The organism is Rhodococcus sp. IEGM 27 (genome assembly GCF_033142305.1).
Classification (GTDB): Bacteria; Actinomycetota; Actinomycetes; order Mycobacteriales; family Mycobacteriaceae; genus Rhodococcus_F; species Rhodococcus_F oxybenzonivorans.
Genome location: NZ_JAWLSG010000008.1, coordinates 170,084 through 227,754 on the forward strand (window position 1 = coordinate 170,084; position 57,671 = coordinate 227,754).

The 57,671-nt window shown below is 66.0% G+C and carries 34 protein-coding genes (2 of these 34 running past the window's edge); 11 read left to right on the forward strand and 23 right to left on the reverse strand.

Annotated elements, in window-relative coordinates; all coding sequences use genetic code 11:
• The 8 genes in view from rpsC to rpsJ are tightly spaced (at most 39 nt apart) and all read right to left on the reverse strand, a layout consistent with a single transcriptional unit that may run on beyond the window.
• On the reverse strand, positions 1-712 hold the 5' portion of the coding sequence (gene rpsC / locus R4P95_RS25475; protein ID WP_005239635.1) for a 30S ribosomal protein S3. Its footprint begins 95 nt before the window's first position; only the first 712 of its 807 coding nucleotides appear in the window; the start codon lies at positions 710-712; its stop codon lies off the left edge, out of view.
• Positions 712-1,116: a 50S ribosomal protein L22 gene (gene rplV, locus R4P95_RS25480; RefSeq protein ID WP_213577165.1), complete on the reverse strand. Its 405-nt coding sequence runs from the start codon at positions 1,114-1,116 to the stop codon at positions 712-714. Before rplV ends, rpsC begins: the two co-directional genes overlap by 1 nt.
• A complete protein-coding gene (rpsS, locus tag R4P95_RS25485) occupies positions 1,113-1,394 on the reverse strand; it encodes a 30S ribosomal protein S19 (RefSeq protein ID WP_003940820.1) in 282 nt (93 codons plus the stop codon). The genes rplV and rpsS overlap by 4 nt, the downstream gene beginning before the upstream one ends.
• 13 nt (positions 1,395-1,407) lie before the next feature.
• Positions 1,408-2,244 carry a 50S ribosomal protein L2 gene (rplB, locus tag R4P95_RS25490; RefSeq protein ID WP_015889918.1) on the reverse strand — a complete coding sequence of 279 codons (837 nt, stop codon included), beginning with the start codon at positions 2,242-2,244 and terminating at the stop codon, positions 1,408-1,410.
• A gap of 39 nt (positions 2,245-2,283) precedes the next feature.
• Positions 2,284-2,589 (reverse strand): 50S ribosomal protein L23, encoded by a 306-nt coding sequence (gene rplW / locus R4P95_RS25495; RefSeq protein WP_109331599.1) that lies wholly within the window; start codon positions 2,587-2,589, stop codon positions 2,284-2,286.
• Positions 2,586-3,275 carry a 50S ribosomal protein L4 gene (gene rplD, locus R4P95_RS25500; RefSeq protein WP_213577164.1) on the reverse strand — a complete coding sequence of 230 codons (690 nt, stop codon included), beginning with the start codon at positions 3,273-3,275 and terminating at the stop codon, positions 2,586-2,588. Before rplD ends, rplW begins: the two co-directional genes overlap by 4 nt.
• Complete coding sequence (gene rplC / locus R4P95_RS25505) at positions 3,272-3,928, reverse strand: 50S ribosomal protein L3 (protein WP_009479366.1); 657 nt, start codon at positions 3,926-3,928, stop codon at positions 3,272-3,274. The genes rplD and rplC overlap by 4 nt, the downstream gene beginning before the upstream one ends.
• Before the next feature lie 20 nt (positions 3,929-3,948).
• Complete coding sequence (gene rpsJ, locus R4P95_RS25510) at positions 3,949-4,254, reverse strand: 30S ribosomal protein S10 (protein ID WP_003938093.1); 306 nt, start codon at positions 4,252-4,254, stop codon at positions 3,949-3,951.
• A gap of 469 nt (positions 4,255-4,723) precedes the next feature.
• Between rpsJ and R4P95_RS25515 the strand changes: the two genes are divergently transcribed.
• The 4 genes from R4P95_RS25515 (at position 4,724) to R4P95_RS25530 (ending at position 8,189) form a co-directional block, all read left to right on the forward strand.
• Entirely contained in the window at positions 4,724-5,221 is a 498-nt protein-coding gene (locus R4P95_RS25515) for a hotdog fold domain-containing protein (RefSeq protein WP_213577163.1), read from the forward strand.
• A gap of 342 nt (positions 5,222-5,563) precedes the next feature.
• Positions 5,564-6,532, forward strand: coding sequence for an ATP-binding cassette domain-containing protein (locus tag R4P95_RS25520; protein WP_109331608.1), 969 nt, complete (start codon positions 5,564-5,566; stop codon positions 6,530-6,532).
• Positions 6,529-7,344 (forward strand): ABC transporter permease, encoded by an 816-nt coding sequence (locus R4P95_RS25525; protein WP_213577162.1) that lies wholly within the window; start codon positions 6,529-6,531, stop codon positions 7,342-7,344. The genes R4P95_RS25520 and R4P95_RS25525 overlap by 4 nt, the downstream gene beginning before the upstream one ends.
• On the forward strand, positions 7,341-8,189 hold the full coding sequence (locus R4P95_RS25530; RefSeq protein ID WP_109331610.1) for an ABC transporter permease: 849 nt from the start codon (positions 7,341-7,343) through the stop codon (positions 8,187-8,189). The genes R4P95_RS25525 and R4P95_RS25530 overlap by 4 nt, the downstream gene beginning before the upstream one ends.
• A 39-nt stretch (positions 8,190-8,228) precedes the next feature.
• Here the strand turns inward: R4P95_RS25530 and R4P95_RS25535 are convergent, their stop codons facing one another.
• The 10 genes from R4P95_RS25535 to R4P95_RS25580 all read right to left on the reverse strand — a co-directional run bounded on the left by R4P95_RS25535 (position 8,229) and on the right by R4P95_RS25580 (position 18,875).
• A complete protein-coding gene (locus R4P95_RS25535; RefSeq protein WP_249354516.1) occupies positions 8,229-9,413 on the reverse strand; it encodes an MCE family protein in 1,185 nt (394 codons plus the stop codon).
• Positions 9,413-10,444 carry an MCE family protein gene (locus tag R4P95_RS25540; protein WP_317746931.1) on the reverse strand — a complete coding sequence of 344 codons (1,032 nt, stop codon included), beginning with the start codon at positions 10,442-10,444 and terminating at the stop codon, positions 9,413-9,415. Before R4P95_RS25540 ends, R4P95_RS25535 begins: the two co-directional genes overlap by 1 nt.
• A 14-nt stretch (positions 10,445-10,458) precedes the next feature.
• Positions 10,459-11,523: an MCE family protein gene (locus R4P95_RS25545; protein WP_317746932.1), complete on the reverse strand. Its 1,065-nt coding sequence runs from the start codon at positions 11,521-11,523 to the stop codon at positions 10,459-10,461.
• A 20-nt stretch (positions 11,524-11,543) separates the two neighbouring features.
• Positions 11,544-12,584 carry an MCE family protein gene (locus R4P95_RS25550; RefSeq protein ID WP_317746933.1) on the reverse strand — a complete coding sequence of 347 codons (1,041 nt, stop codon included), beginning with the start codon at positions 12,582-12,584 and terminating at the stop codon, positions 11,544-11,546.
• The gene (locus R4P95_RS25555) at positions 12,581-13,597 is read right to left on the reverse strand and encodes an MCE family protein (RefSeq protein WP_317746934.1); all 1,017 of its coding nucleotides are present in this window, start codon (positions 13,595-13,597) and stop codon (positions 12,581-12,583) included. Before R4P95_RS25555 ends, R4P95_RS25550 begins: the two co-directional genes overlap by 4 nt.
• Positions 13,594-14,646, reverse strand: coding sequence for an MCE family protein (locus R4P95_RS25560; protein ID WP_317746935.1), 1,053 nt, complete (start codon positions 14,644-14,646; stop codon positions 13,594-13,596). The genes R4P95_RS25555 and R4P95_RS25560 overlap by 4 nt, the downstream gene beginning before the upstream one ends.
• Positions 14,646-15,506, reverse strand: coding sequence for an MlaE family ABC transporter permease (locus R4P95_RS25565; protein ID WP_109335228.1), 861 nt, complete (start codon positions 15,504-15,506; stop codon positions 14,646-14,648). The genes R4P95_RS25560 and R4P95_RS25565 overlap by 1 nt, the downstream gene beginning before the upstream one ends.
• Before the next feature lie 2 nt (positions 15,507-15,508).
• Entirely contained in the window at positions 15,509-16,318 is an 810-nt protein-coding gene (locus tag R4P95_RS25570) for an ABC transporter permease (RefSeq protein ID WP_317746936.1), read from the reverse strand.
• Positions 16,319-16,330: 12 nt separating this feature from the next.
• The gene (fadD5, locus tag R4P95_RS25575) at positions 16,331-17,920 is read right to left on the reverse strand and encodes a fatty-acid--CoA ligase FadD5 (RefSeq protein ID WP_317746937.1); all 1,590 of its coding nucleotides are present in this window, start codon (positions 17,918-17,920) and stop codon (positions 16,331-16,333) included.
• A gap of 163 nt (positions 17,921-18,083) precedes the next feature.
• Positions 18,084-18,875 carry an enoyl-CoA hydratase gene (locus R4P95_RS25580; protein WP_213577154.1) on the reverse strand — a complete coding sequence of 264 codons (792 nt, stop codon included), beginning with the start codon at positions 18,873-18,875 and terminating at the stop codon, positions 18,084-18,086.
• 374 nt (positions 18,876-19,249) lie between these two features.
• Between R4P95_RS25580 and R4P95_RS25585 the strand changes: the two genes are divergently transcribed.
• Entirely contained in the window at positions 19,250-20,488 is a 1,239-nt protein-coding gene (locus R4P95_RS25585; protein ID WP_213577153.1) for a TetR/AcrR family transcriptional regulator, read from the forward strand.
• On the opposite strand, the gene R4P95_RS25590 is transcribed toward R4P95_RS25585, so the two are convergent.
• Entirely contained in the window at positions 20,438-21,409 is a 972-nt protein-coding gene (locus tag R4P95_RS25590; protein ID WP_317746958.1) for an oxygenase MpaB family protein, read from the reverse strand. The genes R4P95_RS25585 and R4P95_RS25590 overlap by 51 nt on opposite strands.
• 26 nt (positions 21,410-21,435) lie before the next feature.
• Positions 21,436-22,968, reverse strand: a complete 1,533-nt coding sequence (locus tag R4P95_RS25595) for an aldehyde dehydrogenase family protein (RefSeq protein ID WP_317746938.1) — start codon at positions 22,966-22,968, stop codon at positions 21,436-21,438.
• Positions 22,969-23,122: 154 nt separating this feature from the next.
• Between R4P95_RS25595 and R4P95_RS25600 the strand changes: the two genes are divergently transcribed.
• Together R4P95_RS25600 and R4P95_RS25605 are read left to right on the forward strand one after the other, a co-directional pair.
• Positions 23,123-24,295, forward strand: a complete 1,173-nt coding sequence (locus R4P95_RS25600; protein WP_317746939.1) for an acyl-CoA dehydrogenase family protein — start codon at positions 23,123-23,125, stop codon at positions 24,293-24,295.
• A gap of 46 nt (positions 24,296-24,341) precedes the next feature.
• The gene (locus tag R4P95_RS25605) at positions 24,342-25,031 is read left to right on the forward strand and encodes a GntR family transcriptional regulator (protein WP_213577150.1); all 690 of its coding nucleotides are present in this window, start codon (positions 24,342-24,344) and stop codon (positions 25,029-25,031) included.
• A gap of 36 nt (positions 25,032-25,067) precedes the next feature.
• Here the strand turns inward: R4P95_RS25605 and R4P95_RS25610 are convergent, their stop codons facing one another.
• A complete protein-coding gene (locus tag R4P95_RS25610) occupies positions 25,068-26,009 on the reverse strand; it encodes an esterase/lipase family protein (RefSeq protein WP_213577149.1) in 942 nt (313 codons plus the stop codon).
• A 229-nt stretch (positions 26,010-26,238) separates the two neighbouring features.
• Between R4P95_RS25610 and R4P95_RS25615 the strand changes: the two genes are divergently transcribed.
• Genes R4P95_RS25615 through R4P95_RS25630 form a run of 4 tightly spaced genes read left to right on the forward strand, consistent with a single transcriptional unit; the run spans position 26,239 to position 30,612 of the window.
• Entirely contained in the window at positions 26,239-26,658 is a 420-nt protein-coding gene (locus R4P95_RS25615; protein WP_213577824.1) for a chorismate mutase family protein, read from the forward strand.
• A complete protein-coding gene (gene pabB, locus R4P95_RS25620) occupies positions 26,655-28,727 on the forward strand; it encodes an aminodeoxychorismate synthase component I (RefSeq protein WP_317746940.1) in 2,073 nt (690 codons plus the stop codon). Before R4P95_RS25615 ends, pabB begins: the two co-directional genes overlap by 4 nt.
• Entirely contained in the window at positions 28,724-29,656 is a 933-nt protein-coding gene (locus R4P95_RS25625) for a prephenate dehydrogenase (protein WP_317746941.1), read from the forward strand. Before pabB ends, R4P95_RS25625 begins: the two co-directional genes overlap by 4 nt.
• Positions 29,653-30,612 carry a diiron oxygenase gene (locus R4P95_RS25630; protein ID WP_317746942.1) on the forward strand — a complete coding sequence of 320 codons (960 nt, stop codon included), beginning with the start codon at positions 29,653-29,655 and terminating at the stop codon, positions 30,610-30,612. The genes R4P95_RS25625 and R4P95_RS25630 overlap by 4 nt, the downstream gene beginning before the upstream one ends.
• A gap of 4 nt (positions 30,613-30,616) precedes the next feature.
• Here R4P95_RS25630 and R4P95_RS25635 read toward each other — a convergent pair whose 3' ends face one another.
• Both R4P95_RS25635 and R4P95_RS25640 read right to left on the reverse strand, forming a co-directional pair.
• Positions 30,617-31,501: a glycosyltransferase family 2 protein gene (locus tag R4P95_RS25635; RefSeq protein WP_317746943.1), complete on the reverse strand. Its 885-nt coding sequence runs from the start codon at positions 31,499-31,501 to the stop codon at positions 30,617-30,619.
• Positions 31,502-31,758: 257 nt separating this feature from the next.
• Positions 31,759-57,671: the 3' portion of a non-ribosomal peptide synthase/polyketide synthase gene (locus R4P95_RS25640; protein ID WP_397517791.1), read on the reverse strand. Its footprint extends 7,864 nt past the window's final position; the window shows 25,913 of its 33,777 coding nt (coding positions 7,865-33,777); its start codon lies beyond the right edge, outside the window; it ends in the stop codon at positions 31,759-31,761.

A 57,671-nucleotide genomic window follows, 5' to 3' on the forward strand; every position in this document is an offset into this window, starting at 1 on the left:
CGGAACGACGGGGGCGGCTCGGACGCTCACGCCGCGGACGATCGCCGGCGGGAGCAGCCACGTTGGCGGCGAGCTCACGCTTGCCACCGACGATGTCGCCCTTGTAGATCCAGACCTTCACGCCGATGCGGCCGAAGGTGGTCTTGGCCTCGTAGAGGCCGTAGTCGATGTCGGCGCGCAGCGTGTGCAGCGGGACGCGACCTTCGCGGTAGAACTCCGAGCGGGACATCTCGGCACCACCGAGACGACCGGAGCACTGGACCCGGATGCCCTTGACGTTCGGCTGACGCATGGCCGACTGGATGGCCTTACGCATGGCGCGACGGAAAGCGACGCGGTTCGAGAGCTGCTCGGCGACACCCTGGGCGACGAGCTGAGCCTCGGCCTCGGCGTTCTTGACCTCGAGGATGTTCAGCTGGACCTGCTTGCCGGTCAGCTTCTCGAGCTCGGAACGGATGCGGTCGGCCTCGGCGCCGCGGCGGCCGATGACGATGCCCGGACGCGCGGTGTGGATGTCCACACGCACACGGTCACGGGTGCGCTCGATCTCGACCTTCGCGATGCCCGCGCGCTCCATGCCGGTGGCGAGGAGCTTACGGATGGCGACGTCTTCCTTGACGTACTCCGCGTACTGCTTGTCTGCGTACCAGCGGGACTTCCAGTCGGTGGTGATGCCGAGTCGGAAGCCGTGCGGGTTGATTTTCTGGCCCACTACTGAGCACTTCCCTTCCGGCGATTACGGGTCGATGTTCCGGTCTTCGGCAGGCTCTCCACGATCACGGTGATGTGGCTCGTCCGCTTACGGATACGGAACGCACGTCCCTGTGCACGCGGCTGGAACCGCTTGAGGGTCGCGCCCTCGTCCACGTACGCCGTGGCAACGACAAGCGTGCTCGGGTCGAGGTCGAGGTTGTTCTCGGCGTTGGCTGCAGCGCTGGCGATCACCTTGGCGACCGGCTCGCTCGCTGCCTGCGGCGCGAACTTCAGGATGGAGAGGGCGTCTTCAACCGAACGCCCGCGGACCAGGTCCACAACTCGACGCGCCTTCATCGGCGTGACGCGCACGTGGCGCGCAACTGCCTTGGCGGTCGGGTTGGCGGTTTCGGTGTTGCTCATCGCCTCTTCGCCTTCCGATCATCCTTGATGTGACCCTTGAACGTGCGGGTCGGTGCAAACTCTCCGAGCTTGTGTCCGACCATCGAGTCGGAGACGAACACGGGGACGTGCTTGCGGCCGTCGTGAACCGCAAACGTGTGGCCGATGAAGTCCGGGATGATCGTGGAACGACGGGACCAGGTCTTGATGACCTGCTTGGTTCCCTTTTCGTTCTGCACGTCCACCTTCGCGAGGAGGTGGTCATCGACGAACGGGCCCTTCTTGAGGCTGCGTGGCATCCTTCACTCCCTCCTAGCGCTTGTTCTTGCCGGTACGGCGACGACGGACAATGAGCTTGTCACTCGCCTTGTTCTTGCGGGTGCGGCCTTCGGGCTTGCCCCACGGGCTGACCGGGTGGCGACCACCGGAGGTCTTACCCTCACCACCACCGTGCGGGTGGTCGACCGGGTTCATCACGACACCACGGACGGTCGGGCGCTTGCCCTTCCACCGCATACGGCCGGCCTTGCCCCAGTTGATGTTCGACTGTTCGGCGTTGCCGACCTCACCGATCGAGGCGCGGCAGCGAACGTCGACGCGACGGATTTCGCCGGACGGCATACGCAGCGTGGCGTAGGTGCCTTCCTTACCGAGCAGCTGGATGCTGGAACCAGCCGAGCGGGCCATCTTGGCGCCGCCACCGGGGCGGAGTTCGACGGCGTGGATGGTGGTACCCGTCGGGATGTTGCGCAGGGGCAGGTTGTTGCCGGGCTTGATGTCGGCGCCTGCACCGGATTCGACCGGCGCACCCTGGAACAGGCCCTTGGGGGCGATGATGTAGCGCTTCTCGCCATCTGCGTAGTGCAGCAGGGCGATACGCGCGGTGCGGTTGGGGTCGTACTCGATGTGCGCGACCTTGGCGGGCACGCCGTCCTTGTCGTTGCGACGGAAATCGATCAACCGGTAGGCGCGCTTGTGACCGCCGCCCTTGTGCCGGGTGGTGATACGACCGTGTGCGTTACGTCCACCGCGTCCGTGGAGCGGGCGAACCAGCGACTTCTCGGGGGTCGACCGAGTGATCTCGGCGAAGTCCGAGACGCTCGAGCCACGACGGCCCGGAGTTGTCGGCTTGTACTTACGGATTGCCATGAGTCTTCTCGTCCTCTATGTCTCGTCAAGTCCCGGCGCTTACGCGACCGGTCCTCCGAAGATCTCGATGGGCTTGCTGTCGGCCGAGAGGGTCACGAGCGCGCGCTTGGTGTCCTTGCGCTTGCCGTAACCGAACCGGGTCCGCTTGCGCTTGCCCTGACGGTTGGCGGTGTTGACGCTTGTCACGGTGACGCCGAAGATCTTCTCGACGGCAATCTTGATCTGCGTCTTGTTCGAGTCCGGGTGCACCAGGAAGGTGTAGGTGCCTTCCTCGATCAGTCCGTAGGACTTCTCGGAGATGACCGGGGCCAGCAGGATGTCGCGGGGGTCAGCGATGGTCGTCACTTGGCCTCCTCCTTGTTCTCTTCCTGGACGCTCTCGGCGGGCCCGTGGATGAACGTGTTGAGCGCCTCGACGCTGAACACGACGTCATCGCTGTTGAGCACGTCGTACGTGTTGAGCTGGTCGGGTGCGATGGGATGCACACCGTCCAGGTTCTGCACGCTCTTCCACGCCGCGATGTCTTCACGTCCGACGACGAGCAGGACCTTCTTGCGGTCCGAGATCTCGCCCAGGAACGTCTTGGCGCCCTTCGTCGAGGGAGTCTGACCGGCGACCAGCTCGGTGATCACGTGGATACGCTCGTTGCGCGCCCGGTCGGAGAGAGCTCCGCGCAGGGCGGCGGCCTTCATCTTCTTGGGCGTCCGCTGGCTGTAGTCGCGCGGCTGCGGGCCGTGGACGGTGCCACCACCGGCGAACTGCGGTGCACGGGTCGAGCCCTGACGAGCGCGGCCGGTGCCCTTCTGGCGGTACGGCTTCTTTCCACCGCCGCGAACCTCGCCGCGGGTCTTGGTGGAGTGGGTGCCCTGACGCGCAGCTGCGAGCTGAGCGACGACAACCTGGTGGAGAAGCGCGATGTTGGCAGGCGCGTCGAAAATCTCCGCGGGGAGATCGACGGTGCCGTTGGTCTTGCCGCCGGCGACCTTGACGTCCAGCGTCAGCTTGGTCGTCGATGTCTCGGTGCTGGTCATGCCCGTGCACCACCCTTCACTGCACTCTTGACGATCACGAGGCCACCCTTGCGGCCGGGGATCGCACCCTTGATCAGCAGCAGGCCGTTCTCGGCGTCCACCTTGTGGACCGAGAGGTTCTGCGTCGTGATGCGGTCGCTACCCATGCGGCCGGACATGCGCATGCCCTTGAACACGCGGCCCGGAGTGGCGCAGCCACCGATGGAACCGGGGCGACGGTGCACAGCCTGGGCGCCGTGCGAGGCGCCCTGGCCGGCGAAGCCGTGGCGCTTCATGGTTCCGGCGAAGCCCTTACCCTTGCTGGTTCCGGTGACGTCGACGTAGGCGCCGTCCTCGAAGACCTCGGCGGTAAGTTCCTGGCCGACCTCGTACTCCGAGGTGTCGGCAACGCGGAGCTCCACAACGTGGCGGCGCGGGGTGACGCCGGCCTTGGCGAACTGGCCGGAAGTCGGCTTGTTCACCTTGCGCGGGTCGATGGCGCCGAACGCGAGCTGCACGGCGCTGTAGCCGTCACGCTCTTCGGTACGAATCTGGGTCACGACGTTGGGCCCGGCCTTCACGACGGTGACCGGAACGACCCGGTTGTTCTCGTCGAAGACCTGGGTCATGCCGAGCTTCGTGCCCAGGATTCCCTTGATCTTGGTATCAGTCATTGTTTTTGTCTCCGCCGCGCTCACTGAATATTGACGTCGACGCTGGCCGGAAGGTCGATGCGCATGAGCGCGTCCACCGTCTTGGGCGTCGGGTCGAGGATGTCGATAAGCCGCTTGTGAGTACGCATCTCGAAGTGCTCGCGCGAGTCCTTGTACTTGTGCGGCGAGCGGATGACGCAGTACACGTTCTTTTCGGTCGGCAACGGCACGGGTCCAACGACGCGGGCCCCGGTACGGGTCACCGTCTCGACGATCTTGCGCGCTGACGCGTCGATCGCCTCATGGTCGTAGGCCTTGAGCCTGATGCGGATCTTCTGTCCCGCCACGCTTAGTGTCCTTTTCTTGCCGCGTTTCGTAGAACCACCCGAGTCGGGCCGAACTACCTCGTCGTCTGCACAGTCCTTACCTGGGCCGCAACTGTCCGAACGCTAGGCGACCGGGACGCACCCGATCCGCTGCCGCTGTTCATCTGTCATGGTTCTCCGGTACACGCGGTCGGGCGTGTCGCCCTCCCACTCATTCTCCGACCCGCAACTTTTCAGCTTTCGGGCCGGGAATTCGCACCGGATGCACTCGAAATCGAGTGCACAGTAGGTACTGCTTCCGTCTTGCATGGGCCGCGAACAGCTCTTTCGAACCGCTCGACGACGTTCTTCACCCCACCTGTTTCAGGCCGCAATAGATCGCGTCCCAGACAAGGCAACCCGACCAGTATGCCGTACGAGGCCCGAGACTTCAAACCGACCCGGACCGGTGCTGCAAGCCACGGAACTTACTTTCGAGTAAGGTGTCGGGATGACGACTTCGAGTCCTACCTTCGCCGCCTGGCAGAAGCTTCCGGACAACGCCTTCGGTCACACTCTCTTCTCTCTGGCGATGTGTGTACGCGTTCCCTACTTCGGCTCGGTGCTCCCCCGCGTCGTCGACATGCGCCCCGGACGCTGCGAGGTACACGCCCCGAAATGGTGGGGCGTGCGCAACCACCTCGGCACGTTTCACGCCATCGCGGCCTGCAACCTCGCCGAGGTCGCCATGGGCATGCTGTCCGAAGCGACCGTGCCGAGCACGCATCGATGGATTCCGAAGTCCATGACGGTCGACTACCTCGCCAAGGCGAACGGATCGCTGCGGGCAATCGCCGAACTACCGGAGCCGCCGGACTTTGCCACCATCACCGAGGGCGCTGAGCTGGTGGTGCCGGTACGCATCGTCGACCGCGCGGGGAACGAGGTGGTCCACGCCGACATCACGACGTGGGTGACACCCCGCAGTGCGGGACCGGAGACTTCCTAGCTCTCGGGCGAGCAGCCACGGTGAGCGCACCGACGCGGAAGCGGAGGTGGACGACGGCACGACGCATGTCGAAGCTCACATTTCGGCTCCGACCCCTCCGCGGCGGCGAATTGCCCTGCGGGAGTACCGCGGACACCGGGCCTGACATTCGCACACCATGGCCGTCGACGTGGAAGACGCCGATGTCGCGGCGGTCGCGGGAGTGGAACTGGTACAGGTGTGCGGCATTTATCGTGTACCTGTCTGCGCGCGTTACAGAAGATTCCCCGGCCCCTTCCCCGGGCGTGGACATGGTTCGCGGGTCTGGCTTCATCTCCCTTCTCGCGTGCCATACTCGAGGACATGCCTGCACCTGACACCGCCGTACTTGTCGAGGGAATCGAAAAATCCTTCGGTGACGTCGCAGCGTTGCGGGGCGTGAGCTTCGAGGTACCCCGCGGCACGGTTCTGGGCATCCTGGGCCCCAACGGCGCCGGAAAGACCACCACCGTCAACGTCTTGTCCACACTGCTCCGGCCTGATGCCGGACGGGCCTTCGTCGCCGGGCACGACGTCGTCACCGAATCGGCGGACGTGCGGCGGAGCATCATGATGACGGGGCAGTACGCAGCCCTCGACGAGTCGTTGACCGGCCGCGAGAACCTCGTGCTGTTCGGGCGTCTGATGGGTCTGCCCAAGGGCGACGCGAAGGCGCGGGCCCAGGATCTCCTGACTCAGTTCGACCTCCTCGACGCCGGTGACCGAAAAGTGTCCGGCTACTCGGGCGGTATGCGTCGACGCGTCGACATCGCGTGCGGTCTGGTGATCCGGCCGGAAGTGGTGTTCCTCGACGAACCGACCACCGGCCTCGACCCCCGCAGCCGTCAGGGCGTGTGGGGTCTCGTGTCTGCGCTGAAAGATCAGGGCATCACCATTCTGCTCACCACGCAGTACCTCGAAGAGGCCGACTTGCTGAGCGACAACATCGTGGTCATCGACAAGGGCACGGTGATCGCCGAAGGCTCGGCGGACGACCTCAAGGCCCGCACCGGCGGCAGCTATTGCGAAGTGGTGCCGGTCCAGCTCTCCGATCTGCCGCGCGTGCGCGAGGTTCTGGCAGGCCTGTGTCCCCCCGACCGCGTCATCGAGGAAGGTTCCGACCGCTTGTCGATTCCGGCCGAGCACGGTGCCCAGACTCTCGCGGAGGTGCTTCGTCGCCTCGACATGGCTGGTGTCAAACTTGCCGACATCGCACTCCGACGGCCGTCGCTCGATGACGTGTTCCTCTCGCTCACCGGACATGCACGCGTCGACGAGAGCCTGCCGTCGTGACGGCGCCCCCGCAGGTAGCCTTCGAACGCGCTCTCGCGGGCAAGCACCGCAAGCCCCAGCCGTCCAACGTGCAGCAGTGGGTTGCACTGACCCAGCGAAATCTCCACACCATGTCGGTGACGGGTCAGTTCTTCATCGCGGTGCTGGCACCGTTGATCTTCACGGTCGGCTTCTACCTACCGCTGCGTCTGGTGATGAAGTTCCAGGGCGTCGACTACGCCCAGTTCGTCATGCCGATCATCGTGCTCCAAGCAATGGCGTTCACGGCCGTGTCCGCCGCGCATCGAGCGGCGACCGAGTCGTCGAACGGTATGAATACCCGATTCCAGACCATGCCCGTAGGAGCAGCCATACCCTTGGCGGCGCGCATGTCTGCGTCACTCGTGCACTCGTCCATTTCGCTCGTCGCTGCCGTGACCTACGGGTACCTCATCGGTTTCAGGTTCGATGGCGGCACGAGGCTGACCCTCGGCTTCTGTGCCCTGGCGATGCTCATCGGGTTCGCACTCACGACCGGTGCGGATGCGCTCGGAACGCTGACGGGGAGCCCGGAAGTCACCAGCCAGGCGCTCACGCTCCCGCAGCTGATTCTGGGGATGTTCTCCTCCGGATTCGTTCCGGTGAGCCAGTTCCCGGAGTGGGCGCAGGGCTTTGTGCGGAACCAGCCGATATCTCAGTTCTCCGAATCGATGCGTGCCATGACCGAGGGCACGATCACCCTGCACCAGATGACGCCGACTCTGCTGTGGTGCGCCGGACTCGTGCTCGCTTTCGTTCCATTGTCGATCTGGTCGAATGTGAGGCGCGGATGACCACCGAGTATCGAGCCGAGGCGCCAACCCGGGTGACGTTCCCCGCGGTGTCGAAGCCACATCCCGAGAATTCGGCATCTGCCCTGGTGGTTCACAGCCTGTTGCAGACGAAACGGCTTCTTGTGCGTTGGGCTCGCGACCCCGGAACGATGATCCAGGCCATCGTCTATCCCGCACTGATGCTCGTCATGTTCTGGGCCGTGTTGGGCATTTCGATCACCAAGGCCACGGGCGTCAACAGTCTGTACGGCACCGTCCCCATGATCACTCTGGTCGGTGCCATGTTCGGCTCCATCGCGGGGGGACTGTCCCTCAAGAAAGAATGGGCCAACGGCCTGCTCGGCAGGTTCTGGGTTCTCCCCGTCCACAGGGCTTCTCCCCTGGTCAGCCGGCTGCTGGCCGAGTGTGTGCGCATCTCTCTGACGACGGTCCTCATCATCGCCGTCGGAATTGCCCTCGGCTTCCGGTTCGACCAGGGCGTTCTCGCCGGCGTGGGCCTCATGCTTCTGCCACTTCTCTTCGGCGTCAGCTTCGCGACGATGGTGACAGCCCTCGCTGTCAACGCGGGGAAGGCGCCACTCGTCGAACTGCTGTCCCTGCTCTGCACACTTCTGCTGTTCTTCAACTCGGGATTCGTACCCACCGCCGCGTACCCGACCTGGTTGCAGTCGTTCGTCGAGAACCAGCCGATGTCCTGTGCCATCGACGCGATGAAGGGTCTGTCGATGGGCGGTCCGGTGGCGGAACCACTGATCAAGACGATCGCTTGGTCGATCGGTGGACTGATCGTGTTCACCTACCCCGCAGTGCGCGGATACCGAAGGGCCGCAGGGACTCCCCCGTAGCACCCACGTCCGCCTGCGGTCCCGTCGAGTCCCGCGGAATCAGCGAGGGGTGCGGCCTGTGAGGGGTGGCTGAATCACCAACGGATCCTCTGCGGCCGGCGGACCGTACACACCCCCGCTCCGAGTCGCGTTCTCCTGCCCGAGATCGTCGGGGCGTGGGACATTGACCGCACCACGCTGTTCGAGGTACTCCTGCGACTGGCACGTCCAGTCGAGGGCCGGTTCACGTGGTTCCGCCTCGGTGACCAGTCGGCGGGGGGCGTCGTACACGCACATCGGGCCCTGCGTGCCCACGAGGAGCAGATCGGCCAGTCCGCCCTTCTCGATCGAACCGATCTTCGGCAGTGCCGTGGGCATGATCGACAGGCCGTACTCGAGTGACGGTTGCCGATCCGCCACGATGCGGGTGGGGAGGACCAGATCGGCGAGCATCGTGCCGAGGGAGTCGCGGTTGCCGGCAAGCAGGGAGTCGAGGCTCGCCATCGTTTGGGGCGAGCGTCCCATCAATTCGACGAGGGCCGCATCGTTGGCCCGCAGTTGTTCGAAAACACTTCGTGCGGTGCTTGCCGATCCGGGCAGTGCTGCGGCCAATCCGTCGGCGCTGTCCAGGAGTGGCATTCCCTTGTCGACGATGGTGGTGAGCGCTTCTGTGCGACTGTCGAGTAGCTGCGCTGCCTCGGCCGAATTGTCGAGCAGGTTCTGCAGGTCCGGTCCGGTTCCCTGGAAGGCGGTGCCGAACGTGTCGGCAATCGTCGAGAGGTCGCGCACGTCGAGTGTGTTCACCAGGTCGGTCGCCTGAACGAGGGTAGCGTCCAGCGACTTCGGAACCCCGTCCGCCGGGACGGCGATGACGTCTCCGTCGACCAGATAGGGCGGCTGGTCGGTGGTGGGCATGATGTCGAGGGACTGAATGCCGACCGGATTCTCGGTGCTGATCTTCGCGACGGACCCGATCGGTATCTCGGTGCCCGGATGCAGTTCGATTCCGAGCACGATGCCCGAACCGGACGGGCTGACGTCGACCGATTCGACTGTTCCTACTCCCACTCCGCGGTAGTTCACCGAGGTTCCGCGGGCGAGCCCGGCTGCGTTGTCCAGTTCGGCGCTCAGCCGGAGAGGATCGCCGAACGTGTCCGGTCCGGCGACGTACCGCAACCCGAACAGGATCGCGACCAGTGAGATCACAACGAACATGACGAGCTGCGCCACGAGGTGCCGGGTCATCAGCGGACACCTCCGCCGAGGACCTCGGCCAGCGTCCGGGCTTCCGGGACCTCGAGGGGCGCCGAGCCGGTGAGCAGTCTCGCGATGACCGCTGTGACGTCGAAAGTCCCGTTGAAGGTCACGTAGTCGCCGGGTGTGGCGGCGGCGAATCCACCGAGGAACCGTGCGACCGCGTCCAGTGTCGGCGCCAGCTCCGATTCGAATCCTTCGAGGGCGGCCAGTACCGTGCCGGCGTCATCGATTTCGGCCGACAGCTCCGTTCCGGCGCTCCCGAGGACACGTTCGGCTTCCCCGGTGAGTGCGGACGCCTGTTGCATGAGCGCGGTGATCTGTTCACGCTGGGACAGCAGTAGGTCGATCACCGGCGACATTTCGGTCAGCGCGCGATCCAGTATCGGCTTCCCGGCCGCCAATTCGGCGGAAAACGCATGGGAGGCCCCTATTGCCCTGTTCAGTTCGTCACGGTGGTCGTCGACGACGCCCAGCGTGTTGTTCAACATGTCGGCGAGGTCTCGCACCTTGTCGGAGCGGCCGGCGAAGGCTGCGCTCAATTCCCGCATGACGGTGCTGATCTGATCGATTCCACTGCCGTTGAGCACGGTGGCGAGCGCTGCCAGTCCACTTTCGATGTCCGGACCGCGCGACGTGTGTACCAATGGAATCGCGTCACCGTCGCCCATCGGTGCCCCGATTCCGTCCTCCAAGTTCAGCCGGACGAACGGATTGCCGAGGGCAGTGGACAACTCGATCCGCGCGGTGACATCTCGAGGCACACGGACGTCGTCACGGATCCGCAACTCGAGCCTGGCCGTGAAGTTTCGGGTGGACACCTCGGATACGCGACCGATCACATCCTGTCCGGCCCGAACTTCGGCACCGGGTACGACCCGGTCGGCACCCGCGAACTCTGCGGTGATGCGATACGACGGCCCGTCGGGCGCGTGACCGACCGACAGGCTTTGAAGGCTGAGCGAGCATCCGGACGTGATCGCGGCGGCCCCGAGGATCACCACAGTCGTCAGTGCGTGCATTCTGCTCCGGATCGTCATCGTCCTCCGACCATGAGTTCACGTAGCCCGAACGGATCGGACATGCTGGGAGGGAATTGAATCGGGTTGGTGATTCCTGGTCCGCGGCAGAGGACCGGATCGACCACCTGACACAGAGGCGACGTCGGCTCGGCCTGCGCAAGATTGGTCGAGATGTTCAATCGGATGCGGGCACGCTGGTCGGGGGTGACCGCACGCTGAATATTGTCGACGAGCAAGGGCAGCAGATCCATGATCTCGGCGAGGTCGGTGTCGTGCTGTCGAAGAACTCCACTCATTCCGGCGAGGTTGTCGATACTGGCACTCAGGTCGCCGCCACGAGCGGCAACGAGCTGATCGATGTGGTCCAGCAGAGTCGTGAGCTGGACTATCGTGGAGCCGATCTCGAACTGCTGTCCGGCGAACTCGTCGCCGACGACAGTCAGCGACTGTGCCAGCGAGTCGACCTGAGCCTGCCGCGCCGAGATCGTCGTGACGAGCACCTCCACATTATCGATGAGGGCGCCGAGATCCTCGCTGTTGCCGGCGACGACCGAACTCGCCTGGGACAGCGTGCGGATGGCATCGTTCATCGCCTGGCCCGTACCGTGCGTGGATGCCGCGGTGGCCGAGAGTGCGGCTCCCACGTTGCCGCCTTCCGGACCGAGCACCTCGACCACAGTCTCGACACTGTCCATCAGTTGGTCCCAGGTAATCGGCGAGTGACTGCGCTCGAGCGGGATGGTGTCGCCACTGCCCAGTACCGGTCCGCCGGTGTAGGCCGGTCCGAGTTCGACGAAGCGTTCACCGATCGCGGACGACACCAGCACATAGGAGTGCGCATCTGCAGGAAGGCTGACATCGGCGGCGACCGACATGGTGATCAGGACCGTCGCACCCCTCGGTTCCACCGCCTCGACGGTGCCCACCGGAACTCCCAGCACGGTGACCTTGGTTCCGGGAAAGACCCCGTTCACGTAGGCGAACTCCGAATGCACTGTGGTTGAGGACGACCGGAAGATCACCAGCCAACCGGCAACTGCGATCGCCACGACGAGCCCGACCGTCAGAGCGATCCTCACAGCCCTGGGCGCCGCGGTCTTCACGAACACCCCGTCAGCAGTCCGACGACGCACAGAAGGTTGTCGGCGATGAAGGCGGAGGGTGCGGAGACGTCGGCCCAATCGCCGGTTCCGGTCGAGTTGACCAGGGCGCGTGCGGCCGGTGCACCCTGCGTGAGGAGGGCGTCGATATTGCCCAGGTTCGCGTTGAGGCGGTCCGTCACCTGACGCGCGTTCGCAAGCAGAAGGTCGAGATCGTGTGTGTTCTCGCCGAGGAACTGCGACGCCTGAGCTACCAGGGACTCCAGATCTTCGACCATCTGACGTATCGCTTCCCGTCGCGTCGCAAGCGTCTTCATGACGACCTCGGCGTTTCCCAGCAGCGTCGACAACTGGTCCTGCTGACTTACCAGCACATCCGTCACAGTTCGGGAACTGTCGAGCAATTGCGTGATCTGGTCCGCATTCTTGGCCAGGATCGCGGACGCTGCGCTGATCCCTGCCAGCGCATCCCGGTTGAGGGTGGCATCCGTGGGCATCGTGTCCGTGACCGTCGCAACCATTTTCTGCAGTCCCTCGACGTCCAGTTCGCCCGCTGCTTCGATCGCGCCGGACCCGATGTCGTCGAGGGAGTAAGGCACGCTGGTGCGGCTCAGCGGGATCACTCCGTTCGACGGCGTCTCACCCGGCCCGGAAGGCGCGACATCGAGATATCTCTTACCGAGGATGGTCGACAGTTTCACTCCCGCCGAAGTCGTGGAGCCGAGGCGTCGTTCACCGTCGAGCCGGAAATGTACGAGGACGCGATCGCCGGCAAGCTCGACCTCCGTGACCCGGCCGGCAGGAACTCCGGCGACGTAGACATAGTCCGAGGTGGTCAGGCCCGCCGCGTTGGCGAGTTCCGCGGTGTACGCGTCGGTCCGAACGGTAAAGCTCAGGCGAGGTACGACGAGGACGACTGCCAGAACCAGTGTGGCGGCGGTGATTCCCACGGCGCCCACGGCAAGGGGACTGACCGGTCGCACACGTTCCTTGCCGGACAGGGAGTCCCAGACGTCCCGAATCTTGTCCACGAACGTCATTGGCAATACCTCGAATGCAGGTCTGGACCCAATGCGCCTTCCTGACCGTCGACATTGACGATGAAGGTGCACAGGTAGATGTTGAGCCACGATCCGTACTCGCCGGCGCGGTTGACGGAGGCGAAGAAGCTCGGAGTCGCCGTCATCAGGTGGTCGAACTCGGCGTTAGCGCCGAGCATCGCACCCGTAAGCGAATTCATCCGGTCTACCGTTCGGCTGAGTTCGGGAACTCGGCCGTCGAGGATGTCGATCATCGAGGCGCTGACGGCAGCCGTGTTGTCGAGGGTGTCGATCAACACGTCGTTGTTCTCGGCGAGCATCCCGGTGAACGCGGTGAGGCTTTCCACCAAGTGCGAGAGTTCTGGTCCCCTGGCGGCCGCGGTGGTGGCAACGGCCTCGAGATTGCCGATGAGCTCACCGATGACCTGATCGTGATTCGCCAGATTTCCGGTCACCGCGGTGACCCGTCGCAGCAGGGTGTCGACACTGGTTCTCCCGCCGTCGAATACGGCGACGACCTCGGAGGCGAGTTCGTTGACCTGGGTGGGGTCGATCGCCTCGAACAGGGGCTTGAAACCATTGAACAGACTCGTCAGGTCCAGGGCAGGCGAAGTGCGGTCGAGCGGGATCGTCTCCCCCTCCTCGAGGGTGCCTTTCCCGATTTCGCCTGCACTCAGGTCGAGGTACCGGACACCCAGCAAGTCGCCGTATCGAATGGCGACGGTGGTGTCCGCGGGCAACTTCTGATCGCGCTCCACCCGGAAACCGACCAGGGCGGAGGCGGTTCCGGCATCACCGTCCACGATCTGCACCGAATCGACCTTTCCTACTCGCACGCCGGCGATGGTGACGTCGCTGCCAGGCGTGACGCCCTGGGCGTCGGTGAACATCGCCTTGAATCCGACAGTCGGGCCGGGGACGGGGACGCGCAGGGTGTTGACCACGAGAACTGCGGCGAACACCGCGACGACCAGGAAGATCGCCAATTTGAACGCCGATCCGCGGACGTTCATCGACCACCTCCTTCACCGCAGTTGGGCCCGCTGAGGCCGGGATAACGAGGGCAGTCCGCAGCGGTGTACGGTCGCGGATTCGACAGGTCGGCAGCGACCCGCACCGCAAACTTGCCGGTCGCGAAAACCGATGCCCCTGCCTCGCCGAACGGACCGAGCTCGTCGAGTGTTGCCCGCAGCATGTCGGACTTACTCGCCATCGTGCCGAGGGTGGGTGAAAGATTCAGTGCCACAGCGATCATCGAATCTGCGTTCTCCTCCACGACAGCCCCCGAGTTCCTGGAGACGACGAGACTGGCGGCGAGAAACCCGGTGAAGCTGTCGGCGTTCTCCACCAGGGTGTGCGACAGGGACGTCGCCGCCTCCATCGTGGCCAGTAGATCCGGGGACGCCGCACCCAGCTGCTCACTGAGACGGGCGATCTGCGGGGCGCGCTGCGCCACCGAATCGACGAGCGGCGCTGTCGCCTGCGCGACCTCGTGGAGGCTGTCGAGAGTGTGACCCAGCTGCTCGCCTCGGCCGCGCAGCGCGTCCGCGACCGCACTGAGGGCCGCCTGCATCTGTTCCGGCTCCACCTCGGACAACAGCTGGTAGACGCGCGAGTACAGGTCGTACATCTGCACCGTTTCGGTAGAGGTGTCGGGTTCGAGGTGCGCTCCCTCGGCGAGCCTCGTTCCGGCTGCGGCGCCGGTGGGTACGAGGTCCACGATCTGGTCGCCGAACAGGGTGCGGGGCACGATCCGAACGCGAACGCTCGCCGGGATGTGGTGGATCTGCTGGGGATCGAGGCTGATCTCCAACCCCGACTTCTCGATGCCAGGATCGACACTGGCCACGGCGCCCACCGCGGCGCCGCGGTACGACACCGTCGAATGCGACTTCACGGCCCCCGCCTCTGCAGGCAGGGTCGCGTGCACCACGGGATCGGTCACGATCGACTCGGTGCCGAAGCCGACGAGGAGAATCGATCCGGTGGCGAGGACGACGACGCCGAGCAGTCCGCGAACGGCGAGGGCGATCGCACCTGGGCCGCCCGGGCGGCCCCGCATCACGGCAGCCCCAGCGCGGGAGCGGACGGCACGAGACCCCAGAGTGCAAGAGTCAACAGCAGGTCCACGATTCCGATGGCGAGGATGCTGGTGCGCAACGCGCGCCCGGCGGCCCGGCCGACGCCCTCGGGACCTCCGAATGCGTGATACCCGTACGAGCAGTGCACCAGCGCGATGATGGTGGCGAAGACGATGGCCTTGACGAACGAATACAGGATGTCGGTGGGAGTGAGCATGAGATGGAAGTAGTAGTCGTAGGTACCAGCGGACTGTCCGGCGAAGGTGACGATCACCAGCCGCGACGCCAGGTACGACGACAGGAGCCCCACGATGTAGAGCGGCACGACACAGATCAGGCAGGACACGAGCCGGGTGCTCGCCAGAAACGGCAGCGAGCGGATCGCCATCGCGTCGAGCGCGCTGATCTCCTCCGAGATCCGCATCGATCCCAGCTGCGCGGTGAACCCGGTCCCGACCTTGGCCGCGAGCGCTATCGACGCAATCACCGGCGCCAGCTCACGCGTGTTCAGAATCGCGGACAGGAGCCCGGACAACGACCCCATTCCCAGTAGATCGAGCCCGCGCAAACCCTCGATGCCCACCTGAGTGGCCGCAACAGCGGACATGGCGAACACGACTCCGATCGCGCCTCCGCCGGCGAGTACGGTGGCGCCACCGAAGCTGATGTCACCGACCTGGCGCATGATGTGCCGCCAGTACTTCACCACTGCGAGGGGTATTCCTGCGATTGCGCTTCCGTAGAAAGTGAATTCCCGGCCCAGCCCCGTCAGCAGATTCAGGGGTTGACGAGCCTTCGACTTCGCCCAGTGCGCCGCGGACCATCTGGCATCGACCACCACCATCAGTAACCACCCACTGGGACGACGAGAACGGAATAAAGCTGACTGAGAACGGTATTCACGATGAAGACCAAGATGAAAGCGAGGACCACTGCCTCGTTGACGGCATCGGCAACACCACTGGGACCGCCCTTGGTGTGCAGGCCCTTGAAGCTGGCGATCAGCGCTGAGGTGACGGCGAAGGCTGCGGACTTGACGAGCGCGACGACGAAATCCGAGAGCCGGGTGTACTGGGACAGTGCGGTGAGGAAGCTGCCGGCCGAGGTGTCCTGGACGACGACCTGAAAGAAGAAGCAGGCCGACACACCGATCGCCGTGACCATCGCGCACAGCGCGACCCCGACGACGACCGATGCGAGAACCCTGGGGACGACCAGCCTTTCGATCACGTTGAGCCCGATGACTTCCATGGCTTCGACCTCTTCCCGGATCGTGCGCGACCCCAGGTCGGCGCAGATCGCGGAACCCCCGACACCGGCCAGCATCAACGCGCATACCAGTGCAGACGCCTGCCCGACGATCACGAAGCCGACGACCGCCCCGGTATATCCCTCGGCACCGAGCTGACCGGCGAGACTGCCGATCGTCACAGCGATCAGAACCCCGATCGGGATCATGAGAAGCAGTGCAGGCGCCGAGGTGACCGACGCGAGCCGCCACGCCTGGTCGAGAAATTCTCGCCATGCCAGCTTGCGCCTGACGAGCACTCGCACTGCGGCAACCACAGTCGCAATCGAGAAACCGATGAGCGCACCGACCTCATGGGCGAACTGGCTCAACGGCCCCTTCGTGGGTGGCAGTTCGAATGTCATCTCGGCACGGGTTCAGACCACGACGCTGTTCGCGCCGTGCATTTTTCGAAGTTCGCCCTTGACGACCTTGCCGCTGGCATTGCGCGGCAACGCCTCGACGACGACGACGTCTTTCGGATGCTTGTAGCGGGCCAGTTTGTCGTCGAGCCATGCCGTGAGCTCGTCGGCCGAGAGGTCGTCACCGTCGTCGGCGAGCGCCACGATGGCGACGGGCACTTCGGTCCACTTCGGATCGGGGCGGCCGACGACGGCTGCCTCGCGGATCCTCGGGTGCGCGAACAGTACGTTCTCCACCTCGGCGCAGTAGATGTTCTCGCCACCCGAGATGATCATGTCCTTCTTGCGGTCCACGACGTAGACGAAGCCTTCCTCGTCCTGTCGCACGAGGTCACCGGAGTGGAACCAGCCGCCGGCGAAAGCCTCGGCTGTGGCGGTCGGGTTCTGCCAGTACTCCTGCATCATGGTCGGTCCGCGGTAGACGATTTCGCCGACGGTGCCCGGCTCGACGTCGTTCATCTCGTCGTCCACGATGCGGGTGTGGATCGTCGGGATCGGCTTGCCCACGGAACCGAGTTTGCGGATCGCGTCGTCGCCGTCGAGCACGCACGTGATCGGTGACATTTCGGTCTGCCCGAACACCGCGACGATCAGGGCGTGCGGGAAAGTGTCCGCCATGGAACGGAGGACCGTATCCGACGCCGGGGCTGCACCCCAGCTGATGACTCGCAGCGCGAGATCGCGACCCTCGACGGTGGGGTCGGCACACACTGCCTGCCACTGAACCGGTACCAGGAAAACGGAGGTGACCCGTTCCTGTTCCCACACGTCCAGCATCTCGGTGGGATGAAAGGCCTTGAGGGGATGGATCACTGTGGTCCCCCCGAGCATCAGCATGGGGGCGACGGAACCGAGCGCGGCGACGTGGAATACCGGTGACGCAAGGAACCCGATGTCGTCACCCCGGTCGTAGCGCATGGCGCGGATGCAGGTGATGGCCTGCCCGACCATGTTCGAGTGGGACAGCACCGCCCCTTTGGGGGTTCCGGTGGTTCCGGAGGTGTACAGAATGAGAGAGGCGGTGTCCTCCGGAAGGTCGACAGGGTGGTACGCAGGCCCGCCTTCGACGAGTAGCTCCTCGTAACCGAGCACGTCGCCCTCGGTCACCGCGCCCATGTTCACGACCAGGCTCAGCTCCGGAACTTCCTGGCGTACGGCCGCGACCAGCGGCGCGAGCGCCGGCTCGGTGAACACGGCACGTGCACCGGAATCGCGTGCGATGAACGCGACCTCAGGGGGTGTGAGCCGAAAGTTCACCGGCACGGCGATGGCGCCGAGCGCGTTGATCGCGAGCACCGCTTCGAAGAACTCGGTCCGGTTGAGGGTCAGGAGGAGGACGCGATCGCCGAACGCGACTCCACGGCGGGACAGTGCCCCGGCAAGCGCCTCGGAGCGGTCGTGGAGTTGACGCCAGGAGGTGTTCTGCCCGAGGAAGCGAAACGCGGCATGGTCCGGCTTCATCTCGGCATGGGTCGCTACCCAATTGTTCCAGTGGTTGCGACGGGATTGCAGTGGCTGGGTGAGCAGCTCGCTACGAGATGGCATTGTGTTCGTGGTCCCTTCGCTGCACTCGTCTCTTCCAGCGCGCTTCGACGGACCTGCGCGATGGCTGTGACGAGTATTACAGATCATGACTGTGATCGGAACGGTTTTGTTAACCGGAATTCGCATGCTGAACGGATGCGGACGCCTCGAACGACCGGTGGAATCACCCCAGGAAGCGAGCCGCTCGCTTGCCGAGCATCGCGGTCACTCCCTCGACGAAATCCTGCCCCTGCAGCAGTTCGGTCTGCCCGTCCTTCTCCCGCTCGAGGGCACCTTCGAGCGCTGTCAGCGTCGATGCCGTAAGCGCCCTCTTGGTCAGTTCGACGGCACGCCGCGGACCATGAGCCAGCTTCGCCGCGACGGCGTCGACGTGAGCCGCCAGTTCACCGGCCGGCAAGACTCCCGCGATCAACCCTTCGCGCTCGGCCTCCGGCGCCCCCAGGCGTTCACCGAGCAACGCCATCCGGGTGGCCCTCGCGCGGCCGATCGACGCAGCGATGAGCGCACTGGAACCGCCGTCGGGCATCAGCCCGATGTTGACGAACGCAAGGAGCAGGTACGCATCCTCGCAGGCGTAAGTGAGGTCGGCTGCCAGCGCGATCGAGGCGCCGACCCCTACTGCGGCACCGCTCACCTGCGCTATGACAGGCACCGGCAGGTCGACGATGGCTCGTACCACCCTGTTCGCCGCCTCCATCACCACCTCGGGTGGCGCCTCCCTCCCTCCCGCCGCCGCGGCGGCCGCGAGGTCGGCGCCCGTGCTGAAAGCCTTTCCCGCTCCGGAAATGACGACGACCCGGACGGAGCGGTCGGTGGCCGCGCCGGTGAGGATCGCGCCGAGAGCTGTCATGTGCGCCAGGTCCAGCGCATTCATCCGGTCGGGGCGATCGATGGTGATCCGGAGGATCCCGCCGTCGCTGACGACGCGGAGGCCGTCGACCGCGGGGGCGGTCACGACGCTGCCCCGACGCGCATACCCGTCACGTCCGAAAGTCGTCGAGTGATCAATGCTTCGGCTTCCGTGAATTTCGTTCTCAGCATCTCAGTGCACCTCTTCATAGGTGCCGCCCCGCGGCGGCCCGGTTATCGACGATGGAGAGCGCGCGCGGCCTCGAACCGGCTGAACGCACATGCGAATACGAGTTAACTTATTCGCCAACTCGCACCGGTGTCAATGCTGGGCAAGCACTATCCGCACGTGCACACAGGGCTTTCGGCATGTTGGCGCGAGCCGCGCCCCGGAACTGCCCCCAGAGTCGATCGATACGCACGGGAGTGCCGGTTAAGATGACGTACCGATAAACTGGCAGCACAGGCCGACTACCGGAGGTGACCGTGGCCCGGACCAAGACGGCGGCCGGCGCCGCCACCGAAAGGCCCGTTCGGCGTCGGCCGAAAGACCGCAAGGCGCAGATCGCCACCGTCGCGGCGGAAGCGTTCAGCGAGCGCGGCTACCACGCCGTCGGCGTCGACGACATCGCAGCCACCATCGGAATCTCAGGTCCCGCCCTCTACCGGCACTATCCCAACAAGTACGCCCTGTTCGTTCATGCAGCCACCACGACCGCCGATGCACTGCGCACCGCCGCCGACGATGCACTCGCAGGCCTCGACGAGGCGGCCGCCGGGGAGCGGCTCGACCGGCTGATCTCCGCGCTGGTCACCAACACGATCGAACACCGCAAACTGGGGGGCCTCTACCGGTGGGAGGGCAGGTACCTCCAGGCCGACGACCGCACTCGCATCCGGAACGTCTTCGTCCACGTAACCCAATGCGTGGCGGCGCCGCTGCAAGAGCTGCGGCCGGAACTGTTGGCCGTCGATGCCACGACTCAGGGTGCCGCGACGCTCAGCGTGATGGCCAGTATCAGCGCACACCGCACCGCCCTGGCCACTCGTCGCCTCCACGCGCTTCTGACGAGCGCGTGTGAGTCGATTCTCCGCACAACCCTTCCGCCTGCGGTACCGACCGGTGACGTGCCGGCACGAGTCGAGGGCGCGGGTGGGCTGACCATGACGTCCAAGCGCGAGTTGCTGATCAACGAGGCCGTGCACATTTTCGACCGGAACGGCTATCACGACTCGAGTATCGAGGAAATCGGCGCGGCCGCCGGGATCAATGCCTCCAGTGTGTACCGGCACTTCCCCAGCAAGGCAGATCTTTTGGCGGCGGTTTTCTATCGTGCGGCGGATCGGCTCGCAGTGGCGACGTCGGCTGCCCTGTCCGCCGCTACCGACCCTCGCGAGGCGTTGTGCACCCTGGCGGAGTCGTATCTGGAATTGGCCTTCCGCAATCCGGCAGTGCTGTCCGTCTACTTCGCCGAAATCGGGAATCTGCCCGAGAACGAACGACGAAATCTCCGCAACGTGCAGCGTCTCCACGTCGAGGAGTGGGTACATCTCGTCACCGCGGTGCGGTCGGAGCTTTCGGCAGCCGAGGCGCGGTTCCTCGTACATGCCGCGCTCGGACTGGTACTCGACATCGGCCGGCTCATCCACTTCGATACCGCCGAGGAGTCACGCGCCCGGCTCCACGCTCTGATGGTAGCCGTCCTCCTCGGACAATGACGGACCAAGGGCGCCGCGGTGGTTGTCCTTGTCTGCGCCGAGGTCCCGCGGCCGGTAGCCCACCGGATAACCCGGATAACTGCGATTGCGCGGGTCCCGGGCGGCCTTCGAGCTGGCGCGCGGCGGCAGGAAGCGTACGAACTTGCCCCGCAATCGGAGCACACGCCGGGCGGTGTGCTGCAACCACACCGGTGCAGCGTCGAATCCGAACGCCGACAGCATCATCGGGTCGAGCAGAGCATTCACTCCCTGTGCGACGAAGGGCCGCAACGGCCTGGGGAACCACGAGCAGAACAAATCTCGTGTGTAGGTTCCGACGCGGTGGTTGTCCTCCGTGTACCGGAAATGTTTCCGTTCGTAGTCGGCTTTGAACCGGTAGAAGTCCTCGTAGCTCGTGGGAATATCCTTGATACCCATTCGAACCCCGACGCCGCGGTAGAAGTGGAAACACGCGAGGCGCTCGTGCGGAGTGAGCCGCCGCCACCCGAAGCGGTCGATCCAATCGATCGGCTCGTAGATGAACGTGGTGAGCACGTACAGCATGTCGTCATTGTCGATGTCGTACTTGCCGTGCATGCGGTTGACCACACGCAGGGATTCGATCCCCCGCTCGGAGTCGTACCCGTGTTCGACCAGTTCGGCCATCAGGAGGGCCGTGTCGTCGTAGCGCTTCTGTGGCCGCTTCTCGAATTCACCGGTGCGCTGGAGCAATTCGGAAACGGTCGGGACGCAGTAGGTCCGGAACAACGCGAACTCGAGGGACCGCTGGTAGTCCCAGGGAAACTCGAAACCTGCCGTGATGCGGTGAATCTCCTGGTGATCACGCACCGGATCGAGTTGTTCGATTCGGTGTACCCAGCCATACCTGCCGCGGGGAGCGGCGCCTGGGGACCTGTCGGCACTGTCGTTCTTCATCAGCATGGGATTGTCGCCCTTTCCCGCCGCACTCAACGCCCGTGACGGTTCTTCAGCATCCAGGCGGAAACAAGCATGTCGCGCTTCTTTCGCTCCATCGTCAGCAGATTCAACGGTGCCGCGAACCGCTGCCGGGCGATCGACTTGACCCTGCAGAACTCCCGCAGCCCGTCCGCGCCGTGGATGCGACCGAAACCCGAGTCGCCGACGCCGCCGAAGGGCAACGCAGCGACACCGGCGAAGCCGAGTACCGAACCGATCGTGACGACACCGGCCCGCAAGGCTTCGGCCACGCGCATCGCCTTTCCGGCGTCCTTCGTGAATACGGAAGCACCGAGGCCGAATGCGGTGCCGTTCGCTCTCGTCACCGCCTCGTCGAGACTCGTGACCTTGTTCACCACGACTGTCGGCCCGAAGGTCTCCTCACAGATCGCCGTGCTGTTCTCCGGAACGTTGGTCAGGACGATCGGGCCCACGTAGCCGTCCTTGATGGAGTCGAGCCCGCCGACCACGGCGGAGCCACCCTTGTCCAACGCATCCTGTACGTGACGGCGCACGACGTCGGACTGGCTGGTCATCGTCATCGGCCCGTAGGACGCATCCTTCGGACCAGGGTGCAAAGCCTTCGCCTTGTCGGTGACCAATCGGACGAAATCGTCGTAGACCGAGTCGACCACGTAGATTCGTTCCACTCCGGCGCACGTCTGCCCGGCGTTGCCCATGGCACCGAAGACGGCGAAGCCGGCTGCTTCCTCGAGATCTGCGTCCGAGTCGACGAGCATGGCGTCCTTGCCGCCTGCCTCCACGACGAGCGGAGTCAGCGTTTCCGCACACGCGGCCATCACCCGCTTGCCCGTCGCGGCAGAACCTGTGAAGGCGATCTTGTCCACGCCGGCTGCGACGAGCGCCGATCCGGTGGATCCATCACCCGTGACGACCTGGAGGACAGGCTGATTCGGGACGAGGGCCGCCCACTTCTCGGCGATCCATACCGCCACCCCGGGGGTCAGCTCGCTGGGCTTGAACACTACGGCGTTGCCCGCCGCCATAGCGTAGGAGACGGAGCCCATCGGGGTGTACACCGGATAGTTCCACGGACCGATGACGCCGACCACGCCCATCGGCTCGTATCCGACGCTGCTCGCCTGATTCGCACTGACCAGCCCGGAAGCCACCTTGCGGCGGCGCAAAACTTTGCCGGCGTTCTTGGCCGCCCAGTCGAGGTGCTCGATCGCGAGCATGACCTCGAGGAGTGCGTCGTCGTACGGCTTTCCCGTTTCGTCCGCAACGAGCCGGGCGAGTTCCTCTCCGTCCCGCGCCATCGACTTCTTCCAGTCGAGCAGCCACTTCTTGCGGCCGTCGAAACCGAGCCCCTTCCACCACTGAGCCGCGCTGCGGGCTCGCTCGACCGCGTCACGCACGCCACGCTCGCCGTGGATGGGGTACTCGGCCAGTACTTCGCCGGTGCGCGGGTCCAGGGACGAGAACGTTCCTGGTGACGGTTCCGCGGAAGGCAACGGCGTGGTGCCTGCACTCGTGTCGGTCGTTTCGGCCTGCTGTGGCATGGCACTTCCTCCTGGGAATCACATCAAATATATGTGATGTGATGTAATGTAGTGAACATCACAGTATGCGGCAGACCGCATTCCGGCAAGCCCCGCACAGACCCCTGCGCCGGGCCGGCCGTCCGCCGCCTCACCCACGAGGAGCCCTTCGCGCATGAGCGTCGAATTCACCAGTGAACAGAAAGACTTCGCCGCGGCGATCGCCGATTTCTGCAGGCGCGAGACCGGCACCCGCGAACTGCGGGACAAGCTGACGAACCACGGTGAGCACAACCACAACCAAGACGTCTACGAGAAGATGGCCAAGCTCGGCTGGCTCGGAATCACGGTTCCGGAGGAATACGGCGGCTCGGGCGCCGGCCTCGTCGACATGTGCATCCTCCTGGAAGAGGCCGCCAAGGGAATGGCCCCGATCGGTGGCATCGGGCCGACGTGGATCACCGGTGGCGCGTACGCCAAGTTCGGTACCGAGGCCCAGAAGGACGTCGTCCTGCGCGGCATCGTTGCCGGCCGCTCGCAGTCGATCTCGATGTCCGAACCGGAGGCCGGGTCGGACGTCGGAAATATCAGCACCCGCGCGGAGAAGACCGCCGACGGCTGGGTGATCAACGGGCAGAAGACCTGGTGTTCCAACGCGCACTTTGCCGACAACATCCTGCTCGTGGCTCGCACGGGGCAACCGGTCAAGCGCAGCGCGGGAAGTTCTGCCGGGGAGGGAAAGCACGAAGGGCTGACGATGTTCCACGTGCCCGCCGGGACGGAAGGGCTGACGATCAGAGGCATCGGCACCATGGGCGGCAAGGAGGTGAACGACCTCTACTTCACCGATTGCGCGCTTCCCGCGGATGCCGTGGTCGGCGAGGTCGGCAACGGCTGGCGGCAATTGATGACCGGCTTGAACTTCGAACGCCTGATCCTCGCGGCCATGATGCTCGGTACGGCGCAGCGGGCGTTCAACGACACCCTCGAATTCATCACCCAGCGCAAGCAGTTCGGGAGGCCGGTCGGAACGTTCCAGGTACTACGTCACCGCATCGCCGATCTCGCCACCGAGATCGAGTGCTGCAAGCTTCTCGTCTACAGCGTCGCCAAGGAGGCCGACGCCCACCCGGACAAGATGCTGGCCCGCGAAGCGTCGATGGCCAAGTTGAAGGTCACCGAGACTGCCAAGAAGGTGGCGCTCGAAGGCATGCAGATGATGGGCGGTTACGGCTACGCCACCGAGTTCGACATGGAGAAGCACGTTCGCTCGGCCCTCGTCTCCAGCATCTACGGCGGCACCAACGAAATTCAGCGCGACATCATCGGTAAGACCTACGGCTTGTAAGCACCGCTCGCGGTTTATGCTGGTTGCCGCATCTAAGGAGTCACCCATGACGTTGCCCTCCGTGTCACGAAGCTCAGCGGCCCTGCGCCGTCGACCGCAGCTGTCCGACGACGTCGCCGTGCACGTGCGGAACCTGATCATGTCCGGGGGCGTTCGTCCGGGTGACTTCATCCGTCTGGACGACACTGCCGCGGAGTTGGGAGTCAGCGTCACGCCGGTACGCGAAGCCCTCCTGACTCTGCGCGGTGAAGGGCTCGTCGAACTCGTCCCCCACCGCGGCTACGTAGTCGCCCCGCTCAGTCGCGAAGACATCAACGACCTCTTCTGGCTCCAGAGTCAGATAGGCGAGGAACTCGCGGTGCGGGCCACCCGGGCAGCTACCCCCGAGGCCATCGAGGAATTGACCGACATCAACGACAAGCTCGAGCGGGCGGTGGAGGACAACGACGCCGCCCGCATCGAGGATCTCGAGTTCAAGTTCCACCGGGTCATCAACCACCTGGCGAACGCGAACAAGCTGTCGTGGTTCCTTCTCAGCGCCACCCGCTACACGCCGGCGCACTTCTACTCCTCAGACCCCGACTGGGGCGAGTCGGCGGTCGCGAGCCATCGCCGTCTCATCGCGGCCATGGCGGAGAAGAAGGCCGACGTGGTGGGGGCCGAGAACAAGGCACACTTCATGGACGGTGCCCAGCGATTGGTCGCCCACCTCGACGAGATCGGCATCTGGGACTGAGTCCGCCCCGACCAGGTGCCGCCCTCAGGGCACGTCTCAGCCCGCCTCACACGGGGCCGGGTTGCGGTCGGCGTACGTGGGGTCGAGAGCCCGCTGAATGATGTAGAGCGCGCGCGGATCGGTCGTCAGCTCGTTGTGCTCGGCAGCGTTCGACTCACACCCGTCCTGAAGCCACACGTTGTGCACGGTCGCACCCGGTCCGGCGGTGAGAAACGTGTTCTCCGGCGGAGTCGAGACCGTGTCCCGGCGACTCGCGACCACTGTGTACTCGATACCCGGGTCCGTGTCGCCCGCGGCATTGAGAACTTGCAGGAACGGCGAACCGACCATCTGCTGGATGTACGAGGGCCCGACGGCCACGCCGGCGAGCGTCGTCACGGGCACACCCAGGGCCTGGGCGACGGCACCGAGCATCTGCACGTCCCCGAAACTGGTGCCGTGATTGGTAGCACCCAGCGTGACGAGCGAATGCACCTTGTTCAGGGCGGGATTGTTGCGATCGGCGCCACCTTCGAAACGGAGGTACTGCCGGGAGAGCGTGCCACCGAGCGAGTGCCCGACGATGTCGACCTGAGGGGCACCCGTCGTGGAACGGACCCGATCGACGAATACCGCGAGTTGCCGAGCCGACTCGGCGATGTCGGCACCGCCGAACATGCGCAGCAAATTGCCTTCGGTGAGACCCGCGACCTGCCCGTAGTTGAGGGCGAAGACGCAGTACCCCTCGGCCGCGAGAGCCGGCGCGAGGTCCTTCCAGGTGGCCGCCATGCTGACCCACGTGCCGTGCACGAGCACGACCGGGCGGGGGTGCTCGGGCGAGGGCTTGCAGTTCCAGTCGTTCGCCCCGGGCAGCACCGCAGGATCTGCGACGGGCTCGGGCTCAGTCGCCGCAGGGTCCGCCGCTGCAGGTGCCGCACCGAGCATAAAGATGCCCGCGAGCACTAACATGAGGGCCTGGGTGGCCGACGAAATACGCATATGCCTCATATCCTGGATAGGCCGAAAATAGACTTCTGGTTACGTTACCCAAAAGTCCATCAAAGTCTCAATCCGTGATTGAGACTATGGGGGTGATCACCACCGGTTCGCATCCGCAACCCGACATTTCGCCGTCTCGGCAGTCCGGGAGGCGCGGAGAAACGAACCACCACTGACACACGATAGTCGGGATGAGAAAGCTACTGCCGATCGAGTGACTGGGGCGACTATGTATTTCTCCGTAGAAGAGGGGAAGAGCGATGATTCCGGAAAGGCCCCTGACGCCTCGGCGCACCAGGCACTCGAGGATCTGCGCGCCGAACTCGACGCCGTCGACGCCACGCTGCTCGACGCCGTAGGCCGGCGACTCGAAGTGTGCCGACGTATCGGTGAACTCAAGCGACGCTCCGACATCGCGATGATGCAACCGCACCGGATCGGCCTGGTGCACGAACGCGCTCGCCGCTACGCGGACAGCCACTCCCTGTCCCCCGCCTTCTTCGACGCGCTCTACGACCTGCTGATCGCCGAGACGTGCAGGCTCGAGGAGTTGGTCATCAACGGCGAGACGGGCGCGAGCGGTCCCGGTGACAGTGGCCACAACGGCCACCACCGCCCCCATCCCTCGACGAATGTCGAATCGTCATGAGTACGCGGACGCTGCTCGTCGACAACTACGACTCCTTCACCTACAACCTCTTCACCTTGCTCGCGGAGGTGAACGGCGAGCCCCCGACCGTCGTGCACAACGACGTCGAATGGGACTCCGTGCCGTGGTCCGAGTTCGACAACATCGTCATCTCCCCCGGCCCAGGACGCCCCGAACGCCCCCGTGATTTCGGCATCAGCGCCCGGGTCATCGCCGAGACCGGACTGCCCGTCTTAGGGGTGTGCCTTGGTCACCAGGGACTGTGCCAGTTGTTCGGCGGACAGGTCGTCCTGGCGCCGGAGCCGATGCACGGACGCGTATCGCTCGTCGAACACCACGGCAGCGAACTCTTCGAGGGCATCCCGTCGCCGTTCCCCACGGTGCGTTACCACTCGTTGATCGCGCGGGATCTGCCCGACGACCTCGAGGCGACGGCCTGGACTACCGACGGTCTCCTGATGGGCGTGCGTCACCGGAGCCGGCCCCTGTGGGGCGTCCAGTTCCACCCCGAGTCGATCAGTACGGCGTTCGGACACGAACTGCTCGCAAACTTCCGCGACCTCACCCCGACGCACTCGGGTACACCGACTCCCGGGTCGATGCTGAAGATCCCCGTCCCGCACGCGCCGTACGTCATCTCGCAGGTCCGCATCGACCACGAGGTCGACCCGCGCACCACCTTCGAGGATCTGTTCGCCACGGGGCCGAACGCATTCTGGCTCGACGGCACGTCGGCATCGGAACCGACTTCTCGCTTCACCATCATGGGCAACTGCTCCGGGCCCCGCGCCGAGTACATCACCTACGACGTCGGTGAATCGATCGTGCGGATCATGCGCGAGGGGCTACCCGTGGAACAGGTCCACGCCCCGTTCTTCGACTACCTGGAACGCCAACTGGCGGCCAGGTCGGTTCCCGGACTCCCCGGAGTGCCGTTCGGGCTGGGCTACGTCGGCTATCTGGGCTACGAACTGAAGGCCCAGACGGGTGGCGCCGCCGCCCACCGATCGCCCACCCCCGACGCTGCACTCGTGTTCGCCGACCGAGCCGTGGTCATCGATCATTCCAACGAACGCACGTATGCGCTGTGTCTCAGTGATCACCAGGATGATCCCGAGATGCGCCGTTGGCTCGACGAGATGGAGGCGGCGCTACGGCGGCTCGCGGAGCCTGACCACCCGGCGTCGGCAGTGCCTCCTATCAGGAAACCCGAATCGACGGAGCTGGCACTGCGTCACGACCACGACCGGTATCTCGAGCACATCGCGTCCTCGCTCGCCGAGATACGGACGGGCGAGTCGTACGAGGTGTGCCTGACCAACATGGCGGCCGTGGATCAGACGATCGATCCACTGCACACCTTCGAGCTGCTTCGCACCATCAGCCCCACTCCGTACAGTGCGTACCTCCAGTTCGCGGGCCTGTCCGTTCTCAGCGCGTCGCCCGAACGCTTCCTGCGGATCGGCCCGGACCGCGTGGTGGAGTCGAAACCGATCAAGGGAACGCGTCCGCGTGGGGCGACCCCGGCCAAGGATGCGGCCCTGCGTCAGGACCTGCTCGACAGCGAGAAGGACCGCGCCGAGAACCTGATGATCGTGGATCTCACGCGCAACGATCTGGCGAGGGTGTGTGTGCCGGGGTCGGTGCACGTTCCCAAGCTCTTCGACGTGGAAACGTATGCAGCGGTCCACCAGCTGGTGTCCACGGTGCGTGGGACGCTCAGTGCCGACGCCTCGGTCGTCCAGTGCGTCCGCGCCGCCTTCCCCGGCGGTTCCATGACAGGCGCGCCGAAGATCCGGACGATGGAGATCATCGACCGGCTCGAGTCGGGACCGCGCGGTGTCTACTCGGGAGCGATCGGTTACTTCTCACTGACCGGCACCGCCGACCTGTCGATCGTCATTCGCACGATCGTCGCTACCGACAGCGAAGTGACCTTCGGGATCGGCGGCGCCATCACGGCGCTGTCCGATCCCGAGGAAGAATTCGACGAGGCCATGGTCAAGGCCGCCACCATGGTGCGGGCATTATCCGTCACCGCGGACACCCCGAACGAAATAGGACCATGACCATTCCGGCGACATCATCCCGGACCGTCGTACTGATCGGCGGCCGCGGTGATGTCGGCCGAATGCTGACCGGTCGGCTCCGCGGCGACGGAATGCGCGTCCGGACCGTTGACATCGACGTTCCGGATGTGGCCGACGCCGACTCCGTGCAGGGCGACATCACTGATCCGTCACCCGAAGTGCGCGCACTGGTGCAGTCGGCTGACGCGGTGGTGCTGGCGGTATCGGAAACCGTGGCGTTGAACGCACTGGCGTTCCTGTCCGAGTCGCTGGCCGAGCACGCCCTGCTGGTCGACACCCTGTCGGTGAAGTGCCGATTCGATGCCGCTCTGCGGGCGAACCCGCTGCCCAACAGTGCCCTCGGAATCAACCCGATGTTCGCCCCCGCATTGTCGCCGCAGGGCAGGCCGATCGCGGCGGTGATGTATCAGGACCGCGGTGACCTCGGCTGGTTCCTGACGTCGCTGTCCGGGTGGGGTGCGTCGGTCGTCCATCTGGACGCCGAGCGCCATGATCGGCTGACCGCGCTCACCCAGGCACTCACCCACGCCGGTGTGCTGGCATTCGGACTGGCGCTGGGCGAACTGGGGGCCGAGGGCGCCGAGCTGACGGCGATGGCAACCCCACCGCACTTGATGTCCCTCGCCCTTCTCGCACGGGTGGGGGGTGGGGTACCCGAGGTGTACCGGGACATCCAGGTCGGCAATCCGTTCGCCGCGCAGGCCCGACGCGCGCTCACCGACGCGATGCGCGCTGTCGACCACACCGTCGAGAACGGCACCGATCAGGACTTCGCCGACCTCATGTCCCGGTCGATCTCGACACTCGGTGACCGGCGCGAGCCCCTCGCCCGCCTGTGCGCCGAACTCTTCGCCGACCTCCAGCACACCGCGCCCCGGTTCTGGGACGGGAACGGAGAATCCTCATGACGATCGACAACGCCCACGCCCTGCCGGAGCACGACCCGAACGACCCGGTCGAAAGCGCCGTGGTTGCCCGGCTCGCCCGCAATTGGGGGCAGCGGGCGACAGTGAAGAAGCCGGAACCTGATCTCGACGCCCTGTTCGACCTCGACAAGCGGGACTACCCCGACGAACTGCTGCCTTTCGCCGACCACGACAGTTTCCGCCACGCACCTGAGGATCAGCAGAACAGACTCCGCGCGTGGGGCTGGATCGCGTTCAACAAGAACGTGATGGACATCGAGCAGTACGTCGTGAATCCGGGCTTCGATCTCGTCGCCCACGACGCCCTCGACACCGGTATCGGCGACACGTTCGCGGTAGCGGTACACGAGGCCATGGTCGACGAGCAGTACCACACGCTGATGCATCTGAATGCGAGCGCGGTGACGCGCAGGCGCCGCGGCTGGGCCATGCCGAACAACGCCTTGCCGGACGTGCTGACACTGCGCCGCCAGCGTGCCGCCACCGCTGACGCCGCCGACCCCCGGAAGCGGGCGATCACCACCTTCGCCTTCATGACGGTCGCCGAGATCTCCATCAGCTCGTACCTGAACCTCATCTCCGAGAACGAGGCGATCCAGCCGGTCAACCGGGCCACGGTGCGGCTACACAATCGCGACGAGTACTGCCACGCCTCCATCGCCGACGAGATCGCGGGTGTCGTCTACGACACGCTGGGGCCCGACGACCGGCGGCACCTCCTGGACGGGCTCGTCGATGCGATGACCGCCTTCAGCAGCAACGACTACTCGACGTGGCGCACCATCGTCGAGGTCATCGATCTCCACGACGGCCAGACGATGATCGACGACGCCGAACACGACACAGGGCGTTCTGCTCTGGTGCAGGACTTCGGCGGTATTCACAAACTGTGCAAGCACCTCGGCGTCGCGGGCGAGATGTCGTTCGACTGGGCGTAGCACCTCATACGTGCGCGCGAGGCTGCGGTCGCCGTTCGGCGCCGGCGAAGAGGCGGCCCAGCGAGAACGACTCCCGCTCGGGATCCCACGCACGGAACGGCACCCACATGAGGAGATAGAACGGCATCGCGGTCGCGGCGACAGCGAACGTCCCGAGGGCCGCCGACAGGCGCTTGCCGTGCAGCGTCAGCGTGCGAGGACCGCGCAGCACGTAACGCCAGTAACTGCCCACCGGAGACAGATACCGACGACCGGAGATGCTCGCTTCCATCCCCGGCACCATCGCACAGGACAATCCCTCGCTCTGCAGGGTCAACGACAGATCCGTGTCTTCGTGGACGTCCTCGCCGTCGTGTAACGCGGACTTGATGTCCTCCCACGCCGTCTTGAGAATCGCCATGTTCGAACCGAAAAGTCCGGGCGCGGCGATCGACTCACCCCGTTCGAGTTTCGCCTCATTCTTCGCATTCATCTTTCGCTGCAAGGACGCGAACAGCCCCTGAAACGGAAGGTCATAGCAGGTGCAGGTACCGGTCGCCGCGACATATCTGTCGCTGTGCCGGGAAAAGAACAATTTGATATTCGCGGCCCAATCCTCATTAATTTTCGTGTCGACATCAATTCTCGCTACGATATCTCCCGTCGCGGAATTCATTCCCGTGCTACGCGCGGGCGCACAGCCCTGTGCCACTTCCTTGACGAGCCGCACCTTGGGTTCCCGGTGCTGCGCAGCAGCAACTATCGCTGCCGTCGCGTCGGTCGAGTTGTTGTCGACCACGATGACCTCGTCGATGTGATCGATCTGCTCGAATATCCTGTCCAGACACTCCTGGATTGCCGCTTCCTCGTTGTACGCCGGGATAACCACGGAGAGAGTTGAAATCGACATGCCTCAGTAATAGCAAAGGTTCCGAATATCCGCGCACCGAGGTCATTAATTGGACAATTGTTCAAAATACTCTCGGTCTGTCGCGAAGACGCTCGCCACCTGAAGTTATCGAGTAATTCACCCGGCACGGTACCGACGGCGGGTTATGCGCCGATCCAGTGAACTCGAGGTATTTATCGAGGCGAAAATATACTGAGTCGGCTCCGGCCCGTCCTGGCGGCGGAAGAGACGAGCTCTCCCACCGCCCGGATGATGCCTCAGCGTCCGGCTCGGGACCGCGCCTGTGCCACCAAACCGGTCAGTGCCGCCACCCAGCACTGCCCGAAGTCGTCCACCTCGGAGGCCGTCAGAATCCCGGGGGGGAACGACATGAACGCCGTCAACTGCCGACCATCCGCGGTATCGGTGATCACCGACTGGATGTCGAGCACCGCTTGGGCCGGCATCTCACTGTTCACCTGTCCACCCGTCACCGAGGTCTCGAAATCGGGCAGCCAGTCCAGGCCCTGCGCCGCCTCGGGAATTTCCGCAGCATTGACGCGGCCGATGTAGTTGAACACGATCTGTGGTTCCGGCCAGTTGCTCATGACCGCGGCGGTCTCCGGATTCAGGTAACGCAGCAACCCGTAGCCGATCCCCTTGTCAGGTACCGCACCGAGCTGATTCCGTACCGCCTGGACCGCGGCTGCCGCACTCGGGCCACCCTCGATCGCCTCGCCGATATCGACCCCTGCGAGATCGAGTCGAGCCGGGTACATCGTGGTGAACCAGCCGACCGTACGGGACAAATCTGCACCGGGAACCACTGATTCTTCGCGTCCGTGGCCCTCGAGAGTGACTACCGCCGACGGCTCGTCGATCCCACGGCCCTGCCGCCAGGCGGCCACCGCGAGTGCGAGGGCCGCGGCGAGCACGTCACCGATTTCCGCGTCGAGTGCGCCGGGAGCCGTCCCGAGCAAGGCCTCGGTGACGGGGGCCGGCACATCGACCCGGGTGCGCTCGAGAGTGCTGACGAGGTCGGACCGAAGATCCAGTTCCCGCGACCCCAGCACGGGGTCCGGGCCGGTGAGCATCCGCTCCCACACGGCCAGTTCGGCCACCCGCTCCGGACTCGCGGCTGCCTCGAGGAGGCCGTCGGTCCACCGCCGCAGGGACGTTCCCACCGGCTCCAGCGACGGCGTCTGCCCCGCTGCGATCTGGGCACCGGCCGTTGCAAGGTCCGGGACCAGAATGCGCCACGAGACCGAGTCGATCACGAGGTGATGGGGCACCACCAGCAGTCGGCCCGCCCGGCTCGGATCGGCCGGGTCGAACCACACGAACTGGAGCATCGAACCTGTTCGGGGGTCGAGCCGGTCTAGCGCCTGCGCGAAGGCGGCACTCGCCACCTCGTCGAACTCCGGGGAACCGGGTTCGGCGGTGACGGCGACACGCTCCACGGCACCGTCGAGGTCGACGCGGCCGGCGGGTGCGATCTCGAGGGCAGGCTCCGACGACTCCGACACCAGCGTGGCGCGGAGAGCGTCGTGCTTGTCCACCACCGCCGAGAGTGTCGCGATCAGCTGGTCACGTCCGATGCCGGCAGGAAGCGTCACCATCAGCGGCATCACGAAGCGGTCGAAATTCCCGCCGCGCTCGACCATCTTCCGGGCGACCGGAGTGAGCGGCACCGTGCCGACACCGCCACCCTCGTATTCCTGCAACGCCGCGGCCGCGGACTCCCCCGAATCGGCGACCGCCGCCAGCTCGGCGACGGTGCGCCGTTCGAACACATCGCGTGCTGTGAAGTGGATACCGGCCGACCGTGCCCGCGCTACCAGCTGAATGGAGACGATGCTGTCGCCACCGAGCTCGAAGAACGAGTCGTCGACACCCACGCGGTCCCGCCCGAGCAGTTCCGCGAAGATCGACGCCAGCGCGCGTTCGCTGTCGGTGCGCGGCGCCCGGAACTGGGCCGCCGAGGCGAAGTCGGGCACCGGTAGGGCACGCCTGTCGAGCTTGCCGCTGGTACCCAGCGGCAGTTCGGCCAGAACCATCACGGCGTCCGGCAGCATGTAGTCAGGCAACGATTCTGCGACGAACCCCGTGAGCGCAGCCGTGTCGACAGCCGAACCCGGCTTCGGGACGACGTACGCCACGAGCCGTGCGCCGACCTCGCTGTCCCGCACGATCACAGCCGCCTGCGCCACCTCTGTGTGGCGCACGAACGCCTCTTCCACCTCACCGAGTTCGATACGCAGGCCGCGGACCTTCACCTGGAAGTCGGTACGTCCGACGAACTCCAGTTCACCGCTCTCGTTCCACCGCACGAGGTCACCGGTGCGGTACATCCGTGAACCGTCGGCGCCGAAGGGGTCGGCGACGAATCGTTCGGCGCTGAGCGCGGCGCTGTTGATGTATCCGCGCGCCAGCTGGGCCCCGTCGAGGTACAGCTCACCGGGGACACCGATCGGCGACGGCGTCAAGTGCGCGTCGAGCACGTAGGCCCGGGTGTTCCAGACCGGGACACCGATCGGCGCGATGGTCCCGGTGTGCGAACGGTCCACGACCTGAGCCGCCGAGTTGATTGTGACCTCGGTCGGTCCGTACAGGTTGACCAGCTCGGCGGAACCGATCCGTGCGAGCCGATCCGCCGCCGACTGCGGAAGTGGTTCACCGCCGGCGAAGACCAGCCGCAGCGAACCGCACAGGTCGGCCGTGGCCGCGTCGAGGAACATCGTCAGGACCGACGGAACGAACTGGACCACGGTCACCGACTCCGCGCCCACCGTCTTCGCCATGTACTCGGGGTCGCGGTGACCGTCCGGGGAGGCGACGACGAGGGTGCCGCCGACCACCAACGGCAAGAACAGCTCCCACACCGAGGCGTCGAACGTGAAGGGAGTCTTCTGCAGGACCACGTCCTCGGCACCGATGCCGTACTCGTCCCGCATCCACTCGAGCTGGTTGGCCAGCGCCGAATGCGGAATCGCCACACCCTTGGGGCGTCCCGTCGAACCGGACGTGTACAGCGCGTACGCCAGGTTCTCCGGGTGGAGTTCACCGAGCCGCTCGGCATCCTCGACTGCAGTGTCGGCGTAGCCGGAGAGGTCGAAGTCCTCCACCAGATACACGGGGACGTCGACGTCGAGATTGGCGATGTCGTCGGCAACGCTCAGCACACACGTCGGGGCAGCGCTGTCCACCACGTAGGTGGTCCGGTCGGCCGGATGCTCCGGGTCGATCGGCACGTATGCACCACCCGCCGCGTGCACGGCGTACAGGCTGATCACCATGTCGAGGGAGCGTCGCATCGCGATACCGACCACCGAGTCCGGTCCCACGCCCAGCGCGATCAGGTGACGGGCCAGCCGGTTCACCCGCGCGTCGAACTGCGCGTAGCTCAGTCGATCCTGTCCGGCGACCACGGCGGTCGCATCCGGGGTGCGCGCCACCTGAGCACGGAACATCGAGGTCACGGACTGGGCGGAGACGGCGTGCGCGGTGTCGTTCCACCGGGACAGTACGAGGTCGCGTTCCTCCGCCGCCAGCAGGTCGAGATCGCCGACCAGCGTGGCACCGCCGGCAGCGATGGTGTGCAGAATGCGGTCCAGGCGTGCCCCGATCCGCTCGACAGTGTCTGCCCCGAACACGTCCGGGAGGTACTTCAGTACCAGCTGGACCTCGGCGTCCGACTGCGCCAGGAGGCTCAGCGGGTAATGCGAGGCGTCGCTGATCTGCGCGCCGGTGACCCGCAACCCGTCGATGTCGCTGGACTCGGTGAGACCGGCCCGATCGATCGGGTACGACTCGAACACCGTCAACGTGTCGAACAGTCCGCCGATTCCGGCGATTTGCTGGATCTCGGGCAGCCCGATGTGGTGATGCTCGAGCAAAGCCGACTGTTCGGCCTGTAGACGCTCGAGAAGCCCGAGGAGCGACTCGCGGGGATCGATGCGCACGCGGATCGGGATCGTGTTGATGAACAGACCCACCATCGATTCGATGCCGTTGACCTCCGGCGGACGACCCGACACCGTGGCACCGAAGACGACGTCGTCGGACGCCGTCATCCGGGACAGGAGCAGACCCCACGCTGCCTGGACGATGGTGTTCATCGTCAGGCCACGATCCCGGGCGACGCGCGCCAGGTTCTCGCTGACCGCCGCGCCGAGGCGTACCGCGAACTCGGCGGGCTCGGGGCGTACCGGACCGCTGGGTGCGGGGGCGAGCACGGTGGGACCGTCCAGCCCGGCAAGTGCGTGCGCCCACGCCGTGCGTGAGGCGTGCGTGTCACGCGCGGACAGCCAGCTGAGGAAGTCCCGGTAGCCACGTACCCGCGGCAACACCGAGCCGTCTCCCCGGGTGGCGTACAACACCAACAAGTCCTTCATCAGCAACGGCATCGACCATCCGTCGAGCAGGATGTGGTGGTTGCTGATGGAGAAGCTGCAGGTATCCGGCCCCGTGCGAATCAGCAGGAATCGCATCAACGGGGGTCGCACCATGTCGAAGCGAGCCGAGCGGTGCTCACCCAGGAGGGTGCTCATCCGTTCTTCACGTGCCGCCTCGGACAGTCCGGACAGGTCGATCTCTTCCCAGGGCAGTTCCACGGAATCGACGACCACCTGTACCGCTTCCCCGGCATCGTCGGTGACGAAGGCGGTACGCAGGTTTGCGTGACGCGCGATGAGCGCCTCGGCGGCAGCCCGCAGTCGGGCGGCATCGACGGTGCCTGCGAGGCCGAGCACCACCTGTGCGGTGTAGACGTCGACAGCGTCCTCGGCGAGGACCGAGTGGAAGAACATGCCGGACTGCAGCGGTGCCAGCGGCCACACGTCGGAGGCCTCCGGGTAGCGCTGTTCCAGGATCTCGAGATCATGCTGGGTCACGGTGACGAGCGGGACGTCCGACGGGGTCAGGCCGCCGCCGTCGGGCCGTGACGCGTGCTCGGCCAACGCGGCCGCCGCCGCGTGCCAGAGTTCGGCCAGCTCCCAGACGTCGGATTCGTCGAGGATCTCCTCGGCGAACGCGATCTTCGCCTCGAGTTGGGGACCCGATGCCGATTCGGAGGTGACGGCGTTGATGCTGAGCACAGCAGGCGCGACCATCTCGTCGTCCATTGCGCCGCCGAACTCGCCCGAGTCGCTGTCGGGGACCCAGCCGAGGTCCCGGATCTCCTCTGGGAGGTCGACCGAACCCGCGCGACCGAGATAGTTGAAACCGATCTGCGGCGTCGGCAGCGCTGCCAGCGCCGGGGCGGTCTTCTCGTTCAGGTAGCGCAGCAAGCCGAAGCCCATGCCGCGGTCCGGGACCGCCAGCAGCTGTTCCTTCACGGCCTTCAGAGCCGAACCCGCAGATCGTCCACCGTCGAACGCCTCCGCCAGGTCGGCACGGGAAACATCGAGGCGAACGGGGAACAGGCTGGTGAACCAGCCCACGGTCCGCGACAGGTCGGCACCCGGGACAACGGATTCTTCACGGCCGTGGCCCTCGAGATTGATGAGCACCGACTGGTCGCCCGGGGCGCCGTCGACTCCGGTCTTGTTCCGGCGCCACTGCGCGACAGCGAGCGCGAGCGCCGCGAGAAGGCCGTCGTTGACGCCACCGTTCACGGACTGCGGGATCGAGGTCAGCAACGCCTGCGTCACCGGTGTGGAGAAGGTCATGCTCAGACTGTGCGTCCGGGCGATCACATCCCGCTCCGGGTCGAACGCCCGCTTGCCCAGCAGCGGATCGGTGCCGTCGAGCATGGTCCGCCAGAAGTCGAGTTCGGCCACGCGGTGCGGAGACTTCGCTTCCTCCACCAACCCGTGCGCCCACGCCCGCACCGACGAGCCGACCGGCTCGAGCTGCGGCTTCTCGCCCCGCGCGATCTGTGATCCCGCGGTGGCGAAGTCGGGCAACAACACTCGCCACGACACACCGTCGACGACGAGGTGGTGCGCCAGGACCAGCAGTCGTCCGCTCTGTCCGGGCAGCGACTCGGCGGGCGCGAACCAGACGAATTCCGTCATCCGCCCCGATGCGGGATCGAGTCGGCTCGCGGCGCGTTCAAGTGCCGCACGCCCCAGCCGCTCGAATGCCTCGGTCCCCGGCTTGTCGGTGAACTCGACGCGTTCGAACAGCTCATCGGCGCCGAGAGCCTCGCCGACGGGCAGTGTGTCGAACACCCACTCGTTCCCCGAGCGGGTCAACCGGGATCGGAGGATGTCGTGGTGACTCAGGATCGCGTCCACGGTCTCCACCAACTGCTCCCGGGTCACGCCTGCGGGCGTGGTCAGCAGAACCGCCTGCGAGAACCTGTCGAATCGGCCCGCGCTTTCGGTCAGCCAGTGCGCGATCGGCGTGAGGGGTATCGAACCGACTCCGCCGCCGGGCAGTTCCTCGAGGGTCACCGACTCGACGTCGGTGGCCCAGGCGGCGACGTCGGCGAGTTCGGCAACAGTCTTGCGCTCGAACACGTCTCGCGCCGAGAACAGGACACCGGCGTTCTTGGCCCGCGTGGTCAGCTGGATCGACACGATGCTGTCGCCACCGAGGGCGAAGAACGAATCGTCGACGCTGACCCTCTCCACACCGAGGACCTGTGCGAAGACGTCGGCGATGGCCTTCTCCATCGGCGTCGACGGCGCGCGGAACTCGGTGGCGACCGATACGAACCGGGGTTCCGGTAGTGCCTTGCGGTCCAACTTTCCTGCGGGTGTCAGCGGCACCGAGTCGATCGGCATGATCGACGAGGGCACCATGTAGCCCGGCAGCGTCTCGGACACGAACGCGGACAACTCGGCGACGTCGATCGACGCGCCCGGGGCAGGCATCACGTAGGAGACGAGGACGGTCTGACCCGTCTGCTCGCGATGATGGCCGAGAGTGACCGCGAAGTCCACGCTCGGATGCCTTCCTAGTTCGGCATCGATCTCGCCGAGCTCGATACGGAATCCGCGGACCTTCACCTGAAAATCGGATCGACCGACGTAGTCGAGGACGAGCTCGCCCTGTCCTTCCGATCCTTCTTCGTCGGCGTAGACCCAGCGGACGACGTCGCCCGTGCGGTACAGCCGCTCCCCCGGACCACCGAACGGGTTGGCGACGAAACGCTCTGCAGTGAGGGCGAATCGATTGTGGTAGCCGCGTGCCACGCTCGGCCCCGCCACGTAGAGCTCACCCGCGACACCGACCGGGACGGGGCTGAGCCGGGAGTCGAGCACGACCACGTCGACACCGCGCGTCGGACCGCCGATGGTGACGGGCCGATCGGCCCTCATCGGGGAGCTCGACGTGCTCCAGATCGTCGCTTCGGAGGGGCCGTACAGGTTGTACATGCGCCGGCCGGGCGCCCACCTCTGCATCAGCTCGGGCGGGCAGGCTTCACCGGCCACCGACAGAACCTCGATGCCATCCAGGCCGGCGGGATCCACCGTCGTCAGCGCCGCCGGGGTGATGAAGGCGTGGCTGACCTCCTGCTCCCTGAGCAGTCGAGCCAATTCCTCGCCGCCGTACACGACTCCGGAGGCGATGACCATCGTCGACGAGGCGGCAACGGCCAGAAGCAATTCGAACACGGACGCGTCGAAGCTCGGCGACGCGAAGTGCAGGACCCTCGACTGCGGCGTGAGCCCCAGCCGTTCGACCTGTTCCCGCGTGACGTTCGCCAGCCCGGTGTGGGTGACGACGACGCCCTTCGGCAGACCGGTCGAGCCCGAGGTGTAGATGACATATGCGGCGTCGTCCACCCGCGTGGGACGGATTCGGGTGTCGTCGGTGACGGCCTCGGACGAGACGTGGGCGCATGCACTGTCCATGTCTTCGTCGCCCAGGACGAGCCACCGCACCGTGTCCGGCAGGTCGGTGCTGTGCGCCGCCGTGGTCAGACCGATCTCCACGCGGGAATCGGTGACCATGTGCAGAATGCGGTCGTACGGGTAGCTCGGGTCGACGGGCACGAAGGCGGCACCCGTCTTCGCGACCGCCCAGATCGAGAGGATCGACTCCACCGATCGGGTGAGTGCGAGAGCCACGAAATCGTCCGAACCGATTCCGCGGCCGATCAGTACCCGGGCCAGACGGTTCGAGCGCTCGTCGAGTTCGCGGTACGTGACCTGCTGGTCCCCGCACACGACCGCCACGGCCTCGGGGTCTGCCTCCGCCGCGGCGGCGAGGATGCGGGCCAACGTCTGCGGCGGAACCGATGCTGCACCGCGCACGGGCGCGAGGACCCGCTGCTCGTCGCTGTTCAGGACGTCGATGTCACCGATGACCACCGAGGCGTCGCGGGTGATCGCCTCGAGGATGCGGCGGAACCGGAACGCGAACGCGGCGATGGTGCGTTCGTCGAACAGGTCGGTGGCATAGGTGAACACTGCGCGCATCGGCGCGGAGCCACCGGTGTCCGTGGGTTCTCCGGCAGCGTCCGCGAGGGTCAGCTGGAGGTCGAACTTGGCCGCGCTGACTCCCCCGTCGAGACCCTCGACGGTCAGCCCCGGAAGTTCGAGGTGAGCCTGCTCGATGTTCTGGAACGCCAGCGCAACCTGGAACAGCGGCGAGAAGGCGGTCGACCGCTCCGGCTGCAGAATCTCCACCAGACGCTCGAACGGCACATCGGTGTGCGTGAACGCGCCGAGGTCGTGCTGGCGGACCTGCGCGAGCAGGTCGGCGAATCGGTCGTCGACATCCACCTGCGAGCGCAGCACCAGGGTATTGACGAACATGCCGACGAGGTCGTCGAGCGCTGCCTCACCGCGTCCTTCTATCGCGGTGCCGATGGCGATGTCCTGCGTGGCGCTGAGCCGGGCCAACAGGACTGACAACGCGGCGTGCGCCACCATGAACAGCGACGCATTGTGCTCGCGGGCGAGCACGCCGAGGCGTCGACGGAGTTCCGCATCGATCTCGAACTCGAAGTTGGCGCCGCGCATCGACTGGGCCGGGGGCCGGGGTCGGTCCGTCGGCAGCGGTAGCACGTCCGGCAACCCGGCCAGGGTCTCGCGCCAGTAGTCGATCTGCTTCGCGGCCAACGAATCCGGGGCGTTCTCGTCGCCGAGCAGTTCATGCTGCCACAACGCGAAATCGGCGTACTGGACGTCGAGCGGGGCCCAGTTGGGTTCCGATCCGGCGGTCCGGGCGCTGTAGGCGACCACGACGTCACGCGCCAGCGGCGCCGTCGAGGCACCGTCCGCGGAGATGTGGTGGACGACGATCACCAGCACGTGATGCGCGGAGTCGAGCCGCAGGAGGCGGGCCCGGACGGGTACTGCCTTCGCGACATCGAATCCGGCGGTGACGAGGGCGATCACGTGGTTCCGCAGACCGTCCTCGTCGGCGACGCTCTCGACTTCGAGTTCCGTGAACGCCTCGGCACGGGACACGACGACCTGCCCGGGACCCTCTCCCGTGTCCGGGTAGCGGGTGCGCAGGGTCTCGTGCCGTTCGACGACGTCCCCGAGGGCCTGTTCGAGCGCCCGGACGTCGAGTTCGCCGGTCAACCGAATGGCGAGTGGGATGTTGTAGGCCGCCGATGCGGTGTCGAACTGGTTGATGAACCACATCCGAGACTGCGCCGGGGACAACGGGATCCGCGCCGGACGCGGTTGCGGGACCAGCGCGGGCCGGCCGACCCCCGCCGAATCGGATTGCTCGACCCGTGCGGACAGGGCGATCACGCTGGGCGCCTCGAAAAGCTCACGCACACCGATCGAGGAATCGAGTGCGGCGTTCACCCGGGCCACCACACGGGTGGCCACGAGCGAGTTGCCACCCAGGTCGAAGAAGCTGGAATCGACACTGACACGCTCGTGGCCGAGCACGTCCGCGAACACTCCCGCGACGATCTCCTCGACCGGGGTCCGCGGCGCCTTGTACTGGTCCGAAACCCCTGCGAACTCGGGCTCGGGCAGCGCCTTGCGGTCGATCTTGCCGTTGATGTTGAGGGGCAACCGGTCGAGCGTCACGAGTGCCGCCGGAACCATGTATCCCGGCACCGAGCGGCCCACGGATCCGAGCACGTCCGCGATGTCGAGTGCATCTCCGGACTCCGGCACGACGTAACCGACCAGCCGGTCACCGGTGTGGCGATCGCTGTGCACGACGACGACTGCCTGAGCCACCGCGGGGTGCGCGAGAAGCGCACGCTCGATCTCGCCGAGCTCGATGCGGAATCCACGGACCTTCACCTGGAAGTCGGAGCGGCCCACATAGTCGAGGTTGCCGTCCCGATTCCACCGCACCAGGTCACCGGTCCGGTACATCCGGGCGCCCGAAGGCCCGAAGGGGTTGGCCACGAACCGTTCCGCGGTGAGGTCGTGGCGGCCGAAGTAGCCGCGAGCCAGCTGGTCACCCGCCAGATAGAGCTCACCTGTCACGCCGGCAGGCACGGGGTGCAGCCGGGTGTCGAGAACGTACGTCTGCGTGTTCCACTCGGGCCGCCCGATCGGGACGGAACTGCCCCGTTCGACGCCGCACCGGTAGTACGTGACGCTGACCGCCGCTTCGGTCGGGCCGTACAGGTTGAAGATTTCGGCACCGCTGACGTCCCGCAGGCGCTGCACCGTGTCGGCCGGGAGAGCCTCACCGATGCAGAGAACCCGTCGCAACGACGCGAGCTGGGCAGACTCCGCCACCGATACGAAAGCCGCGAGCAGCGACGGAACGAAGTGCACGTTCGTGACCTGCTGCTCGGCAACGAGTCCGGCGAGGTACGACGGATCTCGGTGACCGTCCGGCTTGGCGACGACGAGCCGTGCCCCCGAGGTCAGCGCCCACCAGAACTCCCACACGGAGAGGTCGAAGGTGGCCGCCGTTTTCAGCAACACCGCATCGTCGGCGGTCAGGGGGTACTCGTCCTGCTTCCATCGCAATTGGTTCGCGATGGCACCGTGCGTGATGGTGACGCCCTTGGGCCGGCCGGTCGAGCCGGACGTGTAGATCACATAGGCCGCATGGGTCGACCGCAACGGTGCTCGGCGATCGGCATCGGTGATCGACGTGGCCGCCGCCCCGGTGAGGTCGATCTCGTCGAGGACGACGACATCGACACCCGTCGGCAGCGACGCGACGACGCTCCGGAGAGTCAGCACACACACGGGTTGCGCGCTGCCGAGCACGTACGCGGTCCGCTCGACGGGATGATCCGGATCGATCGGCAGGTACACGCCGCCGGCCTGCGCAATGGCATACATGCCGACCAGCAGTTCCACCGACCGCGGAAGGGCAAGGCCCACGACGGTTTCCGGTCCCACACCCAGATCGATGAGGTGGCGGGCGAGCCGGTAGACCCGTGCAGCGAATTCGCCATAGGTCAGCGACTCGTCCTCGAACACGACCGCGGTGGCGTCCGGATCCCTGACGGCCGCGGCGGTGAACATATCGGCGAGTGTCGTCTCGGGCAGTGCCCGTGCCGTGTCGTTCCAGCCCGACACCACCTGGGCGCGCTCGTCGTCCCCGATCAACGGCAGATCGCCGACAGCGACCTGCGGTGACGCGACGGCAGCCGAGAGCACCCGCAGGAACCGATCCGCAAAGCCCTGCACGGTCACCGCGTCGAACAGGTCGGTGGCGTAGGTGAACACACCGGACATCTCCTCGCCCTCGGGGCTGTCCCCGAGGACGAGGTGCAGATCGAACTGAGCTGTGTCGCCTTCCATGTCGAGCGGTGCGACGGTCAGGTCGGGTAGCTGCAGGTCGGACTTCGTCGTGTTCTGGAACGAGTAGCCCACCTGGAAGATCGGGTGATGGGCCATCGATCGTGCCGGGTTGAGCACCTCGACCAGCCGCTCGAACGGCACGTCGGCGTGCGAGAACGCCTCGAGGTCCGCTTCACGTGCACGGTCGAGGATCTCGTCGAAACTCTGCCCGTCGTCCACCTGCACGCGCAGGGCGAGGGTGTTGACGAACATGCCGACGACGTCGTCGAGTTCACGCTCACCGCGGCCGGCGATCGGCGTTCCGACCGAGATGTCCTCGGTGCCCGACAGCCTGCTCAGGAGCACCGCGAATGCCGCGTGGACGGCCATGAACACACTGGCGTTGTGCCCTCGGGCGAGCGCCGCCAGGCCTCGGTGCAGCGCCGCGTCGATCGTGAAATCGACCCTCGCTCCGCGCAGCGACTGCACGGGCGGACGCGGGCGGTCGAGCGGAAGCTCGAGAAGGTCCGGCACACCGGCCAGCGCCTTCTTCCAGAAGTCGAGCTGTGCCGAGATGAGACTCTGCGGATCGTCTTCGCTGCCCAGCAGTTCGCGTTGCCAGATCGCATAGTCGGCGTACTGCACGGGAAGCGGACCGAAGCCCGGCTCCCGTCCCGCTGCACGGGACGCGTACGCCACCATGACGTCGCGGACGAACGGTGCCGTCGACTCGCCGTCGGTGGACACGTGGTGCACGATGAGCGCGAGCACGTAGTCCTGTGGGGCAGTCTCGAACAACCGCATCCGGATCGGGGGCACGTCGGCGGTCACATCGAATCCCGCGGTGGCCATCTCCACCAGGCGGGAGCGTAGTTCGTCGCCCGTCACGGCAACCGGCGCGAGATCGACCGGTACCTGCTCGGCGGGGAGGATGACCTGATGGGGTCCGTCCGCGGAATCCGGGTAGGTGGTCCGCAGTGATTCGTGCCGTTCGAGCACGTCGAACACCGCGGCCCGCAGCGCCTCCACGTCGAGGGCGCCCGACAACCGGACCGCCAACGGGATGTTGTAGGCCGCCGACTCGGGATCGAAGCGGTTGATGAACCACATTCGCGACTGCGCGAGGGAGAGGGGAATGTGATCCGGTCGCTTCCGTGGCCCGAGGACGGGTCGAACCTCGTCGCTGGTGGCAGTGGCCGAGATGCGGACGGCGAGCGAGGCCACGGTCGGCGCCTCGAACAACTCCCGGACGCCCACCCGGAGCCCGAATGCCTGCCCCACCCGGGACACGACGCGAGTGGCGCTGAGCGAGTTGCCGCCGAGGTCGAAGAAACTGTCGTCCACGCTCACCGCGGACAGACCGAGGACCTCGCAGAAGATTGTGGCGACGGTCTCCTCGGCCGGTGTCGACGGTGCGCGGAACTCCGCACTCGAGGAGACGAACTCCGGCTCGGGCAGGCGCGCGCGGTCCAGCTTGCCGATTCCGGTCAACGGGATCTCGTCTAGCAGGATCACCACCGACGGCACCATGTACGGCGGAAGAGTCTCGCCGACAACCGTCTTCAGCGATTCCGGATCCACCGTCGCACCATCGACCGGCAGGACGTAGGACACGAGGGTCGTCAGGCCCGCGGGGTTCTCACGGCCCACGGTCACGGCGAACTCGATGTCCGGCTGGGCTGCCAGTGCGGCGTCGATCTCACCGAGCTCGACGCGGAACCCGCGAACCTTCACCTGGAAGTCGGACCGGCCGACGTACTCCACGCGGTGGTCGTCCGCCCACCGCACCACGTCTCCGGTGCGGTACATGCGCGAGCCGGGCTCGCCGAACGGGTTGGCCACGAACCGCTCCGACGTGACCGACGGACGGTTGTGGTATCCGCGGGTCACCGACGGTCCACAGATGTAGAGCTCACCGGGAACGCCTTCGGGCACCGGACGCAGGCGGGAGTCCAGGATGAGTGATTCGACACCGCGCAACGGCTTACCGATCGTCACCCGTTCCCCGGCCACCATCGGTTCGGTGATCGTGACGATCACCGTGGTCTCGGTCGGCCCGTAGGCGTTGCGCATCTCGCGGCCGGGCGCCCATCGGGCAACCAGTTCCGGTGTGCACGTGTCGCCGCCGACCACGACGGACCGCACGGAGTCGAGCCCCTCGGGATCGACGGTCATCAGTGCGGTCGGCGTCATCACGACGTTGTTGACCTGCTCACGGCGGATCAGGTCGGCGAGCTCGTCGCCCCCGTACACGTCCGCGGGTGAAATCACCAGAGTGGCACCGGCACTGAACGCGGCGAGCATCTCACCGACCGAGGTGTCGAAGCTCGGCGACGCCACGTGCAGGAAACGCGAACTCGGCGACACGACGTAGTGCTCACGAACCTCGCTGGTGAGGTTCGCCAGACCGCGGTGGGTGACCACGACGCCCTTCGGTTTGCCCGTCGAGCCGGACGTGTAGATCAGGTACGCCGGATGATCGACGGTCAGCTGACGGCGACGATCCGCGTCGCGAACCGGAGCCGCCGACACCACACGCGTCTGGTCGGCGAACTCGGGAGCATCGAGGACCATCCAGGACACCGTGTCCGGCAGGTCGTCTCGATGACGATCGACCGTGAGACCCAGGACAGCACCCGAATCGGACAACATCTCGTTGATTCGCTCGAACGGAAGCTTCGGGTCGACGGGCAGGTAGGCGCCACCCGCCTTCGCGATCGACCAGATTCCCAGGATCGATTCCACGGAACGGGTGATGGCGAGCGCTACGTAGTTCTCCGGCCCCACTCCCCGATCGATCAGCACGCGCGCCAGCCGGTTCGACTGCTCGTCGAGTTCGCGGTAGGTGAGCTCACGGCCCTCGGAGGACAGCGCCACCGAATCCGGTGCGAGGTCCACGCCCGAACGCAACAGTTCGGGCAGGGTCCGCGGTTCGAGCGACCGGGGACCGCGCACAGGTGCGATGGCAGCCTTCTCGGCCGCGTCGAGAATGTCGATGTCGCCGAGAATCACGTCCGGCTCGGTCGCCACCGCTCCGAGAATCCGGACGAACCGATCGGCGAACCTCTGCACCGTCCGCTCGTCGAACAGATCGGTCGCGTAGTTGAACGACGCGACGATGCCTGCCGCTCCCCCGTCGACGTAACGCTCACCCACACTGAGCTGCAGATCGAATTTCGCGACATCCAGCGGGGTCTCGAGGACCGAGACCTCGAGGCCGGGGAACTCGAGAGTCGAGCTACCGGTGTTGTTGAACGCCAAGGCAACCTGGAAGAGCGGTTGGTGGGCCGTGGAACGGGGGACGTTCAGCACGTCGACGAGCCGCTCGAACGGAATGTCTCCGTGTGCGAATGCCTCGAGGTCCGTCTCCCGAACCTGCGCCAGCAGCTCCAGGAACCGCAACTCCGGATTCACCGAACTACGCAGGACGAGGGTATTGACGAACATGCCGACCATCTCGTCGATCTCACGCACGCCGCGGCCCGCGACAGGCGTGCCGATGGCGAGATCGGTATTCGAGCTGAGCCGCTCGAGCAGTACGGCGAACGCGGCATGCACGACCATGAACATGCTCGCGTTGTGCCGGCGGGCGAGCGCCGCCAGTGCGCGATGCGTGTCCGGGTCGATGTCGAAGTCGAGCGTCGCGCCGCGCAGCGACTGCACGGGCGGACGCGGGCGGTCGGTGGGAAGTTCGAGCGACTCGGGAAGGTCGGCAAGTGCGTGACGCCAGTAGTCGACCTGGCGCGACGCGATCGACTCCGGGTCGGATTCGTCGCCGAGTACCTCACGCTGCCACAACGCGAAATCCGCGTACTGCACAGGCAGTGGTTCCCAGCCCGGTGCGTCACCGGCTGCGCGGGTCACATATGCCTGCATCATGTCCCGGAACAGTGGTGCCATCGAGGCGCCGTCCGCGGCGATGTGGTGGACGACGAGCACCAGAACGTGCTCGCCTCCACTCATCTGGAGGAGACGGACCCGGAACGGCACCGAGAGACTGACGTCGAAACCTGTGTTCGCGAGCGCACGCGCTCGGCGGTAGGCGTCGGCCTCGTCCGTGGTCGGCTCGACGGTCAACGGCTCCACGGCCTCGGCCGTCGGAAGTATCACCTGATACGGACCATCGGGCGACTCGGGGAACAGGGTGCGCAGCGACTCGTGACGCTCCACCACGTCGGTGAGAGCAGCACCCAGCGCATCGATGTCGAGGTTTCCCCTCAGACGCACCGCCATCGGCAGGTTGTACGCCGCCGACTCGGTGTCGAACTGGTTGATGAACCACATCCGAGACTGCGCCAGTGACAGAGGGATTCGTTCCGGCCGCGGCCCCGCGGTCAACGGCAGGCGCTCGCGGTCGGCGTCGGCCGAGTGCTCGGCAACGGCCGCCACGCCCTCGACCGTCGGGTTCTCGAAGACCGAGCGGACAGTCAATTCCGTGCCGAGGGCCTCTTCGAGACGCGCCACCACCCGGGTGGCACTGAGGGAGTTTCCACCGAGGTCGAAGAACGAATCGGTGGCGCCGGCCCGTTCGATACCGAGAACGTCGGCGAAGACGCCGGCCACGATCTCTTCGAGCGGAGTACGGGGAGCGACGTACTCGTGGTCGTCGGAGTCGAAGTGCGGTTCGGGCAGCCGCTTCCGATCCACCTTGCCGTTGTTGTTCAGCGGCATGGATTCGAGGACTACGAGGACGTCGGGAACCATGTGCGCGGGAAGGGTCTTCGCGAGCGAGGACAAGACCTCCCGCGAATCGATATCCCCGGCAGCCGGCACGGCGTAGGCGACGAGCCGCTGTCCCTGCGGGGTGTCCCGGACGACGACGACTGTCTGAGACACGTCGGGGTGCGCCAGCAGAGCGAATTCGATCTCGCCGAGTTCGATGCGCAGGCCGCGGATCTTGACCTGGAAGTCGGTCCTGCCCAGGAAGTCGTAGTTCTTGTCGCTTCGGCGCCGCACCAGGTCGCCGGTGCGGTACATCCGGGTGCCGGGAGCGCCGAACGGGTCCGCGATGAATCGCGTGGAGGTGATCCCGAACATGTTGCCGTAGCCGCGGCCGACCGCGATACCACCGACATAGAGCTCACCCGTCATACCGTCGGGAACCCGGCGGAGCCGGCCGTCCAGAACATACAGCGCCACGTTGTCGAGTGCGGGGCCGATGGGAAGCCGCAATTGATCGGACACCGCATCTTCGGGTGTGATGACGTAGGACGTGACGATGTCGGACGCTTCGGTAGGCCCGTAGCTGTTGTGGCAGCGGACTCCTCGGTCGAGGAACTTCTTCAGCGGCGCAGCCTTGACCGCCTCACCGCCGAGCGCGATGGTGCGGACGCTACGAAGTTCCTCGTTCTGCTCGAGCTCTGCGACGATCTCGAAGGCGCCGGGCGCCATGTTGACCACCGTCAGTTCGTTCTCGTCGATCTGACGGAGAATCGACTGGGGTTCGAATCCCTCGACCGCAAGGTGGATCGCTCCACCCAATGACAGCGTTCCCCACACCGTCTTCTGCGTCAGGTCGAATCCGGGTGCCGAGGAGACCAGGACGCCGTCGCCCTGCTCGAGCGCGAGTTGGCCGCGGAACCACACCATCATGTTGCAGAATCCGGCCATCGGCACCAGCGCGGGTTTGGGCCTACCGGTCGAACCGGATGTGGAGATGACGTAGGCCAGGCGAGCGCCGGATCCGTCCTCGGTCCAGTGATTGACGGGGTCGGAGTCATCGTGTGCCGCCAACTCCGACGCCACGGTGGGGTCGTCGAGTACGAGAACGTCGGCCTCGACGTCGTCGGCGCCTGCCCACGCCGTCGTGGCGACAACGGCACGAGCACCACAGTCGTGGAGCATGGCGCCGATACGTTCCGCGGGGTAGGCCGGATCGATCGGTGCGTAGGCGGCGCCCGCTTTCCACGTTGCGAGCATGCCGATGATCCACTCGATCGAGCGGGGAACCACCAGGGCAACCACGTCGTCGGGACGGACACCGCGGGACGCAAGCTCACGGGCCAGCTGATTGGCCCGGGCGTTCAATTCCCGGCGGGAGAGAGCGTGGCCGTTCCCCTTCAACGCAAGGGCGTCCGGATTTGCCCGGACCTGCTCCGACCAGCACTCCACGAGGTCGACGGGAAGCGCACCGGCGCGGCGATCCGACGCAGAAGTGGCTTCGGCGATCACCCCGGCGAGCATGCCGGCGAACTGATCCGCGAAACCTTCACCGGATGCTCCGTCGAGCAGACCCGGCAGCAAGGTCGACAAGGCCACCGTCACAGCAGCCTCCGGTCCGACACCGACGCTCGCAAGCGTACGTGCCAGCTCACCGGACTTCTCGTGCCATTGCCGGTAGGTCACATCGTTACCGTTGTGAGACAACGCAATACCGTGAGGATTGATCGATGCTGCCGCATCGAGCAACTCCGGCAACGGCCGCGTCGCGAGCTCCTCCGCAGCACTGTGCGACCCCAGCGACTCCACCGCGTCGCTGGAAGTGCCACCGAGCTCCGCATGTTCTGCGGCCGACAGGATGTCGATGTCACCCACGATCACCGAACTGTCCGCCACGACCGCATCGAGAATCGCCAGGAACCGAGACCGGTAGCCCTCGATCGTCGCTTCGTCGAAGATGTCCGTCGCGTAGCTGAACATCGCCTTCGTCGGACCGTCCGCGTCGGCGCCCTGCTCGTCGACGGCGAGGGTGAGATCGAACTTTGCCAGGTTGGCCTCGTTGTCGAGTGCCGTCACCGTCAGACCAGGCAGCTCGAGCTTGGCCGCTTCGTTGTTCTGGAAGGTCAGCGTCACCTGAACGAGCGGTGCGTAGGTGTTCGACCGCGCCGGGGCGAGTGCCTCGACGAGCCTTTCGAAGGGAATGTCGGTGTTTCCGAAAGCACCCAGATCCGTGTTGCGCACGCTGTCGAGCACATCGGCGAAGGTCGCCGACTGAGAGACCTCTGTCCGCAGCACCAGCGTGTTCACGAACATGCCGACCAGATCGTCCAGGGCGGCGTCGCCGCGGCCGGCGACGGGCGTACCGACCACGATGTCCTCGGTACCGCTCATTCGCGCCAGCAGTACGGCGAACGCCGCGTGTACCACCATGAACACGGAGGCCTGGTGCGCCTGCGCGACCTCCGCGAGGGCAGCCTTCAGGTCAGGGCCGAACTCGAACTCGACTCGCGCAGACTGCGGAACCCGGTTGGGCGTGCGCTGGCGGTCGAGAGGTAGCTCGAGAAGCTCGGGCGCATCGGCGAGCGTGTTCACCCAGTAGTCCAGCTGCCGAGCAGCCGGCGACGCCGGATCTTCCTCCGAACCGAGCACCTCCCGCTGCCACAGGGCGAAGTCGGCGAACTGCACCGCGAGGGGCGCCCATGCCGGAGCGGAGCCCTCGACCCGCGCGCTGTACGCCGTGAACAGGTCACGCGCCAGTGGCGCGATCGAGCCGCCGTCCGCGGAAATGTGGTGGATGACGATGAGGAGAACGTGCTCGGCGGAGTCCGCCTCCCCCACCCGGAAGAGCGCTGCGCGGACCGGCACGGACTTGGTGACGTCGAACCCGGTGGTGGCGACGGCCAACAGGCGATCGCGGAGTTCCGACTCGTCGGCGACGTGCGTCACCTCGAGGTTCAGATCCACCTCGGCGGCCGGCCGGATGACCTGGTGCGGCCCTTCAGGGGAACTCGGGAACTGGGTACGCAGAGATTCGTGGCGTTCGAGCACGTCGGCGAGTGCGGACTGCAGCGCTGTGACGTCGAGAGCACCCGACAGACGCAGTGCCATCGGGATGTTGTACGACGGGGAGGACGGATCGTAGCGGTTGGCGAACCACATCCGCTGTTGCGCGAGCGACAGCGGGATGCGGTCGGGACGCGGACGCGGTGCCAGAGCAGGGCGGGCGGCGATGCCGGTGCCACGCGCATCCACCCGCGACGCGAGAGCGCCGACGGTGGGAGCCTCGAAGAGTTCGCGTACACCGATGTCCGTATCGAGGGCCGTGTTGATCCGGGACACGACGCGGGTAGCGATGAGCGAGTTGCCGCCGAGTTCGAAGAAGGCGTCGTCGAGCCCCACTCGCTCGACACCGAGAACCTCGGCGAACACAGCTGCCACCGTCTGCTCGATGTGTGACTGCGGAGCGCGGTATTCGCGTGTGACGGCGAACGTTTCGGGAACCGGCAACGCCCGCCGATCGAGCTTGCCCACAGGGGTCAGGGGCACGGATTCGAGAGCGATGACAGTGGCCGGAACCATGAACGACGGCAGGAACTCACCCGCGAAGTCCATCAGTTCTGCCTGGTCCACAGTTCGTCCCGCGGCGGGCAGCACGTAGGACACCAGGGCGGCGTCGCCGGACGAGGAGGTCAACGCAGACGTGGTGACGAACTCGACCGACTCGTGTCGCGCGAGGACGGCATCGATTTCACCCAGTTCGATCCGGAAGCCGCGAACCTTCACCTGCTGGTCCGACCTGCCGACGTAGTCGGCCGTCAGCGCACCGTGTTCGTCCCGCTTCCATCGGACGACGTCGCCGGTGCGGTACATCCGGTCGCCGGGTGCGCCGTAGGGGTTGGCGACGAAACGTTCGGCGGTCAGCGGCGTACGCCGGTGGTATCCGCGAGCCAGCCCGAGCCCCGACAGATAGAGCTCACCTGCGATACCCACCGGAACAGGGCGCAGACGATCATCGAGTACGAGCGCACTGGTTCCCCGGATCGGGCCACCGATCGTCACCGGACCGTCAGCGGACATCGGTTCGCTGATGTTGGTCATGATCGTGGTCTCGGTGGGTCCGTAGCCGTTGAACAGCGAACGCCCGGGAGCCCAGCGCGCGGCGAGTTCTGCCGGCACCGCTTCGCCGCCGGCCACCACGAACTGGAAGTCGTCGAGACCCGCCGGGTCGACGGACGCGAGGGCGGAGGGCGTGACGAAACCGTGCGTGATCCGGTTCTCGCGCAGGAACTTCGCGAGCTCGGGACCGCCGTACACGTCCGTGGGGGCGATCACCATAGTGGCACCGGCGCCGACCGCGAGCAGCAGTTCGAGCACCGACGCGTCGAAGCTCGGTGAGGCGAAATGCAAGGTCCGCGACGCGGTGGTCACCTGGTAACGCTCACGCTGTTCGGCAGCGAAGTTCGCCAGACCGCGGTGGCTGACGACGACACCCTTGGGCTGCCCGGTGGTGCCGGAGGTGTAGATGACGTACGCGCTGTTCGCCGGTGTCACCGACGAACGACGGTCCGCGTCGGTGACCGGTGCCGCCGAGTACTGCGCCCAAGCGGTGTCGGCGTCGTCACCGTCGAGGAGCAGCCAGTCGACGCCGGCCGGCAGCCGGTCGAGCTCGGATGCGACGGAAAGCCCCAGCGTCACACCGGAATCGGTGACCATGTGGGCGATACGCTCGTCTGGGTACTTCGGGTCGATCGGCACGTAGGCGCCGCCACTCTTGGCAACGGCCCAGATGCCCACCACGGAAGCGATCGAGCGGGTGATGCCCAGGGCGACGAACGACTCGGCGCCCACCCCTCGCTCGATCAGTGCCCGCGCGATGCGGTTCGAGCGTGCGTCGAGCTCCCGGTAGGTGATCGATTCGCTGCCCGCGACGACGGCGACACCGTCCGGGTTCGCGGCCACGGCACCCGCGAGCAACTCCACGAGCGTCTGCGGCGCCGCTCCCTCGACGCCCCGGACCGGAGCCAGCTCAGCGGCCTCCCGCGGATCGAGGATGAGGATGTCTCCCACGGCAATGTCGGTGTCGGTCGCGACGGACTCGAGGATTCGCAGGAAGCGATCCACGAAGCCGTGAACCGTGCCTGCGTCGAAAATTTCCGTCGCATACCCGAGCGACCCGGTGATGCCGGTGGCCACTCCCGCGTCGGACCACTGCTCCTGCAGGTCGACGGTGAGGTCGAATTTGCTGAACTCGACGTCGACCGCACCGGGAACGGCTTCCAGTCCCTCGAACTCGAGCGACGGAATTCCGTTGACCTGATGTGTCAGAACCACCTGGAACAGCGGCGTGTAGGCCGTGGATCGGGTCGGTTTCAGGGCGTCGACCAGCTGCTCGAACGGAACGTCCTGGTGGCTGAAAGCTGCAAGATCCTGCTCTCGAACGTGTTCGAGGAGAGCCGTGAACGACGCACCGGGCTCGACCTGCGTGCGCAACACCAGCGTGTTGACGAACATGCCGACGAGGTTGTCGAGCGCCTCCTCGCCGCGGCCGGCAATCGCCGCGCCGATGGCAATGTCGGTGCCCGCACTCACGCGCGCCAGCAGCACGGACAGCGCCGCATGCAACACCATGAACGAGGAGACATTGTGCTCGCGCGCAAGATCACTCAGCCGGCGGTGCAGGTCGGCATCGATGGTGAAATCGACGGCGGCACCCGTCATCGACCGCACTGCCGGCCTGGGCCGATCGGTCGGCAACTCGAGAACGTCGGGCAGACCCGCCAGAGTCTTCGACCAGAAGTCGATCTGCTGCGCCGCAAGCGAGTGCGGGTCGTCTTCGGATCCGAGCAGAGCGCGCTGCCAGATCGCGTAGTCGGCGTACTGGATCGGGAGCTCGGGCCACTGCGGCTCCCCTCCCGACACACGCGCGGCGTAGGCCGCCATCACGTCGCGTGCCAACGGCAGTGTCGACGCGCCGTCGGAGGCGATGTGGTGCATCACCACGACCAGGACGTGATCGTCCGCGGCGATGCGGAAGAGGCGAGCGCGGATCGGGAGTGTGTCGGTGACGTCGAACCCCTGCGAGCCGAACTCGAACAGGCGAGCCGTCAGATCCGATTCGGCGACCTCGACCGGATCGAGACCCAGGTCGACGTCCGATGCGGGAAGTATGACCTGGTATGCGCCGGCATCGGAGTCGGGGAACACGGTTCGCAGGACCTCGTGGCGCGCCACGACGTCGGACAGAGCCGACGCCATCGCGGTGACGTCGAGATCACCGCGGAACCGGACCGTCAACGGCACGTTGTATGCGGGCGAGGTCGGGTCGAAGCGGTTGAGGAACCACATGCGCTGCTGTGCCAGCGACAACGGAAGTTGCTCGGGCCGCTGCTGCGCGACCAGGGCCGGTCGGGGCGCCCGATCACCGTCCTGCCGCTCGATGAAGTCGGCGAGTTCGGCGACAGTGGGGACTTCGAAGAGATCTCGCATGCCCACTGTGGCGCCGGTCGCCGCCGACAGACGGGACGCGACGCGTGTGGCGCTCAGCGAATTACCGCCGAGATCGAAGAACGACGCGTCGACGCTCACGCGGTCGAGACCGATCACGTCACCGAAGACCGCGGCGACGACCTCCTCCAGCGGTGTGCGGGGTGCGACGAACTCGGCATTATCGGTGGCGAATTCCGGTTCGGGAAGCGCCTTGCGGTCGATCTTGCCGCTCGCGTTGAGCGGCATCTCGTCCACGACGACGAGCGCATCGGGAACCAGGTGCGACGGCAGAAGCGTACGCAGACGCGCGGTCACGTCGTGAGCCGTCACGGAGGCACCCGCCGCGGCGGTGACATAGCCGACGAGTCGCTGCAGTCCGTGACGCTCGGAGACCACGACGATCGACTGCTTGATGTCGTCCATCGCCGTCAGAGCCGACTCGATCTCGCCGAGTTCGACCCGGAGGCCACGAATCTTGATCTGGAAGTCACTGCGCCCGAGGAAGATCAACTCTCCGTCGGCGCGCTCGCGCACGAGGTCGCCGGTGCGGTACAGGCGAGAGCCCGCATCGCCGAGGGGATTCGCGACGAAGCGCGAGGCGGTGACATCGGCCATTCCGCCGTAACCGCGCCCGACCACGACACCGCCGATGTACAGCTCGCCGGTCACGCCGGCCGGAACGGGACGCAGACGCTTGTCCAGGACGTAGTACTCGGCACCGGGCAACGGCGACCCGATGGGGATCGGGGTTTCCTCGGCATCCGGAGCCGTCAGGTCGAGCTCGTAGGACGCGGTGACGTCCGACGCTTCCGTCGGGCCGTAGGAGTTGACGAGGCGGACGCCTCGTCCGACAAGCTTGGCGTACGCGGCCGGTCGAATCTGCTCACCGCCGAGGACCACGCAGTCCAGCGACGCCATCGTGTCGTCTGCGTCGAGTTCGGCCAGCAATTCGAAGGCGCTGGGCGCCATATTCACGATGCGGACGTCCCCCATCGCGAGGTGCCGCAGAATGTCGGCAGGGTCGAAGCCCTCGGCCGCCAGATGGACGACGCCGCCGGACATCAACGGAACCCACACGTTCTTCTGCGTCAGGTCGAACAACGGCGAGCTCGCCACGAGAACACCGGTGCCCTCGGCGATGCGCATCTCGTCGCGGTACCAACGGTAAGTGTTGAGCACACCTGCCATCGGCACCATCGTCGGCTTCGGCCGTCCCGTCGAACCCGATGTCGAGATGACGTAGGCGAGACGGGCTCCCGCCTCGTCGCCCACCCACGGGTCGAACGCGAGATCGCTTCCGTCGCGGGAGTCCAGTGCTCGAACGGTGTCCGGGTCGTCGAGGACCACGGCCGTGTCGAGGACGCGATCGCCCAGCGGCTTCCGTCCGAGTTCGCGCCACGACGACGTGGTGATCGCCGCGCGCGCTCCGCTGGTGTCGACGAGACCCGCGATGCGTTCGAGAGGCCATGCCTGGTCGAGTGGTGAGTAGGCGGCGCCGACCTTCCACACCGCGAGCATGCCGACGACCCAGTCGAGTGAACGAGGCAGGATCAGGGCGACGACGTCGTCGTCGCCGATACCCCGCTCGGCGAGCTCGCGGGCCACCTGGTTGGCGCGTCTGTTCAGCTCGGCGCGCGTGGTCGACACTCCCCCGGCGACCACCACGATCGCCTCGGGGTCACGTTCGACGCTGTCCTGCCACGCCGTGAGGGGGGACTCCAGCCGGGCCGTCGCCGCGTCCGCCGGGGCCGGCTCCACGACGGCAGGTGCGGCCGCGAACTTTTCGAGGTCCACGTCGCCGACAAGCCGGTACGCGTCGGCGATCACCTTGTCCAGGATCGCTCCGAAACCGTCCTGCCCGTCCTCCGACGGCGGAGCCATCATGATGGTCGGAACCAGACCGGACAGAACGACGGACACGATCGCGTCCGGAGCCATTCCCCGCTCGGCCAACGGCGCAGACATCAACCGGAGGCGTTCATCGAACTCCCGGTACGTCACCTGCATGCCGTCGTGTGCGACGGCTACGGCGTCGGGCGCGACGTCCACCGCGGCTGCCAGCAGCTGCGGTAGTTCGCGGACCGTCATCGTGCGGGCAGGTCGTGCTTGGGTCAACTTTGCTCTCTCGTGTTCGGTGAGAATGTCGATATCGCCTACGGCGACGAGTGGGTTCTCGACGACGGCCTCGAGGATCCGCACGAACCGCTGAGTGATGCGCTCCACACTCTCCCGTGCGAAGAGGTCGGTGGCGAAAGTGAAGCGGCCGCCGAGGCCGGACGGCCGGCCCGCGTCATCAGCCTTCTCGGACATGGTCAGGGTGAGGTCGTATTTGGCGCCCTCGGCCATGTCCTCGATGACCCGTACGGTGAGTCCGGGCAGTTCGAGCGATTCCAGACGATTGTTCTGGAACGCCAACATCACTTGGAAGAGCGGCGAATACGAGGCGGAGCGGCGAATCTGCAGCGCTTCCACCAGTTTCTCGAACGGCACGTCGGAATGCCCGAACGCCGCGAGGTCGTTGTCGCGGATCCGTTCGATCAGCGCTGCGAAGGAATCACCCGCGTCGACCCGGGCGCGCAAGACGAGCGTGTTGACGAACATGCCCACCAGATCGTCGAGCATCTGGTCGGTTCGCGCCGCATGGGGAGTGCCGACCGTGATGTCGTCGCTGTTACTCAACCGTGCCAGCAAGGTGGTCAACGCCGCGTGGGTCACCATGAACAGTGACGCTCCGTGGTCTCTGCCGAGCTTCTCGAGCCCGCTGCGCAGTTCGGGCGAGATCACGAAGTCGACGGAATCACCGATCATCGACTGACGTGCTGGCCGCGCGTGATCGCGAGGGAGGTCGATCAGCTCCGGCACCCCGGCCAGTGCGTTCTCCCAGTAGGAGATCTGCTCGGCCGCGAGGGACTTGCTGTCGGCAGGATCGCCGAGCACTTCGCGCTGCCACAGGGCGAAGTCGGCGTACTGCACCGGCAGCGGCTGCCAGAGCGGAGCCGCACCTGCTGTCCGGGCGCTGTAGGCGACCATCACGTCCCGCGCCAACGGAGCCAACGAGGCACCGTCCGCGCAGATGTGGTGGACCACCAGGACGAGGAGGAACTCCGTGTCGCCGGTCGCGAACAGGCGAACACGCAGCGGCGGGGCCGCCGTGACGTCGAACCCTTCGGTGGCGAATGCGGTGAGTACCGAGTGAAGCTCGGACTCGGGCACCGGCACGGGCGTCAGATCGAACGGCACCTGGTCTACGTCGACGACCTGCTGGTACGGCCCGTCGGCGGAGTCGGGGAACACGGTCCGCAGTGACTCGTGTCGCGCGAGGACATCCGACACGGCGCTCGACATCGCCTCGATGTCGAGGCTGCCGGACAACCGGACCGCGAGCGGGATGTTGTACGCCGACGACGTCGTGTCGTACCGGTTCA

What these genes read in the sequence shown, in the direction of transcription:
- rplV (WP_213577165.1), bottom strand. Translation starts at nt 1,116, where the DNA reads ATGAGCAACACCGAAACCGCCAACCCGACCGCCAAGGCAGTTGCGCGC.
- rpsS (WP_003940820.1), bottom strand. Translation starts at nt 1,394, where the DNA reads ATGCCACGCAGCCTCAAGAAGGGCCCGTTCGTCGATGACCACCTCCTC.
- rplB (WP_015889918.1), bottom strand. Translation starts at nt 2,244, where the DNA reads ATGGCAATCCGTAAGTACAAGCCGACAACTCCGGGCCGTCGTGGCTCG.
- rplD (WP_213577164.1), bottom strand. Translation starts at nt 3,275, where the DNA reads ATGACCAGCACCGAGACATCGACGACCAAGCTGACGCTGGACGTCAAG.
- rplC (WP_009479366.1), bottom strand. Translation starts at nt 3,928, where the DNA reads ATGACTGATACCAAGATCAAGGGAATCCTGGGCACGAAGCTCGGCATG.
- R4P95_RS25515 (WP_213577163.1), top strand. Translation starts at nt 4,724, where the DNA reads ATGACGACTTCGAGTCCTACCTTCGCCGCCTGGCAGAAGCTTCCGGAC.
- R4P95_RS25520 (WP_109331608.1), top strand. Translation starts at nt 5,564, where the DNA reads ATGCCTGCACCTGACACCGCCGTACTTGTCGAGGGAATCGAAAAATCC.
- R4P95_RS25530 (WP_109331610.1), top strand. Translation starts at nt 7,341, where the DNA reads ATGACCACCGAGTATCGAGCCGAGGCGCCAACCCGGGTGACGTTCCCC.
- R4P95_RS25535 (WP_249354516.1), bottom strand. Translation starts at nt 9,413, where the DNA reads ATGACCCGGCACCTCGTGGCGCAGCTCGTCATGTTCGTTGTGATCTCA.
- R4P95_RS25540 (WP_317746931.1), bottom strand. Translation starts at nt 10,444, where the DNA reads ATGCACGCACTGACGACTGTGGTGATCCTCGGGGCCGCCGCGATCACG.
- R4P95_RS25550 (WP_317746933.1), bottom strand. Translation starts at nt 12,584, where the DNA reads ATGACGTTCGTGGACAAGATTCGGGACGTCTGGGACTCCCTGTCCGGC.
- R4P95_RS25555 (WP_317746934.1), bottom strand. Translation starts at nt 13,597, where the DNA reads ATGAACGTCCGCGGATCGGCGTTCAAATTGGCGATCTTCCTGGTCGTC.
- R4P95_RS25560 (WP_317746935.1), bottom strand. Translation starts at nt 14,646, where the DNA reads ATGCGGGGCCGCCCGGGCGGCCCAGGTGCGATCGCCCTCGCCGTTCGC.
- R4P95_RS25570 (WP_317746936.1), bottom strand. Translation starts at nt 16,318, where the DNA reads ATGACATTCGAACTGCCACCCACGAAGGGGCCGTTGAGCCAGTTCGCC.
- fadD5 (WP_317746937.1), bottom strand. Translation starts at nt 17,920, where the DNA reads ATGCCATCTCGTAGCGAGCTGCTCACCCAGCCACTGCAATCCCGTCGC.
- R4P95_RS25590 (WP_317746958.1), bottom strand. Translation starts at nt 21,409, where the DNA reads ATGCTGATGAAGAACGACAGTGCCGACAGGTCCCCAGGCGCCGCTCCC.
- R4P95_RS25595 (WP_317746938.1), bottom strand. Translation starts at nt 22,968, where the DNA reads ATGCCACAGCAGGCCGAAACGACCGACACGAGTGCAGGCACCACGCCG.
- R4P95_RS25600 (WP_317746939.1), top strand. Translation starts at nt 23,123, where the DNA reads ATGAGCGTCGAATTCACCAGTGAACAGAAAGACTTCGCCGCGGCGATC.
- R4P95_RS25605 (WP_213577150.1), top strand. Translation starts at nt 24,342, where the DNA reads ATGACGTTGCCCTCCGTGTCACGAAGCTCAGCGGCCCTGCGCCGTCGA.
- R4P95_RS25610 (WP_213577149.1), bottom strand. Translation starts at nt 26,009, where the DNA reads ATGCGTATTTCGTCGGCCACCCAGGCCCTCATGTTAGTGCTCGCGGGC.
- R4P95_RS25615 (WP_213577824.1), top strand. Translation starts at nt 26,239, where the DNA reads ATGTATTTCTCCGTAGAAGAGGGGAAGAGCGATGATTCCGGAAAGGCC.
- pabB (WP_317746940.1), top strand. Translation starts at nt 26,655, where the DNA reads ATGAGTACGCGGACGCTGCTCGTCGACAACTACGACTCCTTCACCTAC.
- R4P95_RS25625 (WP_317746941.1), top strand. Translation starts at nt 28,724, where the DNA reads ATGACCATTCCGGCGACATCATCCCGGACCGTCGTACTGATCGGCGGC.
- R4P95_RS25630 (WP_317746942.1), top strand. Translation starts at nt 29,653, where the DNA reads ATGACGATCGACAACGCCCACGCCCTGCCGGAGCACGACCCGAACGAC.
- R4P95_RS25635 (WP_317746943.1), bottom strand. Translation starts at nt 31,501, where the DNA reads ATGTCGATTTCAACTCTCTCCGTGGTTATCCCGGCGTACAACGAGGAA.